Raw genomic sequence first — 53,445 nt, 5'->3', positions numbered from 1 at the left:
TCAGCAAAAATGAGGTTAAAAACCCGGCAAAACAGCTCACAACAAACAGCCCAAATCCCCTTCCCAGAAAAACAGGTAATGTAATCATACTTGGAAAAGCAAAGGCCATTGCCTGAGCTCCCGAAAAACCCGCTATGGCTCCTCCTATCCCACCGCCGATGCATACTGCAATCATGGGCTTTTTTAACGGCAGGTTTACGCCGAACATGGCCGGTTCTGTAACTCCGAAACATGCGGACACTACGGCGGATAAGCAGAGGGACCGGAACTTTTTATCCTTACTTCTCAAACACACCGCAAGCGCCGCACCAGCCTGGGCAAATACTGCCGGCCCGATCAAAGCCAGTATGGTATCAGAGCCTTTTACAGAAATATTATTCATCGCGACCAGTACAAAACTCCAGTGAAAACCAAATATGACCATCGGCTGGATCACCGCTCCTAATATTGCACCGGCAATCATTGGGCTGATCTGATATACAAATTCATAAGCCGCAGCCAGACCGTCTCCTATTACATTCCCGATTGGCCCGAATACAGACAGTGTGACCAGTCCAACGACCACAATACAGATCAAGGGGCCAAAAAAACCTTTTATCAGATCCGGCAGTATTTTATTAACCAACCGTTCCACATATACAAGAAGTCCCACCGCCAGGATGATAGGGATTACACCGGAATGATATATAACAGCCTTCATGGGAATTCCGGCAAAAAATATGTTAGTGCCAGCCTCAAATACTTTAGTCAGGGAAGGATACAAAAGCACTCCGCCGATGACCACTGCAGTAAATGGGTCACAGCCAAATTTTTTTGCCGCGGTAAATGCCAGTACCATAGGCAGAAAATAAAACAGGCTGTCTGCCATGGCATTTAACACCAGATAAGTCTCACTTGTTCCTGACACAATATTACAAGCGGTGAGAATGGTCAATATGCCTTTTAATATTCCTGCCGCACTTAACAGATTGATAATAGGCAGGAAAATTCCCGAGATCCCATCGATCATAACATTAATCATTGACTTTTTTTCTTTCATGTTTTCCTCTCCTATGGTGAAACGTTCTCTGCGTAGATTTCCTTTTTCCGCTTCTGCCATTGTAACACATTTCACATCATTTTCCATATTTAATTTTACCGATCCCTTGGTGCAGACGGTATCACATGATAGCAATGAAACCGGATAAAGAAAGCCTGGAAAATCCCGGAATATGGGGGAAAACAGATGACCGCGAAAGAATTATGTTTGATGTTAAAAAGTAAGGATATTAGACGAAATCCCCTGCATCTGGATTAACCGCAGATGCAGGGGATTTCAGAAGGAAGGCAGCATTCCATAAAAGCACTGATCAACAACTGCCTTATCAATAAGTGCTCTCTGTCTTTATGGCAATTTCTTTTATCATACGCATCAGTTCCAAAGCGCTTCGGAAGCTTATATACTTTTGTGATGTTATTTTTCCGATCACTCTTCCCTGCATGCTGGCATTCTGACGAAACTCTATTTTGATTAAGAGCGTGTTCTTCGCCCGGCTGGCCTGTGAATACAGAACCATACTGTTCTGCAGCTGAATACTGGCCTTTTCCGGTATTCTATTTTTACTCCTGGTCCTGAGCGCATACTGCTCAGCCAATTTTTTATTAAGAAACCTTGGTTCCATAGTTGTTTGAGGGGTACCGATCCAGTCGCACATTTCATCTAATTTAAGAATCAGATCACCGATACCAAAAAAGCAGACAGGCTTTTCTATGTAACAGTTAAGGATTTCACCATAAAAATCTTCCCCTTCTTTTCCATGAAAGCAAATCAGCATTGTGCTGATGCGGTCCGTTACAGTCATGGTGCTGCAGATGTCCTGAATTTCTTCATTTTTTACCATACAATCCTTCTCCTCTTTCGTATCTGTGCTTGTCGGATTTTCTTCTGTCAGTCTGAAAGCAGTGTATAAATTTTCACAAATCGTTGCTGCGGCATGTTTTGGCCGATAAGTTTTTTTATTACTCTATCCCATTTTTCTCAATTTGTATTGATAAATGGATAAACAGCAGTCTTTTTGCTCCAAACTACACCACTGTTCCCGTAGTTGCTAAGCAGTCTTTGGCTTGTCGGTTTCTCCGACTTTCCTGCTATAAAATTCTTATCTTATTCTTGCAAAAACGTTAAAGAAAATAAAACTGAATTTCATATTCAACAGATACTTCATCAAATTTCGGGTTCACGTACTTCAGGTAAAATGTCAGAATACCAAGGATAAGCCATCATATTGATTTTTTAATTCAAAAAGCCGGTGCCAGGATTTGAGTCCTGACACCGGTTTTTTGAACGTTAATAATTCTAAATTTTTGACATCAGCAAAAAGAGACTACACCTCCATTATTACCGCGGTAATCTTATTCCGTTTCATAATATCTTCAGCAGCCACCAAAATGTGTTCCAGGCTTTATACCCAAGCCTTTAGAACCTCCTGTATTTTTATAAAGCAGATCTGCCAAGGTTCCCGGACATCTCATCAAGATACGCCAGCCATAAGTCAGGGCTGAAATCCAGTAATTTCATCGTACTTTCTGATGTTTCCCTGCTTAAAATCATATTAAAAAGATCCGTTTCAAAGCAATGGATTTTTTCAGTTTTATAATCATGATCAATCGTGTAAATCAGATTTAGCCCCTGTAAACAGAATACTGCCGCTTTCGGCTGTTCACTGTTCACGATCCTGACTTTATCAGAACTTTTATCATTAATAAAGGTATTAAACCTTTGTAGGTATGGGATACGCTCCTCAGGCGGAAAGTCTACGACGCCAAAAAGAGGTACAATCACTTTTCCCGTAGAGCAAAAACCAATCATCGCATCCACGGTCACGAAAAAAGTAGTCTCCTTATCCAGTATTCTATGAAAAAGTTCCAGAATGGCTCTTTTTGAGACCGCCCTGCCGTTCACAGGCTCCAAATCCTTTTCTCCGATTAAATAACCAATGGATATGAAATTATATACGGCTTCCACATGCATGTCCATAAGCCTGGTTAGAATCGATGAATCTGCTTCTAAAGCAGTTACTGCTTCCCTTCCACTATAACTTATTTTCTTAGCCTCCTTCTTTACAAGTGAATTATAGAAGACGTTTAAATAGCCTTTATGGCTGACAAAGGTCATAAGGGGCATCCTATCCAGCTGCAGACTGAAGATCAGAAGAAATTGCCCCTTTAAAAGTAAAAAGGTGCAATTCATTTCCTTTGTGATCTGCCATAAATTTAAGTCTACATACTCCTGTGCTCCGACTATAGTGGAAAGAATATCGGTATTATGTTCGATGGCTGACGCCTCAATCACGGACATATCAAAATAGTGGTTAAAGGCAGCTTTTTCCCGCTTCCGTGAGCCTGATACTTTTATCCTTTGGAAAATATCGGAATATGACTGGTCAAAGAAAGAAAGTGTACTGTAAAACTCAAGGGGAATATCATGATTTTCCATGATATGATCGGAAACAAGCACACAAAACATATTCAGAATGGTCTTTTTCCCCAGAAAACTGGCTTCCCTGTCCGGATAGCCCAGATTTCCATTGTTCTCCTCGTCAAAATCTTTATCAAAAGCATATTCTACGGCATAGGCCAGAAACATTTCCAGTTCATACCTGGAACTGAAATTATATATGACCGGAAAGATATGAATAAATTTCAAATAGCAGCCATGGCCATACAAAATCTCGGCAAAATAAGCGGCAGCCTGCCTGCTGAATGCTCTCTTTTCCTTTAAAAAAGGCAGCCTTCCTCCTTTTAGGATCTTACTTAATCCACTAGGAGTCATATTCATGCTGATTGCAAAGTCTGTTTTCGGCGTCTGTGCAATAACGATCAGCTCTTCCAGCAATTTACCGGTTTTCATCTCTTGCTCCCCCACTATTTCATATTCTGGAAAATATTGTAACATGATTTTTCTCTTTTGTCTATTTCCGTGTAACCTGTTATGCCTTCTTTTCCTGTTTTGGAAAATAATGTTACATATTTTTTCATTCCTGTCTATTTTCCCGTAACTTTTTCTTCAAACTTTCAAGCGTCAGTTAATGCAGCTTTATATAATCTTCATAGGATTCTTTACGCTAAAGTCGATCAGCGGAAGAATTACTACAAATATAAAGCCGTAATTCTCAGGCATATGCCTGAAATCAGATGAAAGGCAGTAACAAAAGGAGGAATGAGATTGAAAATAAGAAAACAAAGACGGCTGGTAAGCTGGCTGTTGGTACTAATGATGGTGCTGAACGTGTTTTCGCCGCTCAACAATGTTTGGGCCGAAGGACTGGATCCATTGAATAAAAGTTCTGACAGTGTAATCGAGATCAGTAATCACGGCAATATCGCTACCGGCAGTCAGGCGCATAAGCCGGATTCTTCTGAGAAAGAGGAAAAAGCCAATATCCCGGATGAGCCAGAAGAATTGGATGAAAAACAGGTGAACGAACCAACCACAGCCACAGATTCCAACGCTTCCGTGCCTTCCGGCATAGTAAGTCTTCTGCCGGAATTTATGGATATGGTACCAAAGGATGTAACAGAATTACTTGGTAATTTAACCATATCAATCAAGCAGAATGGTTCATCTGTCACAGAAATCATTGCCGGGCAGAATTTTACAGCAGAAGGTTCTTTTGATGTACCGGTAGAGGGAGATGGCATAATCGATCCTGACCAGTGCGTTAGCTATGGAGACTTTGCAATTTTAAAGCTGGATGACAGCATAACAATAGTAGGTTCACCAACACTTCATTTAACGTTTAATGGAGAAAAAGTAGGAACACTTACTTTCGAGAATCATCAGGCAAGGATCGACTTTAATGGTGAGGTACTTAAGGATCCGGGCATATCGAATGTCAGCTGTGAATTCGGAGCCGCCATGAAATACACCGGCACCGACGTAACGGAAGAAAACCCAAAAAACAATATTTATATTTTAGGAAAGGAGTTTACTGTCAAGGCACCGGAGATTCCAATTACACAGACCCAGATAAAAACAGGCCGGCTTTCCGATGACAAGACACAAATTGAATGGACTGTCAAAGTAAACGCAAAGAAGGGCAATGACATTTCTTTACTTGGTTATACATTCCAGGATAATCTGACGAATGTTGGTGAGTATGTGGAAGATTCGTTTATGATCAATGGCAGTGAGCCAAACCCTAAGGTCATTCCTGATGCTGGTAATCTATTATCCTATGAATTTGGAGATGTGAAAGGAGAACAGATCATCACCTTCCGCACGAAGATTCCTGGGGATATGCTGATCAAGGGCGGTACGATCAGCAATACCGCAACGTTCGGAAAAGATACGCAGGTAAATACAAATACAGTCCCGATTAACATTCAGAAAAAAACTCTGATAAAAAAAGAGGGGAAGCCGGGAGACGGGCTGAGCGGAGATACATATAACCCCAATAACCGCACGATTACATGGTCGATCACCGTTAATCAAGATCAGATCCCCTTACAGGACTTGACCATCACTGATAGTCTTCCCACCAGCCCTGCAGGATTAAGCTGGAAGTCAGCGAAATGGGAATATGAATCAGCGGCGGACACATGGACAGAACTCACTACCGGCGATGGGCTGACCAATGTACCAACCTATGCAACTGAACCCGGAAGCGGACAGTATACGCTGACCGGAACTACCAGCAAGAAAGTTCGGCTGACGATTGTATGTGATGTTGCAAATGATGCATATGTAGGAGCAGTCAAAACCTATCGAAACACCGCGGCTTTGACCTGGACCGGAATGCAAGATGGAACCTTTTCGGATTCCGCTGATGCAGGCATTGGTATTGACAGCCTTACAAAAGGTCATGTGTCAACGAATTACGCCTTACGCCAAATCGAATGGACGGCAACCGTTGACTTAAAAAATCAATCAGGCTTTTATGACCCTGCAAGTCTTAAAGTATATGACCTTTTGATTTACGGTAACTCTGTAAATCTGGACAGCACAAACCTAAATACTTTGGTTGGCGGAGAATATAAAAAGCTTACACCAAAGTATGGTCAGAAAGCTGTTGATGAAAGCGGGACTGAGAATGAAAACTGGACTAAGAATGGTCTGAATTTCACCATCCAGCCAGTTACGGCAGGCTCTGCCCGTGTCGGTGATCTTCTTGTGGTCAGTGGGTTTAATACCGATAAAGCATACACTTACAACTTCAAATCACAGGTCCTCGACCCGAACATCTTTGCTTCAAATACTGGCAAATATATTAGCAATACTGCTTCCCTGTATTATGGAACAGCATATTTAGACGACGGAAATGCCGGAACCACTTACAACAGCAGCGTTTTAAGCAAGCAGGTTCTTAAAGCGGAAACAAATACGGTTGGCAATAGCGAAAACGGCTTTAATTCACTGGATAAGACAGCAGTATTTCGCCTGAACATTAATACGGAAGGCTATGACCTGACCGGTGCAGAAATTGAAAACGGAAAACTGGGCAAGGTGACAGTGACAGATATATTACCCGTTGGCTGGTCGTTTGTTGACATTAGTTCTGATGTGAAGTATCAGCTTTATACCAGCAGCGATACTCTGGTCATGGATGATTCTGATATAATAGAAAGCATTGACATATCAGGCCAAAGTGCTGCATTTGTGTTCAAGAAACTGGATAAAGCTTACTACATTTTAGTAAAGGCGCAGCTCTCTGATGACCAGTATTTAAAATATCTGGAGACATCATATGCAAATGGAAGAACCGATCCGTATCAGACCGCGGTAAACACGGTCAAGATGACTGCAGAAGGCGATAATAACTGGAATCCAGGAACAACAACATCAGTTCAAGTATCAACGCAATTCCTGATTAAAAATGTAAATACAGGCAAAGAACCACTGGAGTGGACAATTAAATTTAATCCCTATGATTTGCCGGATTTTAAAAATATAAAAATCACGGATAAAATACCCGTAGGACTTGAACTGCCTTTTGAACGGAACGGCTCCCTGGATCTTACCGCTTTCCATATCACAGAGTATGATCAGATGATAAATGGAGCATTTCCAACCTCAGGAGGAAATGTGTTAACCATGGAGCAGTTGCAGGACAGAGTCTCGTATGATAAAGATTCGCGCCTGTTGACCTTTACCCCTACAGACGGCAAGCTATATCTGATCGTTTATACGACCGAGGTAACCGGTAATGTCGGCAGCACCTTAAAGAATCAGGTCTCAGTGTCGGGCAGTTCAATCGATGGTACTGACACCAATGCCTCTTATCAAGTCGATAGTTCTCATGCCAGCGCGACCTTGGTGCGCAATGGCTACCTTGACATCCGTAAGGTTAATACTCAGAATCAGATCATTAACGGCGCTGTGTTTACATTATACACAGATAAAACACTGCAAAACCCTGTTTTGACCAGCATCCTGAGACCGGATGGTACATTGAGAATCAACCCGATTCCTGCGCCAAAAGCTTTTGGTGATCCTGCATTTACCTACTATTTAAAGGAAACAACGGTCCCTGACACCTATGAATCAGACAATATGATTTATATTGTGACCGTTGCAAAGGATTCAAATAATAAAACCATTACTACGGTAGCAGGAAAAACAGCTGGTGAGGTTCTAACAGTTGTAAACTACCAACCGGACACAGTCGGCAATCTATCCATACGCAAGCTGGTTGATGGCAATGCTGGTGATATCAACAAAGATTTTGATTTCACAATCAGGCTTACCGGACAAAATATAGACGGCACTTACAACTATATAGGCTCCGGTAATAAAGAAAACGGCCAGCTTACTATCACAGGCGGTCTTGGAACGGTTCAGCTTAAGCATAATGAAAGCATCACAATAACCGGACTTCCAAAGGATACGATCTATACAGTAACCGAAAAAGATTATTCCGCAAGCGGATACTCCTCTGCCTCCACTGGTTCATCCGGTAAAATTGAAACAGACAAAGTGCAGACAGCAGCCTTCTTAAACACAAAATATCTTCCTGGCAGTCTGATTATCAAAAAAACAGTTGCAGGAAACAGCAACGAAACCGGTCCATTTGAGTTCACTGTTACCTTTACAAAACCGGACGGTACACCAGATGACAGCTCCTATGACTATACCATTACAGGAGATGCCCTGGCAAAACACATCAGGAGCGGGGGTACGATTTCTATCTCTGACGGGCAAAGCGCCATCATAACCGGACTTCCAAAGGACACGGACTATTCGGTAATTGAAAAAGATTATTCCGCAAACGGATATTCCACTGCCTCTACAGGCTCATCCGGCACCATTAAGACAGATGAAGAACATGTGGCTGCCTTCATCAACACGAAGATTTTGCCCGGAAGCCTGACCATCAGCAAGACAGTTGCAGGAAGCGGAGCTGATACCAAAAAGAAGTTTGATTTCACAGTGACCTTTAACGCAAGCGGTACCTACTTCTATACGGGAAAGGGTGTCTCTGACGGAACCATCAAGAGCGGTGATAAGATCTCACTTGCCGACGGGGAAAGCATCTCCATTACCGGATTACCTGACGGAACCAAATATCAGGTGACAGAAGCCAACTATTCCTCTGAAAGATACGCTGCCACCCAGACAGGAGACACAGGCACTATCCGAACACTGGAAACTTCAACCGCTGCATTTACAAACACATACCGCAGACCCACCAGCTCTGGCGGCGGCGGTGGCGGCGGAAAAACACCTTCCGTAAAGCCCAAACAGCCAGATCCAACACAGCCGGATCCCATAAATCCTGCCGAACCAGGCACACCAACGACCAACGTAAAGCCCAGGGAAGAAATGACCCCTCAAGAACTATATGATGTTTATGGAGAAGTACCTCTTGGCTATATGGTAGGTTCGAATGGAACGCTCCATCCGGCTGGCCTTCCTAAGACCGGCGATGACATATCCGATGATATCATAATTTACGGTTTTCTTATCATCTCGGCACTTCTAGGCCTGACCTCTTCGAGCATAATGTGGAGAAAGCATTATAATAAGTAGCGGCTGAAGATACTACACTACAGGAACAAACAGACAGGAGGAAAATCATTCAATGATTTTCCTCCTGTCATACTACTTCTAATCAACTCTCCGCATAAATCAGACTTAAAATATTTAGCTCACAACCTTAATCCCTTCTCTTTGAGCAACCGAAAGCACCATTTTTTCCGGCACTCCCAACATTTTAACCGCCTGGTTTACATGATTGTCATTATGTAAAAAGTTGGCAATTAATTGCTCCATTCCCTGTTCCATTCCTTTTTCCAGTCCCTGTTCCATACCTTGCTCGATCCCTTGCTCGATCCCTTGCTCGATCCCTTGCTCGATCCCTTGTTCGATCCCTTTTTCCAGTCCTTCTTTCCAGCCCCTTTCAATCGCATCATCAACAATCGCTTCGCTTAAATTACACATAATATTGATCCTCCTTTCTAAATCTGGTTCCATTGGTATTTTAAAATCTTCTGATAAAATCTCTCCTTTTTCTTTTGCTGATAAATGGGAAGAAAATAAAGTTCCTAAGAGTCTATGCAGCTTTGATCCGTCGTTTTCCCCTGCAAGTTCCTTCGAAAGACCAATGATTATAACGCCGAGCAGATCATACCTTCCCAAATCACCAGACTTTCCTACAATCTCTCTCTTATTCATTCCAAACTCCGTGATGGTGTTGCCGACTCTTTCTGACGAGTTCATGCAGATCCAAATGGAGTACACCTTTTTAATATCGTCATAATTAGGAATTTTAAATTCTGTATCCAGCTGAGCTGAAATCATGCGGGACGTATAGAAAACTCCTCTAGTGACAATTGGGTAACCTGGATAAAAATTTTTCTGAGCCTCAATATCCAGTATCATCTTCATCTTACCCCTTTTTCCCGGGGCCCAGACGAAGAAATGAACATCATAAGTAACCCTGCCTTCATAAGGAATCTTGCTCTCTGTGTTAATCCCGGTGATAGCAGGCATAACTCCCTTTTCACCATTGTCCGAGTCTTCTTTCAGAGAGTTTGTTTCTCCTGGATTTACGGGAACCATTGATACTTCCGGCACCCCTTCAATAAGAGGTACCACATGTTCAGGCTCCATTTCTGCAAATTCAGAAACCGTGCTTACAAGAATGTGAGCCAGAATAATCTTCTGTGCCAATAGTTTTTTCGCATGTTCATCATACTCCGCATTTATGCCGGCTGCATATAATTCTCTTTTGAGACTTTCCTCCACTTGTAAAACCTCCTCTTATTGTTCTTAAAATTCTATATCAACAACAGGAGGCATTATTTATGATATCCTGCTGAAAAATGGATTCCGCAGAACATCACCTGTGAGGTCACAATGAAGCTTGTATTTTTGTTTTTGCACGTCAGATACTGTATAACCTGTGCGCACAAAAAAGCATAACGATATTGCTGCAAAGCCAGATCATTACGAAAAGCCGGCTCATTACATATATCCGTGAGTACGGGTTATAAGAATTATAACATTTCAGATATTTGGTTGCAAGAATGGAATACAGCGATAATGACTTGGGAATCAGATATTATATGATATGGGATTTTAAAATGATTTCATTGAAAAATTGAAAATAAAAAATAATGAATTAGATTAAAAGATAAGTACTTTAGAAAAAAATTATATCTGTCATTATAAACCAGTAAATCAAGGATGTAAATATAAAAATCAACCTTTCTATCAAAAGTAATTTTCAGCTTAATTTAACATGGAGCCAACTGTATTTTGGCATTTATCCTTACCATATAAAAGATAAACAGAAAAAAGAGGGTAAACTTTAGCTGACACCCAATGAAGAAGCAAATTGGCAGCTCTTTTTCCGTTTGCTGCCTTTGCAAATCCATGCCTTCCCAGCCTTGTAATACCGCCAGTCAAGTGACATTTCGGGAAAAGACTCCGACAGCCTGTACAGAAACTGTTCATATGATGCGGAGCCTTCCCCCAATGATTCATGGACCACTTCCGAGGCAGGGAAAATATACTTAAGTTTCCTTATCTTCGGTATCAATACAAAAAGGAGGACCGTTTCTTTGCGGTATACTCTTCTGCTTTAGCGGAGTGGCCGGGACGCATCACGCCAATTTATCTCTGCTGCTGCAAATATTTACTGACCGTCCTCTGAAATATCTTCATGCTGCTGTCAACATTCTTATTTTCCTGCAGAATCTTGGATACCTCCCCATCGGCCAGATTCATGATCTGCTGGTACTGCAATAGCTTAGACTCAATGATGCCATCCTCAATGACATTATAAAGCAGGGTGCTGCTGATTACCTGCTCTCCCTCATCCATGTCCTCCTGTATGATATTTGCCCCTTCTTTAGAGGAAGCTACACTCTTTAAAGCTGGAACTCCCTGGGAGTACTGAAATACATCCATCTGCATTTCCGGACTATAGGTCAGCTGTTTCAAAAATTCCCATGCCAATCTTTCATGCTTTGTCTTGCTGTTGATCCCCATCAACAGAGCATCTACCTTTGATATGTTTTTCCCTTCCCTTCCCGCCGGGAAAGTGATGCAGTCCCACTGAAACCTGGTGTACTTTTTGATCCGGTATGGATAGGTCTTATAGGTACGGTATTCCGCAAAGGTCAGTGGCATAAACGCAACCCTTCCCTCATTAAAATCTTCCTGGGTAACACTCTGTCCCTGGTTTAGGTCATTCAGCCGTTTGATATATTTGATTGCGTCCAGAACCCGGCTGTCAGTAAAGGAAATCTGTTCCTGGTTTTCGTCATATAATTTTCCTCCGCTGGTGTAAAACGCATCCCGCCAGCTGTAATTATAAGTACCGAACTGATCCAGAAGTCCATCCTTATCCGTATCCTTTGTCACCTTCCTGCATATTTCGTACATGTCCTCCCAGGTCCAGTCCTCCCTCGGCATCTGGATTTTCTCCTTTGCCAGCAGAGATTTATTTACAAACATGAGAGTGGGAACTGTTTCATAGGGAAGAGCATACTGACGTCCGTTGCGACGCCCCGTATTCAAGGCCGTGGTAAAAAAATCCTCTTTATGAAAAGTATCATCCCTTGTAATCAGCTCATCTAAATCCTTCATGACTCCCAGGGAGGTGAACTTGTCAAAGTCCGAATCCAGAACCATGAACACATCCGGCATCTCCCCTTCCAAAAGCTTACGGGCGCACCATTCCGAATAGTCTTCCTTGGCGATTCCGCTGTAATAATGGATCTTCACATTGGGGTGAGATTCCTCAAAGCGTTTCACCGCTTTGTCTATGATCTTATAGCTGTTGGCACTGGCCACATCCCAGTTGCTCCCTGTGAACATGCCGAATTCCAGAACTGTTTCCTTGTGCTGATCGCGGTAAATTAAGGCCGCTGCAGTCAGTGCCCCTAGTAAGACACTCATGCAAAGGCGCTTTCTCCACTTCCCCATTCCTGCTTCCCCTTTGTTCTTCTATTTACGTACTAAGTTTCTATCCGCTTTCTTACATTGGTCTGGACAGCCCAGATCGCCAGCTGGGTGCGGTCCCTTAAATCCAGTTTGTTTAAAATCGTACTCAAGTAATTGCGGACCGTTCCCTCAGATAGGTTCAAGGTCTTTGCTATTTCCTTATTGCTGGCTCCCTTCTCCACCTGGGCGATGATCTTCCATTCCGTTTTGGTCAGTTCGTCCATGTTTTTCTCCCGGACAGATATGGTATCATCCGCCTGGGCCATCTGAGAAAAGAAACGCAGTACCTTTGTTGCAATATCCGGATTGATCATTGCCCAGCCATTGAAAACCGTTGTAATGGCTCCTACCAGTTCAACCATGGAAACCCCTTTCAGCATATAACCGCTTGCCCCGAATTTTAACGCGTTATATACGTATTCGTCATCATCAAAGGTGGTCAGTATAATGATCTTGATCTGGGGATAGCTTTCCTTAATGATCTTTGTGCACTGCACTCCGTCCATCATTGGCATCCTCACATCCATTAAAATCACATCCGGCACGTTCTTCCTCACGCACCGGATCACCTCCTGGCCGTCTGCGGCCACATCAGTCACCGTCATATCCTGCCTGCTGTTTAACACGATCTGCAGGCTCTGACGGATTAATTCCTGATCATCCGCAATCAATACTTTAATCATAAGTCTCCCCCCTCCGAATCGGTATTCTTGCATTGACGATGAACCCATTGCTTCCGTCAAATGTCACAACTCCGCTTAACATCCTGATCCGCTCTTTCATGTGCTTTGTTCCGAAACCGTTTTTCATTTCCTTACACCCGACTCCATTGTCCTTAATCTGAATCAGGATGTCCTGATTTTCCCTTTTCATAGTGATCCAGATCTCCCTGGCATGGCCGTGGCGCATGGCATTGGTGATCCCTTCCTGAACCACACGGTAGATGGCATTTTCCTCATCTTCATCAAACTTTAAGTTCTGGACCCTGCAATCAAAATAGATCCTGGTTTCTGAGACCGCATTAATATCCGTGACCATTTTGTTTATCGCATATTCCAGGCTGAAACGCTCCAAGGCATCCGGCCTTAATTCGCTCACCGAGCGGCGGATATCCTTTATCCCATCTCTGGTTACCTTGGAGATCAGTTCTAACTGCTTCTTTGTTTGCTCTGGCGAAGTCCCGATAATGGCAAGACAGGCATCGATCCCTGCTGCGATCCCGGTCAGGGTATGGCCCAAAGTGTCATGTATCTCTCTGGCCAGACGGTTCCTCTCCCTTGTTTCAGCCATTTTTTCAGCCATGAGAGAATACTTTTGAAGCTGCTCATTGACCTCCTGAAGCTTTTCATTGAGTCCATGAATCTCATCTAAATTTCCCTGCTGCTCGTTGATGATGTTAACACAGTATACAACAAACACAATAACATTTAAGGATATTAAAATGTTATATGCGCTTAAAAGGTACTGCTGCACCGATGCGCTGTAATAGGAGATGTAATCCTGGATGGAATACAGACGGTAGGAAATGGACAAAAGCTCATAGTCAGCCAATATAAAGCTTCCGATGGCAACGGCAGCCAGGATATATCTGGATTTCCCGTTCTTCACATACATGATGACATTGGAAAACACGAGAAGCAGGATTCCGTTATAGTTAAAATTTAAAAGAATGATGATCATAAAACAAATGATAAAATCTGCAACCAGGCTGGTAAGGATGACCTTGCTGTTATTGGGAAACAAACGGTCACGAATCACCATGCTTAAGGTCAGCAGTCCTAAAAGAAGGGCACAGAGCCAGATTTTTGCATAAGGATACCATACAACCGCCTGGATCCCGTTTAAGAATTCCCTTGCGGCGTACGCCCTGCGGATTTTTTCAATTGTCCAGTAAATAAATATGCTGATCCCCATGACCGAGATCATGTTTAAGGCCAGAATCCCCACCTGAAGGAGGCCGATCCGGCTGTTGATTTTTTCTGCATCCATTTGTCCTACCTACTGCCAACCGTCAATTTCGTAATTATCAAGATTGTCCTTTGTAATCAATGTGCTGGGCAGGCTTATGTATTTTTCCACCGGTTCTCCTGCCAGATACCGGTAAGCCGTTTCCGCCGCCACCCTGCCGATGGACTTAGGGCTTTGTGCGCTGGTTCCGGTTACATAGCCCATATCCAGGATCGATTTAAAATCAGGGGAACCGTCGATCCCGTAGATCAGGATTCCTTCCTCCCGCCTTGCCTGCTGCAAAGCCGCAAGAGCTCCCAGGGCCGTAGGATCATTGCCGCCCAGAATGACATCAAAGTCAATGTTTTTACGCAAAATTTCCTCCATCACTTTGGAAGACACCTCAATTTCCCCGGCAGCTGCATGACGGTACACCACCCGGTAATTGTCATTGCCTGCAATTGCATCGGTAAATCCCTGGGAACGGTAGGTGATGGACATTTGTATGGGGTTGTCCAGGATTATTATATTGGCGGATTTTTTCCTCTTCATCATATCCAAGGCGCAAATCTGCCCTGCCTGATAATTGTCCGTTTCTATGATGGATATGACAGAATCCCGGTCCTTTACCACGGTATCCACATTGATGACGGCAACTCCTGCCTCTTTGCATGCGTCAAGGGCAGGGGTAACAGCCTCCCAGTCCACAGGATTTAAAAACAGCATGCAGATTCCCTCATGGATCAATTCCAAAATCTGCTCATTCTGTTTCTCCTGGTCCTGAAGGGGATCCCTGGTGAGAAGGATATCCCCGTTGGCTACAACCACTTCTTCGATCCCCTGGTTCAGAATGTCAAAATAAGGGTTATTTCTTGTCATATAGGTCGCCCCAAAAAGGAGGGCCTCGTGTTGCCTGGGGCCTTTCTCATTTCTACTGCATCCGGGCAAAAGAGCCAATATTGCTATGATCAGAAGGAATCGTCCTGTCCTCATCTTCATGTGCTTCACTCCTCAAATGCGGTTTTTTTCATTATATCATACATCCGCAGTGCAGCGAACGAATCCTGAGGATTCGTTCGCTCACGGGCATTCGCCCTATGAAATAGGACAGGGAAAGATTTTCTTATGTGCAGGCACAACGAAAATCTTTCCCTGTCCTATTTCGCACTGCTCATTGCTTTCGTGGATATCACAAAAAGCGTCTCTCCGTTAAGGAAACGCTTTTAGTAAGGATGTGATTTCAATCCTTCTTTTTATTTCTTAAATAGTCGATGAATACAGCCAGGAGTATGACGATGCCCTTTACTACATATTGCCAGAAGGAATTGACATTCATCAGATTCAGCCCGTTGTTTAACACACCGATAATAAGGCCGCCGATAATGGTTCCGCCGATCTTTCCGGAACCGCCAGCCATGGAAGTACCTCCTACCACTACTGCTGCAATGGCATCCATTTCCGCTCCGTCACCTGCTGTTGGCTGCCCGGAGTACATTCGGGAAGCCAATACCACGCCGGCAAGACCGGCCATGATACCGGAATATGTATGAACCAGAAGCTTTACCCTGGCTGTGCTGATGCCGGAAAATTTCGCCGCCTGGGCATTGCCGCCCACTGCGTAGATATGACGCCCCAGCTTTGTCTTGTTCATGATAACCGCAGTTATGATCAGGACAAATACCAGAAGTATGACTGGCGTTGGAACTCCTCCGATGTAACCGGCGCCGAGAAACTGCCATGCCTTTGTAACCACCCGCACCGGTGAACCGCCGGTATAAACATATGCCAGGCCCTTTGCCACGTTCATGGTAGCAAGGGTCACGATAAACGGCGGAATGGTGGTTTTGGAAATGACCACACCATTCATCATGCCCACTGCCATGCCGATGAGAATACCAATGATGATAGCTGCAAATATGGGAAGGTTATAGCGGGACACACAACCGGCAGCCACACAGCCGGACAAAGCGATGATAGATCCGACGGAAAGGTCGATGCCTCCCAAAATGATGACCATGGTCATGCCGCATGCCAGAAACAGGTTTGATGAAATCTGCCTTAACACATTGAACATGTTCTTATGTGTCAGGAAGGCGCCGCTGGTCTTTGGAAATACGGATAAGAAAATACACAGGATCAGCAATGCCCCGATAATACCGATATTGTCTTTTAAGTATTGTTTTATGTTTTTTTGAAGTCTTGTTGCCATTTGATTTTCCCCTCTTTCCTACTTTGCTGCCAGCTTCATGATCTCTTCCTGAGTGACGCTCTCCTCATGGCTGAAACAGCCTGTGATCCTGCCGTCACACATGACATAAACCCGGTCACTCATGTTTAAGATCTCCGGCAGCTCGGAGGAAATCATGATGATCGACATGCCGTCTTTTACCAGCTCGTTCATGATTCCGTAGATCTCTGATTTTGCCCCTACGTCCACGCCTCTGGTAGGCTCGTCAAGAATCAGGATCTTAGGAGAAGTGGCAAGCCATCTGCCGATCATGACCTTCTGTTGGTTTCCGCCGGACAAGTTTCCCATTAACTGCTCCTGGGACGGAGTTCTGGTGTCCATCATATCGATATATTCCTGAGTGATCGTTTCTTCCTTTTTCGAATCCACCCAGATTCCTTTTATAAAGGATTTAAGCACCTCAATGGTAGAGTTAAAGCGGACGGTCTGCACCTTGTAAATTCCCTCCTGCTTTCTGTCCTCCGGTACCAGGGCGATTCCGTATTTCATGGCATCGACGGGAGATTTGATCTTCACTTCCCTGCCCTCCACGTAAATCTTTCCGGTAGAACTTTGAGTAAGGCCGAAGATGCATTTTATGGCTTCACTGCGTCCTGCCCCCACAAGTCCTGCAAATCCTATGATTTCTCCTTTGTGCAGCTCAAAGCTGGCTCTCTTTACCATGTTTCCGTCTGCAATATTTTCACATTTTAATACCACTTCGCCCGGTTCCAGATAATCCCGGGTATAGTACTTGGTCAGCTCCCGGCCGACCATCATGGCGATCAGCTTCTCCCTCGTCGTATCCTTAACAACTTCCGTTCCTACAAAGGCACCATCCCGCAATACGGTCACCCTGTCACAGATCTGCTCCAGTTCATCCATTTTGTGGGAAATGTAAATGATGCCTACGCCTTTCTTAGTCAGCGTTCGCATGGTCTTAAACAGGAACTCCACTTCTTTATCCGAAATAGAAGAGGTCGGTTCATCCATGACCAGGATCTTTGAATGATAGGAGATTGCCTTTACGATCTCCACCATCTGTTGCTGGGCGATCGTCAAATTCTTAACGAGTGCATCTGCATGAATGTTCATATGATAGTCATCAAGTAATTTCTGGGCTTCCTTTTCCATGGCTTCATGGTTGATCCAGCCGCCCTTTCCCGGCTCCCGTCCCAGAAAGATATTTTCCGCTACGGTCATATGAGGTACCAGTACCAGCTCCTGATGAATGATGGAAACACCGTTTGCATGGGAGGTATTTACCCCGTCAATGATCACCTTATGGCCATCGATGAAAATCTCTCCCTCTTCCGCTATATAAATGCCGCCTAATACCTTTATTAACGTTGACTTTCCGGCTCCGTTCTCCCCAAGAAGCGCATGGACCTCACCGGTACGGAGTTCTAAGTCCACTCCTAAAAGCGCCTTTACTCCCGGGAAGGATTTATGGATATTTTTCATCTGAAGCAGAATCTTTTCGCTCATATACTCACCTGCCTGTTCTAACGATTGCTTTGTCTTCTTGGATTTGCCGTTTTAAAGCGCCCGGAGGGTGTCCCAAACCCAATGTTTCTCCTGTTTGAGACACCCTCCCACAGCACTTTTTATATTTTTATTGCCAGCCGTCTGTTCCGAAATCCTTTACATTATCAGATGTGATCAGGAAGGTTTCTACCGGATAACGGTCATCTACTTTATCACCATTTAAATAGGAATACATAATATTGACTGCAGACTGTGCGATCTTAACCGGGGACTGTGCGCCGCTTCCTTCAATAAGGGAATCGCCGGAAGCCATCTCTGCCTTGATATCAGGAGAACCGTCTACGCCGTAGATCTTACAGTCCTTGATTCCTGCTGCATTGGCTGCTGCCAGGGCTCCAAGTGCTGTCGGATCGTTGCCGCCGAAAATAGCAACTACATCGCCGTGTGCCTGGAGAAGGTCTTCTGCAATGCCCATGGCAACCTGTAAGTTGCCCTTTGCATCCTGCTGGGCTACGATATTAAAGTTATGTCCTTTAATCGCATCCAGGAAGCCGTTGGTTCTGTCGGTTACAGAATTCATGGTAGGGGAATCAAGTACAATGATATCTCCGCCCTCCGGACATTTCTTAACCAGGTCTTCGCCGCATACGAAACCGGCATTATAGTTATCGGATCCTGTGTAGGAAATCAGATAAGACAGGTCAGCCACTTCCGTATCAAAGCCTACGATGGGAACATTTGCCTCCTTTAACTGATCCAGGGCCGGCAGAATGCCTTCTGCTTCCGCCGGGTTCATGAACATGGCATCAATACTCTGGGAAATCAAATCTTCCACCTGGGTGATCTGAAGAGTTACATCATTGGCCGGGTCCACAGAAATAAGCTCATCGCCCTGGGCCTCAACCATTTCCCGCATGGTCTTCTCAATGGTAACAAAGAATGGGTTTGTGCCATCCATACAGGTATATCCGAATTTGTAATGTTTGCTTGCATCCTTTTTCTTTACATTGGCATCCGCCATATTGACGCCGGATTCGGATTTTACCGCTGCCTTTGTCTCTGCAGCTGCGGCTGCTTTTGTCTCTGCTGCCGTAGTGGCGGCTGTCGTTGTCTCAGGCGCTTTCGTCTCTGGCTCCCCATTGCTGCACCCTGCCAGAGAGATTCCTGCAAGAGCTGCACAAATCAACATTGCCGTTAATTTTTTTGTGCTTTTTTTCATGTCACTTCCTCCTTGTACACAATATGTTTGTTGTATTTGCTACATTTTCATCATATCATGAGTTTATTTTCAAAACATGTGCACAATGTAATGAGTTTTATGTGACAAATGTAACATTCTTATGCAGCTCTCTTGAGAATCCGGGTCTTCCAACGCCTTATTCCGCTGCCGGATATTCGTTGCAAAGAAGACGGTAGGGAGGCTCATCCTCTTCAATTTCCGGAAAACGCCCGGCAGGCAGGTAAAACCGGTTGTCCCCGTTGTCATCGTTGCACATGGAAACCTCTCCCAAAAGTACAGGACCGGTTCCCGGCTCCAGTTCAAAATCATGGTACAGCCCCGGATAGATGGTAATGCTTTCTCCCGGACACAGCTTTACCTGGGTCCCTGCAGCCACCTTGTATTCCCGCCCGTCACTGTGAACGGTCACATCCGTATCCGCAAATCCCCCATCTGCCGTGGACTCATAGACCCGGATGAGCACATTTCCTCCGCCCCGGTTGATAATGTCCTCCATTTTCGTCCAGTGGAAATGCATGGCTGCGGATTGGCCTTCCTTAATATAAAGCAGCTTTTCCGCATATGTCTTCGTATACTTCTCCATGTTCACATTGCCGTTTCGCAGTGTGATCAGAGAAAATCCCACCTTATCAAAGTCGCCCATTCCAAAATCCGTAATATCCCATCCCAGCATGTTGTCACGGATCTCATCATAGTCATGGCCTGTTTCCTTCCACTCATCCGGTGTAAAATGGCAAAATGGGGGAAGGGCAACCCCGCATTCCTTTGCCATCTCTTCCATCTCCCTTAATGCTTTGTTAATTTCTGAACGTTTCATAGGAAATCTCCTTACTCCAAATTGGAAAATACTTTTATGGTATGAAGCACATCCTTCTTCATGGCTTCAATCCCCCATAAGGTCACATCATGATAATATACATATCCTTCCAACTCCATGGCCTTTTCTTTTACATGCATTCCGCCTGCCTTCGCTAAGTATGTATAATAATTGATCTTGCGGACGCCGTTATTGATGCACTTACGGAAGTCCTGGTCACTGACACCGGAGCCTCCATGCATGACGATAGGAAGTCCGATCCTGCTTTTTATCTGACTGATCCGGTCAAAATCCAGCTTTGGCTCCGTAATGTAAAGTCCGTGAACCGTTCCAAAGGAGCATGCCAGGGCATCGATTCCCGTGGTTTTTACAAATCTCTCCGCCTGCTCCGGGTCCGTATAGCAGCCTTCCGTGGCTTCTCCCTCTTCTCCCTCTCCTATACTGGAGAACTCCTGTCTTCCCATGGCGCCGATTTCCGCTTCCACAGATGCTCCGTATGTACCTGCCATCTCGACTGCAATCCTTGTGTTGGCTGCATTCTCCTCAAAGGACAGGGCAGAGCCGTCATACATGACTGAAGTAAATCCCATATCCAGGGCCTTCTTCAGTATGCTTAAATCATCGCCATGATCCAGATGCACTGCTACCGGTACCGAAGCCCTTTCCGCCATCATGAGCATAACAGGGCCTATGACCTTCATGGGGATGATGGCCTCATGGACCGGGGCAAATTGCAGGATTACCGGCTGGTTTAATTCTTCTGAGGCCTGCAGCACCGCCTGGATCCCTTCCAGGGAAGTAATGTTAAATGCCCCTATTGCTATGTTTTTTACTTCCGCCAGTTCTAAAATTGCCTTCATTGTGATCAGCATATCTTTTTCCTCCTGTTCAATAATTTTTATTATGGGTGTATGATGTTCTGTTGTTCCCACCCCTTTTGTATCTTTTCCCTAAGAGCCTCAAAGGGCAGAAGTCCGCTGATGGCATCATAAGCCGTCACACAGGAAGCACCTGTTGCCGCCGCAAGCTCCAGACATTCCTCCGGCCTTAATCCATCCAGCATAGCCTTTATAAACGCAGCAATGCTCGTATCCCCTGCCCCGGTGGCTGAAAGGATCCGGTCAGGGACAAAGCTGTTCTGGAAACAGGCGATTGCACCCCAGCCTTTCAAAAAATGCTCCGGTGCGGTCTTTAAATACATGCCGGCTGCCCCACATTTTAACAATACGGTTTTTGCGCCCAGACTCAGCGCCCGGTCCGCAAGGACCTCCACATCCCCGCTTAAGGAAAGTATGGATGTGACGTCCTCTCCGCCTGCTCTTTCCTGCCATTTGTCATACAACCTTTTGTCAAGCATGTATCCCAGTTCTTCAATGCTTGGAACAAAGAAATCCACGTAAGGAAGCACAGATGCCAGGATCCTCTCCCAGTCACAGCCAGCCGCCTCAGAATCAGGATCAACTGCTGTTAAATCCAGGGATGTGGTAAGGGAAAGCTCCTTGAGCTTCCGGAAAAGGCTGACCAGCTCTTCCCCATTGTTCTCATAAAATCTGCGCATCAGCGTGGGATATCCAAAATGAAAATGGGAAGCCCCTGACACCTGTTCAAAATCCACATCCCTGCAGCAAAACGTATCATTGCACCCGGGATCATGGATAAAAAACCGGTCAAAGCCCTTTGGAGCTATCACCACCGTATAAGATGTGGATTCTCCCTCCACTGCCGGAATGCTGCTCTCACATCCGCTCTGCCTGATCTTTTCTTTTAATATCAGGCCGAAGTCATCATTTCCGACCTTTGCCATCAAAAGCACTTCAGCTCCCAAGGCATGAAGGCCCAGACCCGTATTGGAAACAGCCCCGCCTGTGGATATCTGAGCCTTTCCCACACGCAAAAGCTTTCCCGGACGCAAAAGAGCAGAGAACTTCTGATCACCGCTGTTATGAAAAACCGGCGTAATGTCCAGGGAAATATGTCCGGCCACTATAACTTTTTTCTTCCCTTCCTGATATTTCATGTTTTACCCCCTTTCTCTGTAATCATCATAACAACTCCAAGGAAAAAGTCAATATTTTTTATGCATTTATTACTAATGTAATTAGATATATGACATTTGTCATGTGTATATTGCACAATACATTGAAATAGTCAATCGGATATTCCCAATCTGTGCCCCTGCTTGCTCATCGATATTAAATGTTCAAAATTTTATAAAAAATACCTTTTATTTCCCATAAAAATATTTTTATAGTCTATCATTAATACTCTTTTTCTTTAGATTGACAAACAATAATCTTGTATTATATAATGAACAATGTCGATATTTGTCTAAAAATGGATGGCAGCGATCTGGTAAAACCACTGCCTTAAGATGTTCACAAAATATTGATTCATATTGTATACCGAAAACGGAGACTCAGACGTTGTATGTATACACCAGTTCGTGTTTTGAGGAACATGACAAACCAAACGAAAATGATTATACATAAGAAACTGAAGAAAAACCAGGAGGTATCAGTATGAAGAAATTCAGAAACTACAGTATTACAAAAAAATTGCTTACAGCCTTTCTCAGCATGGTATTTATTATGCTTATGATAGGCATCACAGGGATTTTGGGCATGTCCAAAATCAACAGGATGGACACCTTTATGTACAAAGAACAGACGGTTCCCATGAAGGACTTAATCATTGCCACCAAAAATCTGTATCAGCTTCGTGCAGATGCCAACGCAATGGCCAGCCATGCCGGCGATACCATGGAACTGGAATCTCTGGAGAAAAGCTATGTGGAAGCAAAGAACAGCTTTCTTAGCAGTTCCGCTGAGTACAGGACAAGCATCAAGAATTCAGAAGCTCTTACTTTAATAGACGAGGCGACTCAATTATTTACGGATTCTTTTGATCCCTCCATCCAAAAATGCTTAAACGTAGCCAAACAGGGGTCTAAGGACACGGCATTACACGCTTTCGATAATGAGAAGGACAACATCCAAAGAATGTTTGATAACTTTGACAAGCTGGTGGATGTCCGGATGAGGGTGGCTAACGAGACCAGTAAAACCAACGATTCTACCGCAATCATCCTGACGTTTGTTCTTTGCGTCATCCTTTTAGCAGGAACAGCCGCTGCCATATACCTGGGCTTAAGAATTTCCCGCATGATCAGCCTGCCCATCGGGCAGATCGTAAAGGCTGCCGACAAAATCGCTCTTGGACATTTGGATGTTGACTTAAAGGATGTTAACTCCAAAGATGAGACCGGCCAGCTTGCCTCCTCTTTTACCTCCATGCTTGACGGCATCAGAAGGCAGGTCCTCATTGCCGAAAAAATCAGCAACGGAGATTTTACACAGGAAGTACCCCTTCGTTCTGAGGAAGACGTCCTCGGACTTGCACTTCGCAAAATAGAAAAGGATCTCAACCGGACCCTGCTTCTCATAAGCACCGCGGCCGATCAGGTCAATTCCGGCGCAGGACAGGTATCCTCCGCAGCACAGGCCCTGGCTTCCGGTTCTACAGAGCAGGCTGCAACCGTAGAAGAGCTTAACGCTGCCATTACCACGGTAGCAAAGCAGGCCGGCCAGAATGCGGAAAATGTCCGTTTGGCATCTGAGTATGTAGAACAGAACGGAGCCGGAGTCAATGAAAGCAATACACGCATGCAAAGCCTGAATGCATCTATGAATAAGATCAACGCAACTTCCGAAGAGATTTCCAGCATCACAAAAGTAATTGAGGACATCGCCTTCCAGACAAATATTCTTGCATTAAATGCCGCCATTGAAGCCGCCCGTGCCGGCAGCGCCGGAAAGGGGTTTGCAGTGGTAGCGGATGAAGTGCGGAACCTTGCTACCAAATCTGCGGAAGCGGCAAAGGAAACGGCAAACCTCATCGTTCATTCCGTAGAAGCCGTTACCGAAGGCAGGCAGATGGCAGTTGATGCCGCCAAAATCCTTCAGGAAGTGGAAGAAAAATCAAAGTTTTTGGAACAGGCGATCCGGGAAATCGAATCTGCTTCTTCCCAACAGGTGGTGGCAATCGACCAGATCAACCAGGGCCTGTCACAGGTTTCTGCAGTCATACAGACAAATGCAGCAACCGCGGAAGAAAGCTCCGCTTCCAGTGAAGAGCTTGCCGCACAGTCCGAGACACTGCAGCAGGAAGTTGGAAAATTCAAATTAAATGGAGAACAATCGGATTTTCATAAGGAATACGTTCCTTCCTTTGAGAGCGCAGAACCGGTATTTTATACAGGCACTTCAACACTCCATGATTACTCCGGCAAGTATTGATCAAGGGAATCAATCCCTGATTACATAGGGCTGCCGCAGCATAGCCCAGTCACAAAATAGGATATAAAAAATGAGCTTTGATTGGCCCAACAGCCACTCTCAAAGCTCATTTTTTTATTAACGTTCCATGCAAATTTATTTTTTAACAGACTTTTACATGCCTTCTTCATAAGCCGTATCAAACCATTCCAGACACAGCTCATGCCAGTCCTCCCATGCCTTTTGCTGCTCTTCCTTTAGTTCCTCATAGCGGCCGGACTCTTCCCACGTTTCTTCCTTCCAGAAATCTTCCGATCCCAGCCACCTTTCTTTCATCTCCTCCATGGCAGCCGTCAATTCCATCACCCTGTCTCCCGCCGGCAAAAGACGTTCCAGAACCAGACCAAGCTTCCAGTCCAGGTAGGCTTCTTCCACCGGTATCTCCCTTAACCTGTGTTTTTCTGCCTTGGGGACTGCCCGCATTCCGGCGATCAGAGCCTGCTCTTCCGCCCTGATCTGAGCCGCAAGGCCTTCCCCCTTCTCTGCCCTTCTGCTCCGCTCCAGATAATGCTCATAACCGAAGGGATAGTAAAAGGCGGACTGATTCTCAAAAATGAGAACCGATTCTGCCACCCTGCTTAGAAAATAGCGGTCATGGGATACAAACAAAATGGTGCCCGTATAAGCACGGAATGCAGATTCCAGGGTTTCCTTCGCCCTGATATCCATGTGGTTGGTAGGCTCGTCCAGGATCAGAAAATTCGGCCTGCTCTGCAAAAGCTCTGCCAGGACAAGCCTTGCCTTTTCTCCTCCCGACAGAAGGCCCACCCGTTTTCCAGCCTCTTTTCCTCCAAACAGATATGACCCCAAAATGCTCCTGACCTCTTTTTCTGTCAGGGAAGGGAACAAATCATGGAAATGCTGGGCAACGGACTTTTCGGAGTCTATCTCTGAAGAATGCTGGTCAAAATAGCCGATGGTAATCTGGTTTCCCAGAGAATACTCCCCGGAGACCGGAGGAATAAGTCCTGCCACTGTTTTTAAAAAGGTGCTTTTTCCGGCCCCGTTTGGGCCCAGGATTCCTATCTTCTGTCCCCTTCGGATCCTCATGGTCAGTTCCATGAGAGGATGGTCATAACCGATTTTTAAGTGTTCCGTTTCAAAGACCCATTTGCTTCCTAAAAAGGCGGGTTCCAAAGGCCCTGTGAACATGTGGATATCATCCTCCACCGGTTTCACAGCCTGGCCCATCCGTTCCATCGCCTTTCTTTTTGCTCTGGCAAATGAGGCTTTCCGGGGCTTATTCTTAAACCGCTCCACCAGATCATTTAAGCGTTTGATCTCTTCCTGCTGCCGTTCATAGGCCTTCGTCTGTATCCTGACCGCTTTCCTCTTTTCTTCCCGGTAATGGGTATAGTTACCAGGGTACCGGGTAAGCCTCTTTCCCGATAATTCATAAACCACTGATGCCGTCTGGTCCAGAAAAAAGCGGTCATGGGAAACCATTACCACTGATTTCTCATACTGCTTCATATACTGCTCCAGCCATTCCACAGCTTTAATATCCAGATGATTGGTAGGCTCATCCAGAAGCAGGATATCCGGTTTTAACAGCAGATAACGGATAAGGGCAATCTTTGTCTGTTCTCCGCCGGAGAACTGGGAAATCCTTTTCTTCTTATCTTCCTTTGTAAATCCAAACCCGGTAAACAGCGTATCATATTCCCGCTCATATTCAAACCGCTCCCTGGCAAAGAGATCCCAGGCAGGACAGGAGGACAGCAGTTCTTCCTCTACCGTCCTGTCCTTATCATCAAATGCCTGTTGCTTTAAGTATCCGACCGTCAGTTTTCTGGAGCTGGTGATTCCAGGGCCTTCCCGTTTATCATCCCGGTCTAAATCCACTTCCCCGGCTATGAGTTTTAAAAGAGTGGTTTTTCCGGCTCCATTGTTTCCTACCACCGCAATTTTTTCTCTGCCGTGTATTTCAAAGTCAATATGCGACAGGATCAGACTGCCTCCGGCAATCACTGTCCCATCCTTTATCTGATACAACATTTTCAAATTTTCCTGTTCTCAAATTAATTTTATTCCGGCTTCCGTTTCTCATGAAGCTATAAGGAATCATGGACCTTGGCCCGCGCACTTCTGTCCCGTACAGACTGGTACACCGGTACCAGGAAGGTGGCTATGAGACCTCCTGCAAAGCCGTTGTTATAAAGGTTCATTCCGCCGTAAACAATGCCTACATTAAGGGCAGCGGCAGAATGTAAAAATCCCGCTATAATCCCCGCTAAAATGCCGAACTCACCGGCAATCGGCGCAAGGGTTGTAGACAATAAAAGTGCAAGAAGAGCGTTGGGATCCGTAATGCTCCAGTTCTGGATCGCTCCTCCAAGTATCACTCCCATCATAATAGGGAGAATGTTACGCAGGTGCTTTCCTGTTGCACTGAAGCCAACGATGGTGAATATCCCTCCAATCGTAGGTCCGTTTAACGCCCCTCCTGACATAACAAGTAACAATGTTGCTACAATTCCGTTGATTCCCATATTAAGGAGTGTAGGCGCAAATCCCTCACTCTTTACATAATCGGTTCCGCTGAGACCATAGGTTTTTAGTATTTCCAGATAACGCTTTCCAACATTCTCTGATAACAGGAATGCAAATATTATCATACCAAAAAACAAAAACAGAAGCAACCTTGCAAACAGCTCATTGTTGCCCTCAAACCAGATCAGTCTTGTCTCTATGGTAATTCCAAAGGATTTCATCAGTGATACAATCACCGTGGCAATGATGCCGGCGGAAAATCCCACATTATAGAGAGAATATCCCTTGTGGGCGTAGTGCGTATGAGTGGACAGGGGCGGAAGTACAAATCCAATTCCCAATCCAACAAAAATGCTCAAGATCAGCCTGGACGCCAAATGTAAATTACCGATCTGCATGATCTGAGTAATGATCGGGGACAATGAGGTCCCGTAAAAGCCAACATAAATATAACGTGTAATGGAAGTTTTGTGATAATAAGAATACAGGCAGATACCCAGCATGATAGCCCATATGTTCATGATATTTTTCCCAAACAAAGAAAAACCAAACATAAGAAAGCATGAGGTTATAGTATGGCCGCTCATCTCCATACCAAGAAAATATACAATTGCAATACTTAATAAGGTTAATACACCCGCATTAACAAATGCAGCTCCTACGCCGCCAATGGCAAAATAATCCGTAATCAGGAAATCTGGCTCCCTGACAATCGTAATGATACCCCTCCAGATTTCATCGAACGGCTGCAGTAAGAGTCCTGCAACAATAAAATAAATCGGCACCAGGGCAAGAATTTGGAATTTCGTCCGCCTGGACAGCGGTCCGCAATTTCTCACTTTTAGTGAAAGTTGTCCTGTCATGTGTCGTTCCTTTCTCCTATATTTAATTTTTATGTACGGAAATATTTTAACATTTTTAAAAAAGAGGTTCAACACTTTTTTACGGTTGAACCTCTTTTTTTAGTAGTAATTATTTCCTGTTTTCCTTTATGATTTTTGCTGACTGTATGATGATCGTAGGAATGACTGCAAGACCATATATGATGCCAATCTGGCTAGCTGTAAGGGCTGCTACAGAAAATAACTTTCCTAGGACGGGCACAAACATAACAAGACTTAACAGGAAAACACCTGCAAGGAATGCTCCAAGACTGTACCAGTTGCTTGCAAAACCAAGCCGGAAAATAGAATGGCGGCTTCTGCAGTTAAATCCGTGGAACAACCGGGAAAGGGTCAGGGTACAAAAGGCCATGGTGCTGGCTGTGGCTGCACTGCCCTGCCTTAATCCGATATGGAAAGCCGTCATGGTACATGCGGCAATCAGTGCGCCCTGCACCAGTATCTTAATCATAAATTCTTTGGACAGGATTCCCTCTTTGGGATCTCTTGGCTTCCTGTCAAGCAGGCCGTGCTCCGCAGGCTCCATGCCAATAGCGATTGCCGGAAGGGAGTCTGTCAGCAGGTTAATGAACAGCAGATGAACCGGTGCAAAGGGGACAGGAAGAGCCATAATCGATGTATACAGGACGGAAAGGATTCCCGCCATGTTGCCGGACAGCAAAAACTGAATGGCGTTTTTTATGTTCCGGTAAACATTACGGCCGTTGGCAACTGCCTTTATAATGGTTGCAAAATTATCATCTGCCAGAATCATAGATGCGGCATCCTTGGAAACCTCCGTACCGGTGATTCCCATGGCCACTCCGATGTCGGCCTTCTTTAAAGCAGGCGCATCATTGACTCCGTCTCCTGTCATTGAAACAACATTTCCCCGCCTCTGCCATGCGTCCACAATTCGGATCTTATTTTCCGGTGATACTCTGGCATATACGGAGGTCTTCGTAATATTTAAGTCAAGCTCTTCATCGGTCATAGCGTCCAATTCCGCGCCGGTAACAGCCATATCTCCCTTTTCGAAAATACCGATCTGCTTTGCTATGGCAGTTGCCGTGATCTTATGATCTCCGGTGATCATTACCGGCCGGATTCCTGCCCGTTTGGCATCGGCTACCGCCTCCTTGGACTCTTCTCTCGGCGGATCAACCATGGAGATAAGCCCAATAAAGATAAAGTCGTTTTCTGATTTTAAGGAAAGCACATGGTCTTCTTCCACTTCCTTATAGGCAAAAGCAAGCACCCGAAGTCCATTCTCTGAAAATCTCATATTCTGTTCCAGGATATCCTCCCGGTCTTTTTCTGTCAGTTCCCTGACTCCTTCAGAGGTACGGATATGGGCGGTCCGGTAAAGCAATACATCCACCGCACCTTTTGTCAGTATGGTAGGAACTCCATGGAGCTGGTATTTGGTGCTCATCAGCTTCCGGTCGGAATCAAATGGAATCTCTTCCAGACGGTGCATCATTTCCCTGATGAGATCATGGCTTAAACTGACCTTTCCTGCCATTTCAAGAAGGGCATACTCCGTAGGATCTCCAATCCCTTTTCCTTCAACAATAGAGGAATCGTTGGTCAGCAGCGCATCGTAAAGAAGGTACCGGTGAAGCTGGCTGCGAAGGTCTAACTCATCCGGCTGACAGACTCTGCCATCCACATAGATATCCTTTACGGTCATCTTATTTTGGGTCAGGGTTCCGGTCTTATCCGAACAGATGACGGAAACGCAGCCAAGGCTTTCCACCGCCTTTAATTCCTTTATAATGGCATTTTCCCTTGCCATTCGCTGTGTCCCCATTGCCTGTACAATGGTTACGATGGAGCTTAATGCCTCCGGAATCGCAGCAACTGCAAGAGCCACAGCAAACATCAGGGAATCTAAAAGGGGCATTTTACGGTAAATACTTAACAGGAACACCAGGGCGCAGATCACCATAATGACCATGGCAAGCCGGCTGGAAAACTGATCCAGGCTGACCTGCAAAGGTGTTTTTTTCTCCTTAGTCGCATTCATCAGGCTGGCGATCTTTCCGATCTCCGTATCCATTCCGGTTCCGGTGACAGCTACCACCGCTCTGCCGTAAGTAACCAGGCTTCCGGAATAAACCATGTTGGTCCGGTCTGCCAGAGGCGCTTCTGTATCAAGATTCCCATCTTCCTTATCCACATTGGTAGATTCGCCGGTTAAGGAGCTTTCGTTTACCTGCAGGGAATAATTATTAAGGATCCGTCCATCAGCCACTACCATATCTCCGGCTTCCAGAAGCAGGATATCTCCGGGCACCACGCCTTTTGAGGCGATCTCAACCTTTTGTCCATCCCGGATCACCTTGGCAGTTGGTGACGATAAGGACTTTAAGCTTGCCAGGGATTTCTGGGCCTTTTCATGCTGCACGGTTCCAAGAACCGCATTCAGCACAATGACCGCTACGATAACGATGGTACTCTCTGTATTTCCTGAAAGCATGGAAATGACAGCCGCTGCAATCAGAATGACCACCAGCAGATCACGGAACTGCTCGGCAAATACTTGAAGGGTGCTTTTTTTCTTTCCCTCCTCCAGAATATTTTCTCCCTTGCTGGCAAGAAGTCCCGCTGCTTCCTTTGCACTTAAGCCTTCCTTTGACGTATGAAGCGCTTCTAAAACTTCTTCTTCTGTTTTCTGATACCAGTCTTTCAAACTTTCCTCCATTCTGCCGCCCATACGGACAGCCTGCATCAACATGTACTGTTTGATCTCTCTGATTTATTATTGCCCCAAAAAGAAAAAGAAAAAGACTTTTAATGCACTTATTCTGAAAAATATTAAATCTTCAGAATAAATACATTAAAAGTCTGGTAACCATTGTCTGGCATGCACCACCAGGCTGCCCTTTGGCAGTCAGGATGTTGACGATGCATTAAAACTACTCCCTCTTAATGAAGCATATTTATTTGTAAATCAGATGCTTGTGTCTTCGATCCAGACAATTATACGTTCTAATGCTTTATTTGTCAATCATCATTTTCTTCTGTATGACTTTTCGCCTGCCATCTGTTACAGAATTACGTTTACTTTCATATAGTTACCGGAATTTTGTTCAATATCAGCGATCACTGCCGGGGTTTCTTCCATCGTAACGGTTTTGGTCAGTATTTTTCTCACATCTACCCTGCCCGAATGGATCAGCTCAATGGCTTCTTCAAATTCATTGGCACTGGTACGGGCTCCGCGGATATCAATTTCTTTTCTGGTGATCATATCGGTAGGAAGCGGAGTCTCTTTTTTCGGCCAGCCGGTCAACGTAATCCGGCCTGCATTCGCTGTAATGTCCAGGGAAGAACGGACTGCCGGGTTTGCGCCGGAACACTCCATAACAAGCTCTGCCAAACGGCCATTGGTATATTCTGATATCTTTTCTGTCAGATTTTCTTCTGCTGAATGAATGGTATATTTTACTCCCAGCTCTTTTGCAAAAGTAAGGCGCTCAGCTACAACGTCAATGACAATAGGCACTGCCTCATAGGCCAGAGCTGACATGGCTGCCAGAAGGCCGATGGGGCCTGCTCCTATGATCGCCACATGCTCCCCTTTCTTTAAACCGCCTCTGTGAATGCCATGTAAGGCAATGGTAAGAGGCTCTGCCATCGGTGCAATATCCCATGGCATATCTTCAGGAAGCTTCCACAGCATATCTGCCGGATGTACCATATAGTCGGACATTCCTCCCTCCACATGGACGCCAAGCACCTTTAAATCGGTACAGCAATTGGTTCGTCCAATGGAACAGGGGTAGCACTGTCCGCAGAAGAGATAGGGATCCACGATCACATGGTCTCCTGCCTTAATTCCTTTCATGTTGTCCTCCGGAATGGATATTACCTCTCCCACGACCTCATGGCCGATGATCCTTGGATAGGATACCAGAGGATTGGTTCCCCTGTAAGCACCTATATCACTTCCGCAGATACCTGCTGCCCGCACTTTTATAAGGGCCTGCCCTTCCTTTGGCTCTGGTTTTTCATTATCAATACATGAAATCTTCCACGGTTCTTCTAAATAAATAGCGCGCAATTTCTTTTACCTCCATTCATTATGTAAACACTGGGAGGCTGTCAGCCTCCCAGATAAGCTTTTTTAATTTCATCCGAATCCATCAGTGCCTTGCTTTCTCCATGGGTGACAAGGTTACCCACTTCCAATACATAGGTCCTGTCAGATATGGACATGGCCATAAATGCATTCTGCTCCACGATAGCGATCGGTATATTTCTCACTTTGTTCACGCGGACAATTACATCAAACATGTCATCAACAATGACTGGTGCAAGACCAAGGCTTGGCTCATCAAGCATCAAAAGCTCCGGATCTGACATAAGCCCTCTTGCTATGGCTAACATCTGCTGCTCGCCTCCTGACATGGAACCGGCTTTTTGTTTTGCCCGTTCCTTAAGCCTCGGAAAAATATCGTACTGTTCTTCCAGATGGCGCTCCATTTCCGCCTTTGATAACTTTACAGAATAGGCGCCCATTTCCAGATTTTCCTGAACAGTCATATTGGGGAAAATTTCACGGCCCTCAGGGATATAAACAATCTTTTTACTTACCACCTTATGGGGAGGGAGACCGCTTATGACCTGTCCGTTGTATTCGATCGTACCGTTTTTCGGTTTATTGATTCCCATGATGGATTTCATCAGGGTAGTCTTTCCTGCCCCGTTGGCTCCGATGATGGATACGATTTCCCGGTCACCCACTTCAATGGATACGTCAAACAGAGCCTGAACCTTGCCATAATATACGTCAATGCCATTTACCTTAAGCATTAGAAGCCCCCCTTGCCATATTCTGTTTATACCGGTCGCCTAAATACGCCTTTATAACCAACGGATCCTGCTGTATTTCTTCCGGTGTGCCTTCGGCAATTTTAGCGCCGAAGTTAATAACGGTAATATAATTGCTGATATTCATGATGACATCCATATTGTGCTCAATGAGGAAAATATCGATGCCGGAATCAAATACCTTCAGCATTATATTTACAAATTCCACACGCTCGGAGGGATTGAGCCCTGCGGCAGGTTCATCTAAGAACAGAAGTCTTGGATCTGACATGAGGGACCTGGCAAGCTCCGTAAGTTTTTGTTTCCCGTAAGGCATATTGGCCGGATACTCTTCTGCCAGATCCTTTAATCCCATAAACTCCAGGATCTGGTCCGCCTTTTCATTCATCAGCTTCTCTTCCCTGTAAGCGTTCTTCATATCAAACAGAAAAGGCACAAAGCCCTGCTTCCGGTCTGTCATATTACCCATCATTAAGTTTTCTTTTACTGTCATGGAACGGTATAACTTTAAATTCTGGAAGGTCCGGCTGCAGCTGGTCTGGGCGATCTGATGGGCACTCATGCCGCTTATTTTCGTATCCTCATGGTAGATCTCACCCTCTGTTAAGGGCAGAAGGCCGGTGATCATATTGATAGCCGTTGACTTGCCCGCTCCGTTTGGTCCGATCAACGCATGAATGGTACGTTCCTTCATATCCAGAGTCAGATCATTTACCGCAACCAGCCCGGAAAAGCGTTTTGTTACATGATTCAGGGTCAAAATAGATTTTCCTTCTCTGTTATCTGCCATTTGCCTGCGCTCCTTTCCCTGCTTTTGCTGCCCTCTTCTTTCCCTTAAATAGAGAAACGATCCCATTTGGCATAAAGATGACAAACAGCAGAGTGATGATGGAAAATACCAGCCAGTAGTAATTTTCCATAAATCTTAAAAATTCCGGCACTAAAGTAACCAGAATCGCCCCGAGCACATTGCCTGGCACAGAGCCGATTCCTCCGATAACCAGCATGACTACGTAGTTAATGGAATACTCCAGGTTATATGCACTTGGATTGATGAAACCAACATAATGGGCATAAAGGCTTCCTGCCACTGTTGCATATACCGCCGCAAGGGTAAACGCTAAAATCTTAATGGACGCAATGTTGATCCCTCCTGCTTCCACCGCATCCGGATTATCCTTAACTGCCAGGAAAGCCCGTCCCCATTTGGAATTAACAATCCGGTATGCATTAAAGATAAGAATGACCGCTATGACCAGATAAAGATAGTAAATCTCTTTATTGGTCTGGAACTTATGGCCCAGGATAGAAAATGGGGGAATTCCCGTCACGCCCAATGCTCCTCCTGTCAGGCCTGTCAAATTCGTCATCAGAATACGGACGATTTCAGAAAAACCAATGGTAGTAAGGGCCAGATATACTCCGGATACCCTTAAGGAAGGATAGCCAAGACCCATTCCTATTAAAAATCCCATGCCCACGGCTGCGATTAAGCAAATCCATGGATTGATCCCAAGTCTTGTGGCCAGCAGGGAAGACGTATATGCTCCCATAGAGAATATACCGGCAGTTCCCAGATTCATCTGACCGGTAAGGCCGGTTATGAAATTAAGACCCACTACTATAATGATATTAATCAACACCTGGATCATCAGATTCAGATGATAGTTATTGGAAATGAACATGGGTAGGATCGCTGCCAGAGCAATGGCCGCTGCTGCAATTAATGCCGATGTTTTGTTTATTTTCATTGCTTTCCTCCTCCCTTATCTCTTATTTCCCAGAATTCCTGACGGCCTCACCAACAAGAAAATGATTAACAGTACAAATGACAAACAGTCTTTATAAACAGACGGGATCAGCATACTTCCAAAGATTTCAACCACTCCCAGAAGGATACCGCCTACAATTGCCCCGGGAAGGTAGCCAAAACCGCCGATGACTCCGGAGGCAAATCCTTTTAAGCCGATCATGGATGACATTTGAAGTTCCACATTGAAGATAGGAATTACCAGGATTCCGATGGTGGCGCAGACAATCGCTGATAAACCAATGGTAAAAGCGATGTTCATGGGAACATTGATTCCCATTAAGGATGCTGCCGTTTTATTTTCCGATACACAACGCATGGCTTTTCCGGTCTTGGTTGCTTTAAAGAAAACCTGGAGGCCAGCGGTAATCAGGGAACATACCACAATGATCACCAAATGAGCTTTTGAGACTACCACAGAACCAAAGTGAATGGATCCTCTCATGAAGTTGTCCAATGTGAAGGGAAGAGGCCCCCAGATCAGGCGAACCGACTCTATCATGATCCTGCCAAGGATAACGGTTCCGATCACTGCGAATAAATTGGTGGAAAGCTTGCTTAGCGGATTAAAAATTACAAACGCACTGACAATTCCTAATAAAAACATGGTAAGGATCGTGAAAAGAATTGCTAGTATCGGCGGAAGCCCAAGACCCAGCACATAGGTGCCGGCAAACATATAAGCTCCAAATAAGATGAACTTATCATGGCTGAAATTTAGTAATCCTGTTGCGTTCCAGATAAGAGTGTACTCAATACCTACCAGAGCATAGATAAAACCCATGGCAATCCCGGTAATGAGCAGCTGTACAAATACCTGCATATGTAGTACCTCCTCGTTATTTGCACCCGGCAGCTGTTTTGAGCCGCCGGGTGCCGTTCATTCCCTCTTTATAATCAGTCTAAGGATACCTGCTTGGATACAGACATATTCTTTTCCCCGTTAAACTCCAGAATATAAAGGTTCGTATTCATCTCTCCCTGCTCAGAGCAGTTAAGCTTTCCAAATACAGCATTAAAATCTTTTGTTTCAGAAAGAGCCTTGCGAATATCTTCCGGTTTATCGGAGCCGGCCCGTTCAATGGCATCGGCTGTTAAGTAAGCAGCCGTATAATACATCGCTGCATAACGTTCCACATCAGCTCCCCAGCGCGCCTTAAAATCATCTAAGAATTTCTTCATGGTCTCATTGGTCTGGTCAGCATAGAAATCTGTAGATGCATAAGTACCTTCCAGCTGTTTTGCGTCGCATAAATCATAGGTCTGGGACTGTGCCAGAGCATTAGGTCCAACATGAGGAAGATCTCCCATACCAAGCTCGTCCAGCTGGCGGACAATCAAAGCCGCCTCTGCGTCATGGGAAAAGTCAAAGATAACATCAGGTCCCCAGCCTTTTATTTTAGAAAGCTGTGAAGTTAAGTCCTTATCGCCTGAGGTAAAGCCTTCTGAGTAATACTCAATTCCGTTCTTTTCGCAATACAGTTTCGTGGCATTGTCGGCCGCTACACCGTAATCATCCGTATCATAGAGTGCTCCAACCTTTGCAGCACCAAACTGGTCTTTGGCAAATTCCACCATAGCCGGTCCAACGGCTCCATCAGAAACGGATATACGGAAAAAGTATGGATTCTGTGCTTCTAAAAGCTTTGGTGAGGTGGCTGCGCTGATGAACGGTACTCCAGCCTTCCGATATAACTCCTGAGTTGCAGATGCCATGGGAGAAGTATGAGGCCCAATTGATACCGAAACATTCTCGCCCAGAATCTTATTGACTGCATTTACCGCACCTGTGGGGGTTCCTGTGTCATCAACCAGAACCATCTCCAAAGGTCTTCCCCCCAGCACTCCCCCTTTGGCATTGATTTCTTCAAACGCCATGGTTACGGCCTGCTTCATACGAAGCCCACCGGCTGCCATAGGGCCAGTTACCATGTTGGATACTCCTACTTTGATCGGAGCGCCGGTAGCCGTTGACTGGGCTCCTGCCTGCGTTTCTCCTGAAGCCGGAGCTTTCGCTGCACCTGATGTACTGCTGCCGCAGCCAGCCAGGGATGAGACAGTCATACCAACCGCCATTGCCATGCATAAAACTTTTTTCATCCTTCTCATGTTGTAATCCTCCTCTTACGAATTATGAGTTCACTTAAATTGCTTTAAAAATATATTAATTCAACAGTAATATATTTTCATGGCGTTAGTATACTATAGCAGTGTTTGAAAAGCAATAATAAATATTTTTTTAACAAGGATTTTGTTTCTTTTATCTATTTAAAACCTCTATTTTTTGTGCACTTTAACGATAATATTCTTTTTTCATGTGATAATTGTATAATTTTTTATTTATATTTATTATTTTCATCCATGGTAAAAACATTACTTGTACCGTATACTGTATCTATTGTGCTGATTTTTATTGAAAGTAATATATTGATTTCAATTTAAAATATCCATGTCCGAATCTTTCCGTGACATAGCTATAACGCAAAGGAGCGCTGAAATGACGAAAAAGTTTACCCAAAACCCGGGAGAGTCTGCACGTGAATATGCCCTTCGGTTTCTTCTGGACCAGATTATTAACCTGGAATTCACGCCGGGACAAAAAATCTCTGATATAGAAATTTCAAAAGAATTAAACATCAGCCGGACTCCGGTCAGAGAAGCCATTCTTTCTCTGACCAATGGCCATTTGATCGAAAGTTATCCTCAAAAGGGGATTTTTATTTCTTTGATCGATAGTAATATCGTGGAACAGGTATGTACCATGAGGAAAATGATTGAAGGGCCGCTGGCAGAAATGAGCTGTGATTTTATCACCCGGGAGCACATGGATAACTTATATGACTATATAACGCTCCAAAAAGATTACGCTTCCAACGGACCGAGGGAGAACTTCGAGAAATTTCTGACTCTGGATATTGCTTTCCACAAAGAATTTTATGATATATGCGGAATGACCTTTATCTATGATACCATGCAGACCATCATGCCTCACTTTGACAGGCAGCGGAAGCTAAGTTATCAGATCAATGTATCAGACCGTGTCATCAGCGATCACTCCGCCATCTGCAAAGCCATCATGGAAAAGGATAAGAAAAAGGCTTCTGAAGCCATGATCCGGCACATATCCACCGCACTGGCAGATCAGACCATACTTAAAAAAGAATTTCCCGATTATTTCATTTAATGGATTGGTACATATTTTGATACCATAAGCAGCCGTAAAACAGGACTGTTTTACGGCTGCTATAGATTGCCGGATCTTTATTATTTCTGCAGTTCGCCGGCCGGCACAGATTTTGTCACAATCACATCTGCATCATATCCAAGAATATTTTCCACGATAACCGTTCCGGCTGTCACAGGTGCTTTCAGACTGCACTTCTTGATCTCTTCCATGGCATCAAAGATTCTGGCTTTTGGGATCGGTTTCGTCAGACGTACGCTGGCTAATGGCAGAATTCCTCCTTTTACCAGAACTGAAGTTGCAATATTACGACGGGGATCGATCAGTTCCTGCTTCACATAAATCTCCCCTCTGGGACAGAGGGCGCCATCTATGGACCGTATCAGGCTGCCGCCGCCTTCCTTTATTTCTATATCTGCGCTTATTTCGCATCCATTGGGACAGATGATACAGGTAAATTCCTTCATCATTCTACGCACACCTCCAAATCTGAGCCGGATACCAGCTTTTCATGAGAAATGACAAAGCGGATCATTTCTGCGGGTATGGCTTTTTTCATCTTTTTAGCAGCCACTTCTTTCCCGTCCTGGCGCACAACAATGCGGCAGTCCTTCATCGGTCTTTTTACCCTTAAGGACAACGTGAATTCTTTCGATCCGCTGACTCTTTGAGGCACCGTATACCCGATGCTGCAATCCGTTTTAATCGCAATGGCAGCCGGTTTGAGACTTCCCTCTTTCACGTATTCCGCCACGGAATCGGCCAGACTCTCCGCCTCTATCGATACAAAATCAACCAGGTCATGTACATGAAGGACGTTTCCTGCCGCAAAGATCCCTTCTGTTTCCGTCTGGAAATATTCGTCCACGAGGGCTCCCCTGGTCCGTTCATCTAATACAACTCCCGCATCCAGGGATAGTTCATTCTCGGGAATCAGGCCTACGGAAAGAATGAGCGTATCACATTGATACTCTTTTTCGGTTCCGGGAATGGGCATAAAATTCTCATCCACTAAAGAGACAGTGACTCCGGTAAGCCTGGTAGTTCCATGAATTGCGGTTATTCCATGGCTTAAATACAATGGTATGTCATAATCATTCAGACACTGTTCGATATTGCGCGGCAATCCGCTGGGATAAGGCTGGATTTCAAATACAGCCTTTACATGAGCCCCTTCCAGGGTAAGCCGGCGGGCCATGATCATACCGATATCTCCAGAGCCCAGTATTACCACTTCCTTAGCCGGCATGGTATTAAACAGATTCATATAAGCCTGGGCAACGCCTGCTGTAAATACGCCCGCTGGCCGCTCACCTGGAATCCCAATGGCTCCCCTTGTCCGCTCGCGGCAGCCCATGGTCAGGATCACCGCTTTTGCCTGCCAGGTTCTCATGCCTTCTCTGGAAACTGCCGTCACCTGTCTTTCACGGGTCACCTCCAGTACCGTTGCATCTGTTATGTAAGGAATATTCAGTTCTTCTATTGTGTCAATGAAACGCTGTGCATATTCAGGACCGCTTAGGGCAGTCTGAAAGCGGGTAAGTCCGAATCCGTCGTGAATGCACTGACGCAGAATGCCTCCCAGCTGCTTTTCCCGCTCTATGATCAGCAGGTTGCGAACTCCGCGGCGGTAAAGTTCCGCCGCTGCTGCAAGCCCCGCAGGTCCTCCGCCTATAATTACAACATCCACCGGTTCTGTCTGGATCTCTTTTCGTTCTGCATTCATGACTCCACCTCCTGCCGTACTTTGCCAAAGAACATATTAGAACCTTTTCTGGCATATTGGATTTGATCTTCTTTTTTCCCCAGCTCCTGCTCCAGCAGCTGTGCAATGCGCATCTGGCAGTAACCACCCTGGCAGCGCCCCATCATCGAGCGTGTTCTATACTTAATCCCAGTTAAGGTGTCAACTCCCAGAGGATTATGGATCGCCTGGAGGAGCTCCGCCTTAGTCACCTTTTCACAACGGCAGATCACTTCTCCGTATTCAGGGTTTTCCAGAATTTTAAGGTTCTGCTCTTCTTTTGAAAGTTCTGCAAACCGCACCACACCTTTGCGTATGGGATTAAAGGAAGAATTAAGGGTAAGCGTTTCCCTCTCCGCCATGAGCCCGGCCGCATAGCGGGCAATCGGGACAGCCGCAGTCAGTCCGGGAGATTCTATGCCTACCAGATTGATGGCCCGCGGCGCTGTCAAATCCTGCACCTCAATTTTAAAGTCCTGGATTGCTCCATTCTCATCTACCCATTTGGGAAGGATTCCGGAATAATTACGGATATAATCCTTCTTATGGATGCAGGGCCATAAGTCGGAGGCACTCCTGGCTAAATAGTCCATATTTTCCTGGGATACGCCATAATATGTAAAATTCTCTGTCAGCTCCGCATTAGGCCCGACGATCACATTACCGTCTGTCGTGTTGGTCACATGGATCCCCATATAGGTATTGCTTGGAACCGGGTATACCGGCATAGGAAGCAAAGGACCGGTCCTTTTATCCAGAATGATGTAATCTCCCTTGGAGCCTATGATCTTATATCCGCCCATACCAAGCAGCTCCGATATCTTCCCGCAGCCCAAGCCGGCGCTGTTCACTACCCAGCGGCTGTAAAAGGTTCCGCCGGATGTGGTGATCACATAATTGGAATCCCCATCTCTTTCAATAGCTGTCACCTCGCGGTCAAAGAAAAAATCCACACCATTTTCTGCGGCATTCTCAGCCAGGGCAATGGTATATCCGAAGGGATCTACGATCCCGCTTTCAGCAGAATACATGGCAAATTCCCCTACGACAGCAGGCACCAGTTCATGAAGCCGCTCTTTTCCGATCAGTTCCATCCCGTTTACTCCATTGGCTTTGCCCTGCTTCATGGTCCGTTCCAGCGCTTCCTGATCCTCCGGTGTATTACCTACCAGAACCTTTCCGCAGCGCTTAAAAGGAAAATCCAGTTCTTCGGAAAGTTGTCCCATGATTTGGTTGCCTTCTACACACAGTTTTGCTTTTAGAGAACCGGTGTCATAAGCGAATCCTCCGTGGACCACCCCGGAATTTCGTCCGCTCGTCTCACAGCATACATCCAGATTCTTTTCCAAAACGCCTATTTTCAGGCAATATCTGGACATTTCTCTCGCAATTGCGCTTCCAATGACCCCGCCTCCGATAATAAGTACATCATATAATTGTTTCAATATTTTTGACCTCCCGAAATAAATGAACACTATAGGGTAAATATTCATCCTACAAATATATTCTATTTTTATCACATTTGATGGAATAAGTCAAGAAAAAGTAAAAAATAAGGCATATACTCATCCCATGAATATATGCCTTATCTCTTCCTGTATGATTTCAGACCACGGCTCAATCAGTTTCTTTCCCGGTCTTCTTCCTTATAGCGGTTGTCGTTGTACATTAAGTGGAAATGCATTGCCTGCTGTGCCTCTACAGGCTTCCGGTCCCTGATCGCCTCATAAATCCTTCGATGAGACAATAACGTCTGGGCATATTCAGTCTCCCGGACCGAACCGGCAAAGACCCTGACCCCGTCGGTAATGACAGGTATCAGGTTTGCTATGACCAGATTATGGCTGCAGTTGGCAATCTGGGCATGGAACTGGGAATCCTTTTCCGAATAATCCTCCCGGTCCTCCATCATCTTTTCTAATTCCAGAAGTATCTGCTCCAGGCAAAGGATGTCTTCCAAGGCCGCGTTCTGAGCCGCCAGGGCTGCAATCGGCGGCTCCAGCATGACCCGGATCTGGATCAAATCCTCTGTCAGCTTTCTTCTGTCTTCTATCATGGTAAATCCCAGAGGATCATCGGCCACGCCATTTTTATCCGACAGAAAGGTCCCCGATCCCTGGCGAATGGTAACGATATTCCGGGACATCAGGATCCTTAAGGCCTCTCGGACCGTATTACGCCCTACCCCCAGAACTTCAGACAGTTCCGCCTCAGTAGGCAGCTTGTCTCCAGCCGTGTATCCTTCTTCCTGTATGATCTGCAATAATTTTTGGGCTGCAATTTCTGCCAGTGTCTGTTTTTCCATGATATACTCCTCCCCCGTTCTAAACTACATTTCCATAATAAAAACAGACAGCAAACGGATATTGGCCTATCTGCTGTCTGCCACAGGGCATAGCTGTTTTATGCTGTTTTATACTGTTTCTTTTGATTCTGTTTCAGCTTTTTTCTCTTCTGTCTTTGCAGCCAGATCTCCCGGCTTCATGCTTAAGTTGATTCTGCCCATCTTGTCGACTTCCATTACCTTAACGGTCACTTCGTCACCGATGTTGACAACATCTTCAACCTTTGCCACCCTCTTATCAGACAGCTTGGAAATGTGAACCATACCATCCTTGTTGGGAGCCAGTTCAACGAAAGCACCAAAGTTCATGATTCGGACAACCTTGCCTGTGAAAATCTGACCTGCCTGGATTTCCGTAACAATGCTCTTAATGATCTGGATCGCACGGTCGATCATGGCCTGATCGGTTCCGCATACGGATACATTTCCGTCATCGTTAATATCGATCTTCACGCCGGTTTCTTCAATGATCTTATTGATCACCTTCCCCTGCTTTCCGACCACATCGCCGATCTTTTGAGGATCAATGGAAATCTGGTCGATCTTCGGAGCATACTTGCCTACTTCCTTACGCGGCTCTGCAATGGCTTTTGCCATAACCTCATCAAGAATGTAAAGCCTTGCCTCTCTGGTGGTGCGGATGGCTTCCTCAATGATCGGTCTTGTAAGGCCGTGGATCTTAATATCCATCTGGATCGCAGTGATACCCTTGTGGGTGCCGCCTACCTTAAAGTCCATATCGCCGAAGAAATCTTCCAGACCCTGAATATCGGTTAAGACGATATAATCGTCATCGGAATCTCCGGTAACAAGTCCGCAGGAAATACCTGCAACAGCCGATTTAATGGGTACACCGGCAGCCATTAAGGACATGGAGGAGGAACAGATGCTTGCCTGGGAGGTAGATCCATTGGATTCCATGGTCTCGGAAACGGTACGGATCGCATATGGGAATTCTTCCTCAGACGGAAGAACCGGAATCAATGCTCTCTCTGCCAGGGCACCATGGCCGATCTCCCGGCGTCCCGGTCCTCTGGAAGGCCTTGTCTCTCCTACAGAGAAGGAAGGGAAATTGTAGTGGTGCATATATCTCTTGGAGGTTTCCATATCATCAATGCCGTCTAATCTCTGGCTTTCTGATAATGGAGCCAAGGTACAAATATTTAAAATCTGAGTCTGGCCGCGGGTGAACATGGCGGAACCATGAACTCTTGGAAGCATATCGATTTCCGCTGCCAGATGACGGATCTGATCCATGGCACGGCCGTCAGGACGCTTATGGTCTTTTAAGATCATCTTGCGGACGGTCTTTTTCTGGTACTGGTAAATGGCTTCTCCAAGCACTGACAGCCATTCTTCCTTTTCTGCAAAGGCTTCTTCCAGTTTTGCGGTGATCTTACGGATGTTTTCTTCTCTTATCTGCTTTTCATCGGTAAATACGGCAACTTCCATCTCCTCAGGAGTAACGATCTCCCTGATGGCAGCAAATAACTCTTCCGGCACTGCGCAGCTGGTGTACTGGTGCTTCGGCTTTCCGCACTCTGCTACGATGGTGTCAATGAATTTGATGATTTCCTGGTTTACTTCATGAGCCTTGAAAATGGCCTCGATCATCTTATCTTCCGGCACCTCATTGGCTCCGGCCTCGATCATGATGACTTTCTCTCTTGTAGATGCAACCGTAAGCGCCATATCAGAAACCTGCTTCTGGGACTGGGTCGGGTTGACGACCAGCTCTCCGTCTACAAGTCCAACCTGGGTGGAAGCACAGGGTCCGTCAAAAGGAATATCGGAAATGCAGGTTGAAATGGCTGAGCCTAACATCGCTGTCAGCTCCGGGCTGCAATCCTGGTCTACAGACATAACGATGTTATCTAAAGTCACATCGTTACGGTAATCTTTTGGAAACAGAGGTCTCATTGGACGGTCAATGACACGGGAGGTCAAAATTGCATTCTCAGACGCTTTTCCCTCTCTTTTGTTGAAGCCGCCTGGGATCTTTCCTACGGCGTATAATTTTTCTTCGTATTCTACGCTCAGCGGGAAGAAATCGATTCCGTCTCTTGGTTTGTCAGACGCAGTTGCGGTTGCTAATACTACGGTATCGCCATAGTGCATAAGTACCGCGCCGCTTGCCTGCTTTGCTACTCTGCCGACATCAACGGTTAATGTTCTGCCGGCCAGTTCCATACTAAAACTCTTGTACATACTGGTATCTCCTTTTACTGGATTAATATTTATATTAACAGTAGAAGACGCCGAAACTACTGATCTGCGCGCAAAAAATAAGTTTGCTTGTGCGGCCCGCTGGGGGGCATAAGCAGATTCTGCCTTGGGCAGAATCCGCAGCCGCAAATTCGGGACTTTCAGTCCCTCATTCGCGGTTGCTCGCCAAGAGCCTGGAATAGGGGAAGGATATGCTGGCATATCCTTCCCCTATTCCCGACTTTTGGCTCTGCTTATTACGCGCACATCAGCGGTCTCGGGGAATGCTTCTACTTTTAATATTCTTTTCCTAATAGACAGATAGGGTGGAGATGTCCTCCACCCTAAATGGTTTATTATTTTCTGATTCCTAACTTCTCGATCAATGAACGATAACCTTCTAAGTCTGTCTTCTTTAAGTAATCAAGAAGACCTCTTCTCTGTCCAACCATCATCAGAAGTCCTCTTCTGGAATGATGATCTTTTGGGTTCTTCTGAAGGTGATCGGTTAATTCTGTGATTCTTTCTGTCAGAATTGCAATCTGTACTTCTGGTGAACCTGTGTCTCCGGCTTTTCTGCCAAATTCAGCGATAATAGCTGCTTTCTTTTCCTTTGAAATCATGTTGATTTCCTCCTTTAGTCTTAAAGTCTCACCTCATACCAAGTATTGGTTGGAGTATCCGAAATACCAAGTATCGGCGCGTATTTGTACTGATACAGTTTACCACAGGGCAATATGGTTGTCAATTATTTCTAATAAATAACAAGCGGCGAATTTATAATTAAAACCTCTGTTTATAATATACCTCTGATGGATTTATTATAATCACCCTGCAAACCCTTTCTTCAATAAATATTTCCCACTTTTTCCATATAAATTCCAAAATCCGTTTTTTTCATTTTATTTATAAGCATTTTCCTGATTTCTGCCATGTCTGCCTTTACAAGCTTCTTCTCCCTCACCACACATTCCCCTGCAACGTATACAGCCTCCACATTGGAAGGATTGGCGCTGTAAACAAGGGCAGAATAGGGATTGTAAACCGGAAACATGTTGGCGGAACGGGTTTCAACTAAAACAAGATCCGCCTGCTTTCCCGGTTCCAGGGAACCTGTATGGTCATAAAGGCCCAGGGCCTTTGTTCCCAGATCCGTAGCCATTGACACAATGGTTTCCGCCGGAAATGCGCTACGGTCCCTGGTTTCATTTTTATGAAAATCCGCACAAAGCTTCATTTGCGTAAAAATATCCAGAGTGTTCCCACTGGCAGGGCCATCCGTTCCAAGTCCTACCGGAATTCCCAGCCTAAGCATGGAGCTTACCGGTGCCACTCCCTTTGCCGCCTTTGTATTGGAGCCGATGCAGTGAGCCACCCTTGCTTCCCGTTCCTTTAAAAGCAAAAGATCCTCTTCCTCCATATGAATGCAGTGGGCTGCCAGAGTCTCTTTTCCCAATACCCCGATGCTGTCTAAATACTGAACCGGGGACATGCCGTATTCCTTCCGGAAATAATCCATTTCATAATCCATTTCCGCCGTATGTAAGGTAAACGGAACCTTGAAGGACGAATCCAGACGGCAGGCTTCCAAAAGCAGCGTTTTCCCGCAGGTATTGGTTCCATGAGGAGCAATGCAGGCTGATATTCGGGGATGGGACTGATATTTTTTTATCAATTTTTCCCCATAAGCCAATGCCTGATAAGGATCACTGAAATCGCAGGCCCCCTCTTCCATCACTGTCTGCCCTGCAATCCCTCTCATTCCCATCTCATCCATGGCCTTAGCCGCTTCTTCCTCAAAGTAATACATATCAAGGGCTGTGGTCACGCCGCCAAGGAGCATCTCCCCTGCCGCGTAGCGGGATGACAGGTATACAAGCTCTTCATCCATTGCCTTCTGTTCCATTGGAAGCAAAAATACCCGGAGCCGGTCCTTGCAGTCATCCCCAAGTCCACGGAAAGGGATCATCCCCATATGCGTGTGGAGATTCACCATTCCCGGCATCAGGATGCCGTTCTTTCCGTCCACTGTCACCGTATCCAAATGCCAGGCTTCTTCCGGTAGATCTTTCATACCTCCCACTGCTGTGATGATATCATTTTCAAACATCACAAAACCGGGATCGTGAATCTTCCTCTGTTCATTCATTGTTACCACAGTTACATTTATGATTATCGTTCTCACATTTATCAACCTTTTCCTTATTACTGCCCGTCTTTATTGGGCATAAAGGGATACCCAACGGGTGCTTCCTCATGACTGCCCATATTGGAGGGGGCATAAAACACACCCATAGGATGTCTTTTAATTATTTCCTTTAAGACTCATATTTTTCCACCAAAGGAACCCTTTGCTTCGTCTTTACATCAAACAGGCCCTTGTCGCTTATCTTTAATTCCGGGGAAACCAGTAGCGTCAGGGTGGAAACGGACATGATGACATTGCTGTTCACATACCCCATGGCCTCGATTTCCTCCCGCACCTTGGCCAGTTCCTCTGAAAGCTCTGTGAGACTTCCGTCGGAGAGGATTCCGCCTACGGGAAGGGCTGCAGAAGCTGTGATTTTGCCTCCCCGGACCGTCACATAACCGCCCTGCATATGAACCACCCGGTTCTGGGCAAGCACCATATCCTCCACCGAATTTCCAAGCACCAGCAGATTATGGCTGTCATGGCTCCAGGTGGTTGCAACAGCACCGGGAGACTTTAAGGCATGTTCCACAAGTCCATAGGAAACATCCCCTGTCTTTCCGCAGCGTTCAAATACCATTGCCAGGGAAAGCCCTGCCTCCTGCCAGCATATGCAGCGGTTCCTGACAGGAATTTCCCTTTTCACATGCTTAACCCTTGTTCCAAAGTCCTGGATCTCCATGACATTAACGGTTGCAGTTCCCTCCCGGATCTCACACCGGTTCAGTTTAAAATCAGAAGCCAGAGCCAGGCGGCATTTTACAGACTGGTAAAAATGGTCCGGGAAAACTGCTTTTGGAGAATCCGGGATTTTTACATGCAGTTTTCCGTTTTTATAAACCGCAGTAGGGCAAAAGCTTACCAGATCATCAAGTACAACCAGATCCGCCAGCTTTCCAGGCGCAATCATTCCCCTGTCATCAAGGCCCATTCTCCGCGCAGGTGTAAGGGTCGCACAGTAAATAGCCTTCTCTGCCGGCATTCCCTGCTCCACAGCCAATTTAAGTATCTGGTTTAAATGTCCCTTTGCCAAATGATCCGGCATGGTATCATCTGTTACAAGAGCCACATTTTCATAAAGACCATGGGATACCACCGTTTCTACCACATCAGATGTCAGGGATTTTGCCTGAAGTTCCAGAAACATGCCCATGTCCGTCTTTTCCAGGACGGACTCGGGTGTCTGCTGGGTATGGTCCGCATCTACGCCGCCCCTGATAAAGCCTGCCAGCTCTGATCCTGTCAGGGCAGGGCAATGCCCCTCGATCTTCAGCCTGCGGTCCCCGTTTTGACACAGCCGGATAATGCGTTTGATCAGAGTATCTTCTCCGGAGACTAAGTCTGAATCATTCATCACCTCTCCAAGGCAGATGACTTTATCCTCTTTTAGAAGCTCCCGGACCTCCTCTTCCCTGATTTGCCCGCCTGAGGTTTCTAAGCTGCTTCCGGTGGAAGGAACACTTGATGGAATCCCGTAGTAAATATCCAGCTCCGTTTTCTGTTCCATAAAGCTTTTTATTCCTTCTAACCCGAATACATTGGCGATCTCGTGAGGGTCAGCCACTACGCAGGTGACTCCCCAGGGCAGGACCGCCCTGGAAAACTCTCCCGGATATGTCATGGAGCTTTCGATATGCATGTGAATATCGATCAGTCCCGGTATAAAATATTTTCCTGTACCATCCACCACACATTCAGCCTCATAAGGAATTTTGCTCCCATAATAGGAGGAAGGGGAAATGTCGTAAAACTTTTCCCCTACAACCGCAATGTCCATTTTTTCAAAGCATTGCCTGTATGTCCGGTAGACCCATCCATTTTGAATAAGCAAGTCAACCTTCATTTTCCCTCTGTCCTTAATTATTGATTGTTCGGTTCCACTGATCAATCCAATCGCTTAAGACCGGATTGACAAAGGAGTAATCTAACACCTTTGCACTCTCTGCCGCAGGGCCATAAGTCATATTTGCCGAATCTTCCTCGGAAACCTCCACCTGGTTGTTGGTAGGTGCTTCGTTTAAAGCCTTGGTGGTTTTGTCCTGAAGCTCTTTGCTCAAACGGTAATTGATGTAGGCGTAAGCCAGTTCCTTGTCCTTGCAGTTCTTGGTAATGCTGATGGTATTGAAATTTGCATAGGTCACGTCAGGAGTCACATACACCAGGCCCGGGTTTGCTTCATTAATGGTTGGAACACCGAAGTCGCCTACGATGGCAGCCTTGATTTCGCCGGAAGTAAACATATTGATTAAGTCCGAAGACTTTGCATAGGTCTTTACAAGGTTTGGCTTTAATTCCTCCAATGCCTCAAAAGCGGCCGCTCCTTTGTCACTGGTCACATCAACGCCCTTGTAATCGCTTGCCATATAAACCATGGCAGGACCAAAGGTAGTCGTGATATCCGGAATGGCAACACTTCCTTCCAGCTCTGCCTTCCATAAATCGTCAAAGCTTTTAATCTCAAAGCCCACTGCTTCCGGATCATACATAATGCCGATGCTGTTGATGGTATAGGCAATTCCCTGTCCGGCGTCCGCCATGGTCTTTGCCGCTTTGATCAGATACTGGCTGTTCTCGATCTTACTTAAATCCAGAGGCTCAAATAAGTCCTCTTCGATTCCCTTTGCCGTCATGGCCTGGGACAGCTCGATTACGTCAATGGTGGTTTGTGAGTCAGCAGAAAGCTTTGTGTAACGCTCATTGGTACTGCCTGTCTCTGTAACGATCTTGCAGTTGTACTGGTCCTCAAAAGGCTTGTACACCTCTTCCTCAGAAATATCTTCGCTTAAGCCATAAGTGGATAACACCAGTTTCTTCTCTTCTGTGCCGCTCTTTTTCTCTGCTGCCGTTCCCGTAGTTCCGGCACCGCCGCAGCCCGTCAGTACAATGGCTGCACATAGGGATAATGCCAATACTTTCTTCATAATCTTGATCCTCTCTTTTTTATAATTGACCGGCTGTATCAGCCGCAGTTACCTTATTACTGCCCAAGTCCTTTGGGCATATTCCAATTAATTCACAAGAATCAGCTTAGACTCCGGCAGATAAAGACGGATCCGGCTGCCCTCTTCATAAGCTTCTTCTGCAGGCCTGTTTACCAGGAACTTTCCGGCAGCGGTAAGGACCTCATACTGATAACCCTTTCCAAGAAATGTCCGGACGCCTACCGTACCTTCCAGGATATTGCCCTCCTGCCCTTCCTCTGCCACCCGGATATCCTCCGGGCGGATGGTGCCGGTGCATGCGCCTTCCCTGTGTGTGTTTTCTACGTTAAATACTGCGCCGGTCTCCGTTTTATATACATCTCCCTGTCTCTTTAAAGGAAGAAAATTCTCAAAACCAATAAATCTTGCAACGAATTCCGTATTTGGCCTTTGATAAATATTTTCCGGCGTATCAAACTGTTCGATCACTCCCTGGTTCATAACCGCCACCTTATCCGAGATGGAGAAGCACTCCTCCTGGTCATGGGTGACAAACAGGGTGGTAATGCCAAGCTTTTTCTGAATTCTCTTAATCTCCATCCGCATATTGATGCGCAGCTTTGCATCTAAGTTGCTTAAAGGCTCATCAAGGAGAAGAAGCTTTGGCTCAATTACTAACGCCCTGGCAAGGGCCACTCTCTGTCTCTGCCCGCCGGACATCTGCTGGGGAAACCGCCCGCGAAATTCCGTAAGACCGCAGACCTCCAGGATCTGATCCACTTTTTTATCAATCTCCGCCTTATCAAGCTTTCTCATCTTAAGCCCAAATGCCACATTGTCATATACGCTTAAATGAGGAAACAGGGCGTAGCTTTGAAATACGATTCCAAAATTCCTCTTATGGACCGGAACCTTGGTAAGGTCTTCGCCATCCAGAGCGAAAACTCCATTCTGGGGCTCAATAAACCCGGCTACCACACGAAGGGTCGTGGTTTTTCCGCAGCCGCTGGGCCCTAAAAGGGAAACCAGCTCCCCTTCCTGCACTTCTAAATTCAATCCCTTTAAAATCTGTTTCTTCTTATCATAACGGACATCAATATCCTGCAGTGTCATATACGCCATGGTTTCTCCTCCTATTTTGCCAAAGCTGCAATTCCCAGTGTCTTATCAACAATTACCATAATAAGGACCGTTACGGCCATTAAAAGCACGGATACCGCCGATACGGTGGGATCATAATTATATTCGATGTAACCCATGAGAGTCGCCGGGAAGGTAGACACACCGGGACCAGAGAGAAACATGGAAACCGGAATGTTATTAAAGGAGTTTATAAAAGCCAGCATAAAGGCAGCGGAGATACCGGATGTGATATTAGGCAGTACCACACGGAAAAATGCCCCCGTCTTTGTGCACCCCAAACTCCAGGCCGCCTCTTCCACTGAAAAATCAAACTGGTCCAGACTGGAACCGACCACCCGGATCACATAGGGCAGAGTCACCATAAAGTGCCCGGCCAAAAGTCCGGCAAACACCGGAACTCTTAAAGTCAAAACCAGAAACTGATAGAGCACGAAGCCGATTACGATTCCAGGCACAATGGTCGGAGAAAGGAACACGGATTTTAATATCCCCTTTCCCTTTAGGCCCGACCTAGCCAGAGCATAGGCAGCCGGAATCCCTGCAAAAAGGGCGGCAATGGTCGCAAGCAAGGCGATTTCCAGGCTGGTTAAGAAGGAAACCCGGAAGGACTTTAATGCAAATACATTGACAAACCACCGAAAAGAGAAAGAGTCAATGGGAAAGGTGATGGCACTGCCCTCCCCAAAGGCGGTCACAGTGATGATGACAAGCGGCAGAACCAAAAACAGGAACACCACCACAGCAAAAGCAGTCAGCATTTTATTCTTACGCATGATTTCCTCCTCTTCTGTCCAGTCTGGCTGACAGGGCATTTAAACCTTTGATCACAGCCAGGGTCGTGGCGATCATGATCAGGGAAATGACTGCGGCCCCGTTCCAGTCTCCCACACTCATGGCCCTCTGGTAGATGAATGTGGCAAGGACCATATGTTTATTGCCGCCAAGCAGCTGAGGCGTAGTATAGGCCGTCAAGGTTCCGGTAAACACCAGAATGCCTCCAACAATGATTCCGGGAAGACTTATGGGGAAAACCACCTTCATAAAAGCCTTGAACCGGTCCGCTCCCAGGCTGAGAGCCGCCTCCATCATGTCATCCTCAATATTTTCCATGACACCGGCCACTGTAACGATCATCAGGGGAAGAAATAGGTAAACGGAACCAATGATAATGGCAAAATCCGTGTACAACAGCTTCGCAGGCTTTTCCACAAGGCCGGCCGCCATAAGGAACCGGTTAATGATACCGTTGCTTCCTAAAATATTGATCCAGGCAAAGCTTCTGATGACAGAATTGGTCATCAGGGGGAAAATGGAAACAGACAGCAAAATCCCTCTCCACTTTTTCTGGCACCGGCTGATAAAATACGCGGTCGGAACTCCTGCTGCCATACAGACAGCCGTAGTGATGAACGCAACCTTTACCGTCCTCATAAAAATCTTAAGATAATACTCATCCTGGAAAAATTCCACATAAGCGCTGAACGGATAGTCTCCGGTATGAAAAGACGGAATCAGCACCCTTAAAAGCGGTAAAAACAGACACACTGCCAGTATTACAAGCCCTGGCACCACCATGATAAATGCACTACTTTTCTTCATCTGGACCTCCCCATGCTTTTTACATCAATCATTATAAACTTATCATCACTTATAAGTTCTGTTAATTTATGTCTATACTTTTATTATAAATTATGATATACTGTACGTCAAATACATATAATCTATATTTTCTATGCATTAAAGCTATAAGAAAACGCCATCACCTGCGCAAAGGGGGAATATTTATGGAATTAAAGGAAGCAAGATACATTCTGGCCATCGCCAGACAGAAAAACATCAGCAAAGCAGCAGAAACTCTCTTTATCTCCCAGCCATCCTTAAGCAAATATTTAAAAAATTTGGAGCATCAGCTTGGAGCCCGTCTTTTTGACCGTGTTGGAAGCTCCTATTCTCCAACCTATATCGGAGAACGTTACATTCACTATGCCGAAAAAATCGTGGAATTCGGAATCGAATGGGACATGGAGTTTGATGATATTATGCACCAAAACCACGGACGTTTAAATATCGCCATTCCCATTATGCTTGGAAACAGCCTGATCGGTCCCACCCTTTCAAACTTCCACAAGCTATATCCCCATGTCACAGTCAACATGATGGAGGAAGTCAACTTTGTGGCAGAGCATACCCTGACCGATCATACCGTAGACGTGACCATTTACAACGTCCATGAATTTCCCACCGGCCTGGATTATCAGGTGATCGGAAAGGAAGAAATCGTTCTCGTCCTATCCGGATCAAATCCACTGGTAAAAATGGCTGAAAAAAAAGATGGCTTTCAATATCCCTGGATCGATCTTGGTCTTCTTGCAGACGAGCCCTTTATTCTTCTCTATCCTGACCAGAATACAGGCGGCCTTGCTTTAAAACTCTTTAAGGATTATGGGCTGGAACCAAATATTCTCCTTCATACCAGAAACAGCGAAATGTCCATCCGCCTTGCCATGGAAGGCTTAGGAGCCGCCTTTGCCCCTGAAAGCTACTATCATTATCTGAATGACAGAGAACTTAAATCCTCAGTCTGCCTGTCCATTGGGAAAGAAACGATTGAGAATACCCTGATAGCCGCCTATCAGAAAAACCGCTACCTTCCGAAATACGCCAAGGCTTATCTTGATATCCTGACAAAATATTATCAGACAAAGCAAACATAATTACCGGTCCCCTTCCTATTATTTGCTTTTTTAAGAACTTATGATAATATAGATTTAAAAAAGAGGTTTCCTATGATTAGAAAAATACAAAGAATGTTTTTTCTTCTTATCATTCTTATATTATCTCTTACCGCATGCCAAAGCCAGAAAAAAGAGGCAAAGGGCCTTACCGGCATTCCTATTGACACAGAAAAAACTGAATCCGTTTCCATTTACTATGGTTCCATCTGCTATTCCTTCTTTGACGAGAGCAGGGAAACCATAGAAAGGGCCGCCGATCTCTTTCACGGCTTCTCTTTAGAAGAAGTTCCTGACGGAGCTCTTGACAGCGCTACCACCTACCAGATTTATTTTTCTAACACCGACGGCCAGACTGCGGCAATTAATGTGGACGAAAACAGCATGTTTTATTTGGCGGATACGAAAAAATTCTACAAAGTATCTGAAGGGATTTTTCATCTGGAAGAATTGGAAAAACTTTATCAGGACAGCA

Annotated in this window: 41 protein-coding genes; 5 read left to right on the top strand and 36 right to left on the bottom strand. The window is 45.5% G+C overall.

Annotation, left to right across the window (positions count from 1 at the left end; translation table 11 throughout):
• From RT269_RS15965 to RT269_RS15955, 3 genes are all read right to left on the bottom strand, one after another.
• The coding region (locus RT269_RS15965; protein WP_313184012.1) for a PTS transporter subunit EIIC at nucleotides 1-1,039 on the bottom strand (1,039 nt) is incomplete at its 3' end.
• Between the two features lie 325 nt (nucleotides 1,040-1,364).
• The gene (locus RT269_RS15960; protein ID WP_313184010.1) at nucleotides 1,365-1,880 is read right to left on the bottom strand and encodes a hypothetical protein; all 516 of its coding nucleotides are present in this window, start codon (nucleotides 1,878-1,880) and stop codon (nucleotides 1,365-1,367) included.
• 593 nt (nucleotides 1,881-2,473) lie between these two features.
• Entirely contained in the window at nucleotides 2,474-3,889 is a 1,416-nt protein-coding gene (locus RT269_RS15955) for a hypothetical protein (RefSeq protein ID WP_313184008.1), read from the bottom strand.
• 315 nt (nucleotides 3,890-4,204) lie between these two features.
• On the opposite strand from RT269_RS15955, the gene RT269_RS15950 reads away from it, so the two are divergent.
• Nucleotides 4,205-9,007, top strand: a complete 4,803-nt coding sequence (locus RT269_RS15950; RefSeq protein ID WP_313184006.1) for a DUF7601 domain-containing protein — start codon at nucleotides 4,205-4,207, stop codon at nucleotides 9,005-9,007.
• Nucleotides 9,008-9,121: 114 nt separating this feature from the next.
• Here RT269_RS15950 and RT269_RS15945 read toward each other — a convergent pair whose 3' ends face one another.
• From RT269_RS15945 to RT269_RS15895, 12 genes are all read right to left on the bottom strand, one after another.
• Complete coding sequence (locus RT269_RS15945; protein WP_313184005.1) at nucleotides 9,122-10,225, bottom strand: hypothetical protein; 1,104 nt, start codon at nucleotides 10,223-10,225, stop codon at nucleotides 9,122-9,124.
• A gap of 565 nt (nucleotides 10,226-10,790) precedes the next feature.
• On the bottom strand, nucleotides 10,791-10,973 hold the full coding sequence (locus RT269_RS30410; RefSeq protein WP_442913823.1) for a DUF3788 family protein: 183 nt from the start codon (nucleotides 10,971-10,973) through the stop codon (nucleotides 10,791-10,793).
• Between the two features lie 122 nt (nucleotides 10,974-11,095).
• Nucleotides 11,096-12,412 carry an ABC transporter substrate-binding protein gene (locus RT269_RS15940; RefSeq protein ID WP_313184003.1) on the bottom strand — a complete coding sequence of 439 codons (1,317 nt, stop codon included), beginning with the start codon at nucleotides 12,410-12,412 and terminating at the stop codon, nucleotides 11,096-11,098.
• 32 nt (nucleotides 12,413-12,444) lie between these two features.
• The gene (locus tag RT269_RS15935; protein WP_313184002.1) at nucleotides 12,445-13,113 is read right to left on the bottom strand and encodes a response regulator transcription factor; all 669 of its coding nucleotides are present in this window, start codon (nucleotides 13,111-13,113) and stop codon (nucleotides 12,445-12,447) included.
• Entirely contained in the window at nucleotides 13,106-14,419 is a 1,314-nt protein-coding gene (locus RT269_RS15930) for a sensor histidine kinase (RefSeq protein WP_313184000.1), read from the bottom strand. The genes RT269_RS15935 and RT269_RS15930 overlap by 8 nt, the downstream gene beginning before the upstream one ends.
• 9 nt (nucleotides 14,420-14,428) lie before the next feature.
• The gene (locus RT269_RS15925) at nucleotides 14,429-15,376 is read right to left on the bottom strand and encodes a sugar ABC transporter substrate-binding protein (RefSeq protein WP_313183998.1); all 948 of its coding nucleotides are present in this window, start codon (nucleotides 15,374-15,376) and stop codon (nucleotides 14,429-14,431) included.
• A gap of 241 nt (nucleotides 15,377-15,617) precedes the next feature.
• Nucleotides 15,618-16,586 (bottom strand): ABC transporter permease, encoded by a 969-nt coding sequence (locus tag RT269_RS15920; RefSeq protein WP_313183996.1) that lies wholly within the window; start codon nucleotides 16,584-16,586, stop codon nucleotides 15,618-15,620.
• 18 nt (nucleotides 16,587-16,604) lie between these two features.
• Nucleotides 16,605-18,092, bottom strand: coding sequence for a sugar ABC transporter ATP-binding protein (locus tag RT269_RS15915; protein WP_313183994.1), 1,488 nt, complete (start codon nucleotides 18,090-18,092; stop codon nucleotides 16,605-16,607).
• A 127-nt stretch (nucleotides 18,093-18,219) separates the two neighbouring features.
• The gene (locus RT269_RS15910; RefSeq protein WP_313183993.1) at nucleotides 18,220-19,311 is read right to left on the bottom strand and encodes a sugar ABC transporter substrate-binding protein; all 1,092 of its coding nucleotides are present in this window, start codon (nucleotides 19,309-19,311) and stop codon (nucleotides 18,220-18,222) included.
• 157 nt (nucleotides 19,312-19,468) lie between these two features.
• Nucleotides 19,469-20,149: a D-lyxose/D-mannose family sugar isomerase gene (locus RT269_RS15905; RefSeq protein WP_313183991.1), complete on the bottom strand. Its 681-nt coding sequence runs from the start codon at nucleotides 20,147-20,149 to the stop codon at nucleotides 19,469-19,471.
• Between the two features lie 11 nt (nucleotides 20,150-20,160).
• A complete protein-coding gene (locus RT269_RS15900) occupies nucleotides 20,161-21,021 on the bottom strand; it encodes a class II fructose-bisphosphate aldolase (RefSeq protein ID WP_313183990.1) in 861 nt (286 codons plus the stop codon).
• 29 nt (nucleotides 21,022-21,050) lie between these two features.
• Nucleotides 21,051-22,166, bottom strand: a complete 1,116-nt coding sequence (locus RT269_RS15895; RefSeq protein ID WP_313183988.1) for a carbohydrate kinase family protein — start codon at nucleotides 22,164-22,166, stop codon at nucleotides 21,051-21,053.
• A gap of 502 nt (nucleotides 22,167-22,668) precedes the next feature.
• On the opposite strand from RT269_RS15895, the gene RT269_RS15890 reads away from it, so the two are divergent.
• Complete coding sequence (locus RT269_RS15890; protein ID WP_313183986.1) at nucleotides 22,669-24,444, top strand: methyl-accepting chemotaxis protein; 1,776 nt, start codon at nucleotides 22,669-22,671, stop codon at nucleotides 24,442-24,444.
• 153 nt (nucleotides 24,445-24,597) lie between these two features.
• Here the strand turns inward: RT269_RS15890 and RT269_RS15885 are convergent, their stop codons facing one another.
• The 9 genes from RT269_RS15885 to RT269_RS15845 all read right to left on the bottom strand — a co-directional run bounded on the left by RT269_RS15885 (nucleotide 24,598) and on the right by RT269_RS15845 (nucleotide 36,615).
• Nucleotides 24,598-26,481 (bottom strand): ABC-F family ATP-binding cassette domain-containing protein, encoded by a 1,884-nt coding sequence (locus RT269_RS15885; RefSeq protein WP_313183984.1) that lies wholly within the window; start codon nucleotides 26,479-26,481, stop codon nucleotides 24,598-24,600.
• Between the two features lie 56 nt (nucleotides 26,482-26,537).
• On the bottom strand, nucleotides 26,538-27,839 hold the full coding sequence (locus RT269_RS15880) for a DUF1576 domain-containing protein (RefSeq protein WP_313183982.1): 1,302 nt from the start codon (nucleotides 27,837-27,839) through the stop codon (nucleotides 26,538-26,540).
• Between the two features lie 109 nt (nucleotides 27,840-27,948).
• Nucleotides 27,949-30,552 carry a cation-translocating P-type ATPase gene (locus RT269_RS15875; protein WP_313184014.1) on the bottom strand — a complete coding sequence of 868 codons (2,604 nt, stop codon included), beginning with the start codon at nucleotides 30,550-30,552 and terminating at the stop codon, nucleotides 27,949-27,951.
• A 357-nt stretch (nucleotides 30,553-30,909) separates the two neighbouring features.
• Entirely contained in the window at nucleotides 30,910-31,926 is a 1,017-nt protein-coding gene (locus RT269_RS15870) for a zinc-binding alcohol dehydrogenase family protein (protein ID WP_313183980.1), read from the bottom strand.
• Nucleotides 31,927-31,967: 41 nt separating this feature from the next.
• A complete protein-coding gene (locus RT269_RS15865; protein ID WP_025234424.1) occupies nucleotides 31,968-32,678 on the bottom strand; it encodes an ABC transporter ATP-binding protein in 711 nt (236 codons plus the stop codon).
• A complete protein-coding gene (locus RT269_RS15860; protein ID WP_313183978.1) occupies nucleotides 32,671-33,486 on the bottom strand; it encodes an ABC transporter ATP-binding protein in 816 nt (271 codons plus the stop codon). The genes RT269_RS15865 and RT269_RS15860 overlap by 8 nt, the downstream gene beginning before the upstream one ends.
• Nucleotides 33,476-34,447: a branched-chain amino acid ABC transporter permease gene (locus RT269_RS15855; protein ID WP_025234426.1), complete on the bottom strand. Its 972-nt coding sequence runs from the start codon at nucleotides 34,445-34,447 to the stop codon at nucleotides 33,476-33,478. The genes RT269_RS15860 and RT269_RS15855 overlap by 11 nt, the downstream gene beginning before the upstream one ends.
• 15 nt (nucleotides 34,448-34,462) lie before the next feature.
• On the bottom strand, nucleotides 34,463-35,329 hold the full coding sequence (locus tag RT269_RS15850; protein WP_025234427.1) for a branched-chain amino acid ABC transporter permease: 867 nt from the start codon (nucleotides 35,327-35,329) through the stop codon (nucleotides 34,463-34,465).
• 74 nt (nucleotides 35,330-35,403) lie between these two features.
• The gene (locus tag RT269_RS15845) at nucleotides 35,404-36,615 is read right to left on the bottom strand and encodes an ABC transporter substrate-binding protein (protein ID WP_313183975.1); all 1,212 of its coding nucleotides are present in this window, start codon (nucleotides 36,613-36,615) and stop codon (nucleotides 35,404-35,406) included.
• 388 nt (nucleotides 36,616-37,003) lie between these two features.
• Between RT269_RS15845 and RT269_RS15840 the strand changes: the two genes are divergently transcribed.
• Nucleotides 37,004-37,690 (top strand): GntR family transcriptional regulator, encoded by a 687-nt coding sequence (locus tag RT269_RS15840; protein WP_025234429.1) that lies wholly within the window; start codon nucleotides 37,004-37,006, stop codon nucleotides 37,688-37,690.
• 80 nt (nucleotides 37,691-37,770) lie between these two features.
• Here RT269_RS15840 and RT269_RS15835 read toward each other — a convergent pair whose 3' ends face one another.
• From RT269_RS15835 to RT269_RS15780, 12 genes are all read right to left on the bottom strand, one after another.
• Nucleotides 37,771-38,160 carry a DUF1667 domain-containing protein gene (locus tag RT269_RS15835; protein ID WP_313183972.1) on the bottom strand — a complete coding sequence of 130 codons (390 nt, stop codon included), beginning with the start codon at nucleotides 38,158-38,160 and terminating at the stop codon, nucleotides 37,771-37,773.
• Nucleotides 38,157-39,416, bottom strand: a complete 1,260-nt coding sequence (locus tag RT269_RS15830) for an NAD(P)/FAD-dependent oxidoreductase (protein WP_313183970.1) — start codon at nucleotides 39,414-39,416, stop codon at nucleotides 38,157-38,159. The genes RT269_RS15835 and RT269_RS15830 overlap by 4 nt, the downstream gene beginning before the upstream one ends.
• Nucleotides 39,413-40,879: an NAD(P)/FAD-dependent oxidoreductase gene (locus tag RT269_RS15825; RefSeq protein WP_313183968.1), complete on the bottom strand. Its 1,467-nt coding sequence runs from the start codon at nucleotides 40,877-40,879 to the stop codon at nucleotides 39,413-39,415. Before RT269_RS15825 ends, RT269_RS15830 begins: the two co-directional genes overlap by 4 nt.
• 176 nt (nucleotides 40,880-41,055) lie before the next feature.
• Entirely contained in the window at nucleotides 41,056-41,739 is a 684-nt protein-coding gene (locus RT269_RS15820; RefSeq protein WP_313183966.1) for a FadR/GntR family transcriptional regulator, read from the bottom strand.
• A 108-nt stretch (nucleotides 41,740-41,847) separates the two neighbouring features.
• Complete coding sequence (locus tag RT269_RS15815; protein WP_313183964.1) at nucleotides 41,848-43,986, bottom strand: polyribonucleotide nucleotidyltransferase; 2,139 nt, start codon at nucleotides 43,984-43,986, stop codon at nucleotides 41,848-41,850.
• Nucleotides 43,987-44,339: 353 nt separating this feature from the next.
• Nucleotides 44,340-44,606, bottom strand: a complete 267-nt coding sequence (gene rpsO, locus RT269_RS15810) for a 30S ribosomal protein S15 (protein ID WP_024294143.1) — start codon at nucleotides 44,604-44,606, stop codon at nucleotides 44,340-44,342.
• A 224-nt stretch (nucleotides 44,607-44,830) separates the two neighbouring features.
• Nucleotides 44,831-46,168: an amidohydrolase gene (locus RT269_RS15805; RefSeq protein WP_313183962.1), complete on the bottom strand. Its 1,338-nt coding sequence runs from the start codon at nucleotides 46,166-46,168 to the stop codon at nucleotides 44,831-44,833.
• Between the two features lie 133 nt (nucleotides 46,169-46,301).
• A complete protein-coding gene (locus RT269_RS15800) occupies nucleotides 46,302-48,017 on the bottom strand; it encodes an adenine deaminase C-terminal domain-containing protein (protein ID WP_313183960.1) in 1,716 nt (571 codons plus the stop codon).
• A 13-nt stretch (nucleotides 48,018-48,030) separates the two neighbouring features.
• Complete coding sequence (locus RT269_RS15795) at nucleotides 48,031-49,095, bottom strand: ABC transporter substrate-binding protein (protein ID WP_313183958.1); 1,065 nt, start codon at nucleotides 49,093-49,095, stop codon at nucleotides 48,031-48,033.
• A gap of 87 nt (nucleotides 49,096-49,182) precedes the next feature.
• Complete coding sequence (locus RT269_RS15790; protein WP_313183956.1) at nucleotides 49,183-50,217, bottom strand: ABC transporter ATP-binding protein; 1,035 nt, start codon at nucleotides 50,215-50,217, stop codon at nucleotides 49,183-49,185.
• 11 nt (nucleotides 50,218-50,228) lie between these two features.
• Entirely contained in the window at nucleotides 50,229-51,011 is a 783-nt protein-coding gene (locus RT269_RS15785) for an ABC transporter permease (RefSeq protein WP_313183954.1), read from the bottom strand.
• Nucleotides 51,004-51,837 (bottom strand): ABC transporter permease, encoded by an 834-nt coding sequence (locus tag RT269_RS15780; protein WP_313183952.1) that lies wholly within the window; start codon nucleotides 51,835-51,837, stop codon nucleotides 51,004-51,006. The genes RT269_RS15785 and RT269_RS15780 overlap by 8 nt, the downstream gene beginning before the upstream one ends.
• 185 nt (nucleotides 51,838-52,022) lie before the next feature.
• On the opposite strand from RT269_RS15780, the gene RT269_RS15775 reads away from it, so the two are divergent.
• Together RT269_RS15775 and RT269_RS15770 are read left to right on the top strand one after the other, a co-directional pair.
• Complete coding sequence (locus RT269_RS15775; RefSeq protein WP_313183951.1) at nucleotides 52,023-52,952, top strand: LysR family transcriptional regulator; 930 nt, start codon at nucleotides 52,023-52,025, stop codon at nucleotides 52,950-52,952.
• Nucleotides 52,953-53,024: 72 nt separating this feature from the next.
• Nucleotides 53,025-53,445: hypothetical protein (locus RT269_RS15770; protein WP_313183949.1), on the top strand; the 421-nt coding region annotated here is incomplete at its 3' end.

The sequence above is a fragment of the Lacrimispora sp. genome, from assembly GCF_032078915.1.
In the GTDB taxonomy this organism is placed as follows: Bacteria; Bacillota; Clostridia; order Lachnospirales; family Lachnospiraceae; genus Lacrimispora.
Note: the sequence above shows the minus strand (reverse complement) of the source record. Positions and strands in the feature narration are given on the sequence as shown.

Excerpts from the sequence above, each read along its gene's own strand:
- RT269_RS15885 (WP_313183984.1), bottom strand. The coding sequence starts at position 26,481 with ATGTTGTATCAGATAAAGGATGGGACAGTGATTGCCGGAGGCAGTCTG.
- RT269_RS15905 (WP_313183991.1), bottom strand. The coding sequence starts at position 20,149 with ATGAAACGTTCAGAAATTAACAAAGCATTAAGGGAGATGGAAGAGATG.
- RT269_RS15835 (WP_313183972.1), bottom strand. The coding sequence starts at position 38,160 with ATGATGAAGGAATTTACCTGTATCATCTGTCCCAATGGATGCGAAATA.
- RT269_RS15855 (WP_025234426.1), bottom strand. The coding sequence starts at position 34,447 with ATGAAAATAAACAAAACATCGGCATTAATTGCAGCAGCGGCCATTGCT.
- RT269_RS15900 (WP_313183990.1), bottom strand. The coding sequence starts at position 21,021 with ATGCTGATCACAATGAAGGCAATTTTAGAACTGGCGGAAGTAAAAAAC.
- RT269_RS15920 (WP_313183996.1), bottom strand. The coding sequence starts at position 16,586 with ATGGCAACAAGACTTCAAAAAAACATAAAACAATACTTAAAAGACAAT.
- RT269_RS15830 (WP_313183970.1), bottom strand. The coding sequence starts at position 39,416 with ATGAATGCAGAACGAAAAGAGATCCAGACAGAACCGGTGGATGTTGTA.
- RT269_RS15775 (WP_313183951.1), top strand. The coding sequence starts at position 52,023 with ATGGAATTAAAGGAAGCAAGATACATTCTGGCCATCGCCAGACAGAAA.
- RT269_RS15860 (WP_313183978.1), bottom strand. The coding sequence starts at position 33,486 with ATGGCAGATAACAGAGAAGGAAAATCTATTTTGACCCTGAATCATGTA.
- RT269_RS15845 (WP_313183975.1), bottom strand. The coding sequence starts at position 36,615 with ATGAGAAGGATGAAAAAAGTTTTATGCATGGCAATGGCGGTTGGTATG.
- RT269_RS15960 (WP_313184010.1), bottom strand. The coding sequence starts at position 1,880 with ATGGTAAAAAATGAAGAAATTCAGGACATCTGCAGCACCATGACTGTA.
- RT269_RS15790 (WP_313183956.1), bottom strand. The coding sequence starts at position 50,217 with ATGGCGTATATGACACTGCAGGATATTGATGTCCGTTATGATAAGAAG.
- RT269_RS15800 (WP_313183960.1), bottom strand. The coding sequence starts at position 48,017 with ATGAAGGTTGACTTGCTTATTCAAAATGGATGGGTCTACCGGACATAC.
- RT269_RS15925 (WP_313183998.1), bottom strand. The coding sequence starts at position 15,376 with ATGAAGATGAGGACAGGACGATTCCTTCTGATCATAGCAATATTGGCT.
- RT269_RS15955 (WP_313184008.1), bottom strand. The coding sequence starts at position 3,889 with ATGAAAACCGGTAAATTGCTGGAAGAGCTGATCGTTATTGCACAGACG.
- RT269_RS15820 (WP_313183966.1), bottom strand. The coding sequence starts at position 41,739 with ATGGAAAAACAGACACTGGCAGAAATTGCAGCCCAAAAATTATTGCAG.
- RT269_RS15940 (WP_313184003.1), bottom strand. The coding sequence starts at position 12,412 with ATGGGGAAGTGGAGAAAGCGCCTTTGCATGAGTGTCTTACTAGGGGCA.
- RT269_RS15890 (WP_313183986.1), top strand. The coding sequence starts at position 22,669 with ATGAAGAAATTCAGAAACTACAGTATTACAAAAAAATTGCTTACAGCC.
- RT269_RS15880 (WP_313183982.1), bottom strand. The coding sequence starts at position 27,839 with ATGACAGGACAACTTTCACTAAAAGTGAGAAATTGCGGACCGCTGTCC.
- rpsO (WP_024294143.1), bottom strand. The coding sequence starts at position 44,606 with ATGATTTCAAAGGAAAAGAAAGCAGCTATTATCGCTGAATTTGGCAGA.
- RT269_RS15840 (WP_025234429.1), top strand. The coding sequence starts at position 37,004 with ATGACGAAAAAGTTTACCCAAAACCCGGGAGAGTCTGCACGTGAATAT.
- RT269_RS15910 (WP_313183993.1), bottom strand. The coding sequence starts at position 19,311 with ATGAAAAAAAGCACAAAAAAATTAACGGCAATGTTGATTTGTGCAGCT.
- RT269_RS15930 (WP_313184000.1), bottom strand. The coding sequence starts at position 14,419 with ATGGATGCAGAAAAAATCAACAGCCGGATCGGCCTCCTTCAGGTGGGG.
- RT269_RS15865 (WP_025234424.1), bottom strand. The coding sequence starts at position 32,678 with ATGCTTAAGGTAAATGGCATTGACGTATATTATGGCAAGGTTCAGGCT.
- RT269_RS15850 (WP_025234427.1), bottom strand. The coding sequence starts at position 35,329 with ATGCAGGTATTTGTACAGCTGCTCATTACCGGGATTGCCATGGGTTTT.
- RT269_RS15795 (WP_313183958.1), bottom strand. The coding sequence starts at position 49,095 with ATGAAGAAAGTATTGGCATTATCCCTATGTGCAGCCATTGTACTGACG.
- RT269_RS15915 (WP_313183994.1), bottom strand. The coding sequence starts at position 18,092 with ATGAGCGAAAAGATTCTGCTTCAGATGAAAAATATCCATAAATCCTTC.
- RT269_RS15895 (WP_313183988.1), bottom strand. The coding sequence starts at position 22,166 with ATGAAATATCAGGAAGGGAAGAAAAAAGTTATAGTGGCCGGACATATT.
- RT269_RS15785 (WP_313183954.1), bottom strand. The coding sequence starts at position 51,011 with ATGCGTAAGAATAAAATGCTGACTGCTTTTGCTGTGGTGGTGTTCCTG.
- RT269_RS15780 (WP_313183952.1), bottom strand. The coding sequence starts at position 51,837 with ATGAAGAAAAGTAGTGCATTTATCATGGTGGTGCCAGGGCTTGTAATA.
- RT269_RS15815 (WP_313183964.1), bottom strand. The coding sequence starts at position 43,986 with ATGTACAAGAGTTTTAGTATGGAACTGGCCGGCAGAACATTAACCGTT.
- RT269_RS15935 (WP_313184002.1), bottom strand. The coding sequence starts at position 13,113 with ATGATTAAAGTATTGATTGCGGATGATCAGGAATTAATCCGTCAGAGC.